General features: G+C 66.2%; 47 protein-coding genes and 1 tRNA gene (2 of these 48 cut by a window edge). 21 read left to right on the forward strand and 27 right to left on the reverse strand.

All coding sequences use genetic code 11. The features are described 5' to 3' along the window. The 4 genes from IOC61_RS01450 to IOC61_RS01465 form a co-directional block, all read right to left on the reverse strand. Positions 1-392 carry the 5' portion of a cytochrome c oxidase assembly protein gene (locus tag IOC61_RS01450; RefSeq protein ID WP_195687114.1) on the reverse strand. Its footprint begins 208 nt before the window's first position, so the window shows 392 of its 600 coding nt (coding positions 1-392); the start codon lies at positions 390-392; the stop codon falls past the left edge of the window. A gap of 45 nt (positions 393-437) precedes the next feature. Then, the gene (ctaD, locus tag IOC61_RS01455) at positions 438-2,075 is read right to left on the reverse strand and encodes a cytochrome c oxidase subunit I (RefSeq protein WP_195687115.1); all 1,638 of its coding nucleotides are present in this window, start codon (positions 2,073-2,075) and stop codon (positions 438-440) included. Between the two features lie 59 nt (positions 2,076-2,134). Then, on the reverse strand, positions 2,135-3,253 hold the full coding sequence (gene coxB, locus IOC61_RS01460; RefSeq protein WP_195687116.1) for a cytochrome c oxidase subunit II: 1,119 nt from the start codon (positions 3,251-3,253) through the stop codon (positions 2,135-2,137). Between the two features lie 152 nt (positions 3,254-3,405). After that, positions 3,406-3,579, reverse strand: a complete 174-nt coding sequence (locus IOC61_RS01465; protein WP_195687117.1) for a DUF2970 domain-containing protein — start codon at positions 3,577-3,579, stop codon at positions 3,406-3,408. A gap of 151 nt (positions 3,580-3,730) precedes the next feature. Between IOC61_RS01465 and IOC61_RS01470 the strand changes: the two genes are divergently transcribed. Then, entirely contained in the window at positions 3,731-4,060 is a 330-nt protein-coding gene (locus tag IOC61_RS01470) for a hypothetical protein (RefSeq protein WP_195687118.1), read from the forward strand. Positions 4,061-4,165: 105 nt separating this feature from the next. Here the strand turns inward: IOC61_RS01470 and IOC61_RS01475 are convergent, their stop codons facing one another. Continuing rightward, on the reverse strand, positions 4,166-4,900 hold the full coding sequence (locus tag IOC61_RS01475) for an LrgB family protein (RefSeq protein ID WP_195687119.1): 735 nt from the start codon (positions 4,898-4,900) through the stop codon (positions 4,166-4,168). Continuing rightward, complete coding sequence (locus tag IOC61_RS01480; RefSeq protein ID WP_195687120.1) at positions 4,897-5,256, reverse strand: CidA/LrgA family protein; 360 nt, start codon at positions 5,254-5,256, stop codon at positions 4,897-4,899. The genes IOC61_RS01475 and IOC61_RS01480 overlap by 4 nt, the downstream gene beginning before the upstream one ends. Positions 5,257-5,466: 210 nt before the next feature. On the opposite strand from IOC61_RS01480, the gene IOC61_RS01485 reads away from it, so the two are divergent. Further along, a tRNA-Pro gene (locus IOC61_RS01485) sits at positions 5,467-5,543 on the forward strand. Positions 5,544-5,714: 171 nt separating this feature from the next. Here IOC61_RS01485 and IOC61_RS01490 read toward each other — a convergent pair. Then, positions 5,715-5,951 (reverse strand): hypothetical protein, encoded by a 237-nt coding sequence (locus IOC61_RS01490; protein WP_195687121.1) that lies wholly within the window; start codon positions 5,949-5,951, stop codon positions 5,715-5,717. 460 nt (positions 5,952-6,411) lie between these two features. On the opposite strand from IOC61_RS01490, the gene IOC61_RS01495 reads away from it, so the two are divergent. The 3 genes from IOC61_RS01495 (at position 6,412) to IOC61_RS01505 (ending at position 8,954) form a co-directional block, all read left to right on the forward strand. Further along, positions 6,412-6,924, forward strand: coding sequence for a CIA30 family protein (locus IOC61_RS01495; protein WP_195687122.1), 513 nt, complete (start codon positions 6,412-6,414; stop codon positions 6,922-6,924). 168 nt (positions 6,925-7,092) lie between these two features. Continuing rightward, entirely contained in the window at positions 7,093-7,350 is a 258-nt protein-coding gene (locus IOC61_RS01500; RefSeq protein WP_195687123.1) for a hypothetical protein, read from the forward strand. A 203-nt stretch (positions 7,351-7,553) separates the two neighbouring features. Further along, entirely contained in the window at positions 7,554-8,954 is a 1,401-nt protein-coding gene (locus tag IOC61_RS01505) for an amidase (protein ID WP_195687124.1), read from the forward strand. A 71-nt stretch (positions 8,955-9,025) separates the two neighbouring features. Here the strand turns inward: IOC61_RS01505 and IOC61_RS01510 are convergent, their stop codons facing one another. From IOC61_RS01510 to IOC61_RS01535, 6 genes are all read right to left on the reverse strand, one after another. Further along, on the reverse strand, positions 9,026-10,297 hold the full coding sequence (locus IOC61_RS01510) for a DUF4236 domain-containing protein (protein ID WP_195687125.1): 1,272 nt from the start codon (positions 10,295-10,297) through the stop codon (positions 9,026-9,028). Between the two features lie 70 nt (positions 10,298-10,367). Then, positions 10,368-11,801 carry a DNA recombination protein RmuC gene (gene rmuC / locus IOC61_RS01515; RefSeq protein WP_324254669.1) on the reverse strand — a complete coding sequence of 478 codons (1,434 nt, stop codon included), beginning with the start codon at positions 11,799-11,801 and terminating at the stop codon, positions 10,368-10,370. Positions 11,802-11,846: 45 nt separating this feature from the next. Continuing rightward, a complete protein-coding gene (locus IOC61_RS01520) occupies positions 11,847-12,761 on the reverse strand; it encodes a DUF7281 domain-containing protein (protein ID WP_195687126.1) in 915 nt (304 codons plus the stop codon). A gap of 60 nt (positions 12,762-12,821) precedes the next feature. Continuing rightward, entirely contained in the window at positions 12,822-14,060 is a 1,239-nt protein-coding gene (locus IOC61_RS01525) for a hypothetical protein (RefSeq protein ID WP_195687127.1), read from the reverse strand. Beyond that, positions 14,057-14,683: a condensin complex protein MksE gene (locus IOC61_RS01530; protein WP_195687264.1), complete on the reverse strand. Its 627-nt coding sequence runs from the start codon at positions 14,681-14,683 to the stop codon at positions 14,057-14,059. Before IOC61_RS01530 ends, IOC61_RS01525 begins: the two co-directional genes overlap by 4 nt. Positions 14,684-14,754: 71 nt before the next feature. Further along, positions 14,755-18,432 carry an ATP-binding protein gene (locus tag IOC61_RS01535; protein ID WP_195687128.1) on the reverse strand — a complete coding sequence of 1,226 codons (3,678 nt, stop codon included), beginning with the start codon at positions 18,430-18,432 and terminating at the stop codon, positions 14,755-14,757. A gap of 538 nt (positions 18,433-18,970) precedes the next feature. Here IOC61_RS01535 and IOC61_RS01540 point away from each other — a divergent pair. From IOC61_RS01540 to IOC61_RS01560, 5 genes are all read left to right on the forward strand, one after another. Next, a complete protein-coding gene (locus tag IOC61_RS01540) occupies positions 18,971-19,924 on the forward strand; it encodes a zinc metalloprotease HtpX (protein WP_195687129.1) in 954 nt (317 codons plus the stop codon). Between the two features lie 64 nt (positions 19,925-19,988). After that, positions 19,989-20,843, forward strand: a complete 855-nt coding sequence (nfo, locus tag IOC61_RS01545) for a deoxyribonuclease IV (protein ID WP_195687130.1) — start codon at positions 19,989-19,991, stop codon at positions 20,841-20,843. Between the two features lie 90 nt (positions 20,844-20,933). Further along, positions 20,934-21,929: a TRAP transporter substrate-binding protein gene (locus tag IOC61_RS01550; protein ID WP_195687131.1), complete on the forward strand. Its 996-nt coding sequence runs from the start codon at positions 20,934-20,936 to the stop codon at positions 21,927-21,929. Continuing rightward, positions 21,930-22,460, forward strand: coding sequence for a TRAP transporter small permease (locus IOC61_RS01555; protein WP_195687132.1), 531 nt, complete (start codon positions 21,930-21,932; stop codon positions 22,458-22,460). It abuts the gene before it with no gap. Next, complete coding sequence (locus IOC61_RS01560) at positions 22,457-23,719, forward strand: TRAP transporter large permease (RefSeq protein WP_195687133.1); 1,263 nt, start codon at positions 22,457-22,459, stop codon at positions 23,717-23,719. Before IOC61_RS01555 ends, IOC61_RS01560 begins: the two co-directional genes overlap by 4 nt. A gap of 113 nt (positions 23,720-23,832) precedes the next feature. Here the strand turns inward: IOC61_RS01560 and IOC61_RS01565 are convergent, their stop codons facing one another. Then, complete coding sequence (locus IOC61_RS01565) at positions 23,833-25,212, reverse strand: FAD-binding oxidoreductase (protein WP_195687134.1); 1,380 nt, start codon at positions 25,210-25,212, stop codon at positions 23,833-23,835. 241 nt (positions 25,213-25,453) lie between these two features. Here IOC61_RS01565 and IOC61_RS01570 point away from each other — a divergent pair, with 241 nt between their 5' ends. After that, positions 25,454-25,654 carry a hypothetical protein gene (locus IOC61_RS01570; RefSeq protein WP_195687135.1) on the forward strand — a complete coding sequence of 67 codons (201 nt, stop codon included), beginning with the start codon at positions 25,454-25,456 and terminating at the stop codon, positions 25,652-25,654. 155 nt (positions 25,655-25,809) lie between these two features. Here IOC61_RS01570 and IOC61_RS01575 read toward each other — a convergent pair whose 3' ends face one another. The 6 genes from IOC61_RS01575 to IOC61_RS01600 all read right to left on the reverse strand — a co-directional run bounded on the left by IOC61_RS01575 (position 25,810) and on the right by IOC61_RS01600 (position 33,309). Further along, positions 25,810-26,415 carry a DUF938 domain-containing protein gene (locus tag IOC61_RS01575; RefSeq protein ID WP_195687136.1) on the reverse strand — a complete coding sequence of 202 codons (606 nt, stop codon included), beginning with the start codon at positions 26,413-26,415 and terminating at the stop codon, positions 25,810-25,812. Positions 26,416-26,444: 29 nt separating this feature from the next. Further along, positions 26,445-27,593 (reverse strand): 23S rRNA pseudouridine(2604) synthase RluF, encoded by a 1,149-nt coding sequence (gene rluF / locus IOC61_RS01580; protein WP_195687137.1) that lies wholly within the window; start codon positions 27,591-27,593, stop codon positions 26,445-26,447. A 91-nt stretch (positions 27,594-27,684) separates the two neighbouring features. Next, positions 27,685-28,143 carry a YchJ family protein gene (locus IOC61_RS01585; protein ID WP_195687138.1) on the reverse strand — a complete coding sequence of 153 codons (459 nt, stop codon included), beginning with the start codon at positions 28,141-28,143 and terminating at the stop codon, positions 27,685-27,687. A 200-nt stretch (positions 28,144-28,343) separates the two neighbouring features. Continuing rightward, positions 28,344-30,011 (reverse strand): BCCT family transporter, encoded by a 1,668-nt coding sequence (locus IOC61_RS01590; protein WP_195687139.1) that lies wholly within the window; start codon positions 30,009-30,011, stop codon positions 28,344-28,346. Positions 30,012-30,195: 184 nt separating this feature from the next. Next, positions 30,196-32,631, reverse strand: a complete 2,436-nt coding sequence (gene hrpB, locus IOC61_RS01595) for an ATP-dependent helicase HrpB (protein WP_195687140.1) — start codon at positions 32,629-32,631, stop codon at positions 30,196-30,198. A 6-nt stretch (positions 32,632-32,637) separates the two neighbouring features. Beyond that, on the reverse strand, positions 32,638-33,309 hold the full coding sequence (locus IOC61_RS01600; protein WP_195687141.1) for a TetR/AcrR family transcriptional regulator: 672 nt from the start codon (positions 33,307-33,309) through the stop codon (positions 32,638-32,640). Between the two features lie 502 nt (positions 33,310-33,811). Between IOC61_RS01600 and xdhA the strand changes: the two genes are divergently transcribed. The 5 genes from xdhA (at position 33,812) to IOC61_RS01625 (ending at position 41,671) form a co-directional block, all read left to right on the forward strand. Beyond that, a complete protein-coding gene (gene xdhA, locus IOC61_RS01605) occupies positions 33,812-35,347 on the forward strand; it encodes a xanthine dehydrogenase small subunit (protein WP_195687142.1) in 1,536 nt (511 codons plus the stop codon). Continuing rightward, positions 35,331-37,754, forward strand: coding sequence for a xanthine dehydrogenase molybdopterin binding subunit (xdhB, locus tag IOC61_RS01610; protein WP_195687143.1), 2,424 nt, complete (start codon positions 35,331-35,333; stop codon positions 37,752-37,754). Before xdhA ends, xdhB begins: the two co-directional genes overlap by 17 nt. Beyond that, positions 37,751-38,623 carry a xanthine dehydrogenase accessory protein XdhC gene (xdhC, locus tag IOC61_RS01615; RefSeq protein WP_195687144.1) on the forward strand — a complete coding sequence of 291 codons (873 nt, stop codon included), beginning with the start codon at positions 37,751-37,753 and terminating at the stop codon, positions 38,621-38,623. Before xdhB ends, xdhC begins: the two co-directional genes overlap by 4 nt. A gap of 179 nt (positions 38,624-38,802) precedes the next feature. Then, positions 38,803-40,143, forward strand: coding sequence for a guanine deaminase (gene guaD / locus IOC61_RS01620; protein ID WP_195687145.1), 1,341 nt, complete (start codon positions 38,803-38,805; stop codon positions 40,141-40,143). A gap of 160 nt (positions 40,144-40,303) precedes the next feature. Continuing rightward, positions 40,304-41,671, forward strand: coding sequence for an NCS2 family permease (locus tag IOC61_RS01625; RefSeq protein ID WP_195687146.1), 1,368 nt, complete (start codon positions 40,304-40,306; stop codon positions 41,669-41,671). A gap of 100 nt (positions 41,672-41,771) precedes the next feature. On the opposite strand, the gene IOC61_RS01630 is transcribed toward IOC61_RS01625, so the two are convergent. From IOC61_RS01630 to IOC61_RS01660, 7 genes are all read right to left on the reverse strand, one after another. Next, a complete protein-coding gene (locus IOC61_RS01630) occupies positions 41,772-42,764 on the reverse strand; it encodes an adenosine deaminase (protein ID WP_195687147.1) in 993 nt (330 codons plus the stop codon). A gap of 82 nt (positions 42,765-42,846) precedes the next feature. Further along, on the reverse strand, positions 42,847-44,826 hold the full coding sequence (locus IOC61_RS01635; protein ID WP_195687148.1) for a DUF4139 domain-containing protein: 1,980 nt from the start codon (positions 44,824-44,826) through the stop codon (positions 42,847-42,849). Then, entirely contained in the window at positions 44,823-46,562 is a 1,740-nt protein-coding gene (gene cydC / locus IOC61_RS01640) for a thiol reductant ABC exporter subunit CydC (RefSeq protein WP_195687149.1), read from the reverse strand. The genes IOC61_RS01635 and cydC overlap by 4 nt, the downstream gene beginning before the upstream one ends. Beyond that, positions 46,559-48,238: a thiol reductant ABC exporter subunit CydD gene (gene cydD, locus IOC61_RS01645; protein ID WP_195687150.1), complete on the reverse strand. Its 1,680-nt coding sequence runs from the start codon at positions 48,236-48,238 to the stop codon at positions 46,559-46,561. Before cydD ends, cydC begins: the two co-directional genes overlap by 4 nt. A gap of 3 nt (positions 48,239-48,241) precedes the next feature. Beyond that, positions 48,242-49,243 carry a cytochrome d ubiquinol oxidase subunit II gene (gene cydB, locus IOC61_RS01650; RefSeq protein ID WP_195687151.1) on the reverse strand — a complete coding sequence of 334 codons (1,002 nt, stop codon included), beginning with the start codon at positions 49,241-49,243 and terminating at the stop codon, positions 48,242-48,244. A 1-nt stretch (position 49,244) separates the two neighbouring features. After that, on the reverse strand, positions 49,245-50,657 hold the full coding sequence (locus IOC61_RS01655) for a cytochrome ubiquinol oxidase subunit I (RefSeq protein WP_195687152.1): 1,413 nt from the start codon (positions 50,655-50,657) through the stop codon (positions 49,245-49,247). A gap of 231 nt (positions 50,658-50,888) precedes the next feature. Next, positions 50,889-51,872: a calcium/sodium antiporter gene (locus tag IOC61_RS01660; RefSeq protein ID WP_195687153.1), complete on the reverse strand. Its 984-nt coding sequence runs from the start codon at positions 51,870-51,872 to the stop codon at positions 50,889-50,891. A 198-nt stretch (positions 51,873-52,070) separates the two neighbouring features. On the opposite strand from IOC61_RS01660, the gene IOC61_RS01665 reads away from it, so the two are divergent. The 5 genes from IOC61_RS01665 to IOC61_RS01685 all read left to right on the forward strand — a co-directional run. Beyond that, entirely contained in the window at positions 52,071-53,417 is a 1,347-nt protein-coding gene (locus IOC61_RS01665; protein ID WP_229332867.1) for a paraquat-inducible protein A, read from the forward strand. Next, positions 53,414-55,087, forward strand: a complete 1,674-nt coding sequence (gene pqiB / locus IOC61_RS01670) for an intermembrane transport protein PqiB (protein WP_195687154.1) — start codon at positions 53,414-53,416, stop codon at positions 55,085-55,087. The genes IOC61_RS01665 and pqiB overlap by 4 nt, the downstream gene beginning before the upstream one ends. A gap of 34 nt (positions 55,088-55,121) precedes the next feature. Continuing rightward, positions 55,122-55,772, forward strand: coding sequence for a PqiC family protein (locus IOC61_RS01675; protein WP_229332853.1), 651 nt, complete (start codon positions 55,122-55,124; stop codon positions 55,770-55,772). Between the two features lie 151 nt (positions 55,773-55,923). Then, complete coding sequence (locus IOC61_RS01680; RefSeq protein WP_195687155.1) at positions 55,924-57,252, forward strand: DEAD/DEAH box helicase; 1,329 nt, start codon at positions 55,924-55,926, stop codon at positions 57,250-57,252. A 69-nt stretch (positions 57,253-57,321) separates the two neighbouring features. Next, positions 57,322-57,671, forward strand: partial view of a hypothetical protein gene (locus tag IOC61_RS01685; RefSeq protein ID WP_195687156.1) — the 5' portion only. It continues 205 nt past the right edge of the window; 350 of the gene's 555 nt are visible here — the first part of the coding sequence; the start codon lies at positions 57,322-57,324; its stop codon lies beyond the right edge, outside the window.

The following is a 57,671-nucleotide window of genomic DNA, read 5'->3' on the forward strand; positions in this document are numbered from 1 at the left end:
AGGTTGGCGCGGGCCGGCGTCACGCTGGGCACGGCCCGCCCCCAGACGGCGCTGTCTGCCGTGTTGTGGAAGGCGAAGCCGACCTCGGCACTCTGCCCGGGATGCACGCGAATCTGACGCGTCTCCACCTCGAGGTTCCATGGCAGGCCGGCACTGGTGCGCGTCACGAACTGCACGGTCACCGCGCGGGACTGATCGACCTCCTCCGCGACCAGTGCCTGGCCCTGGGTGTCCACCTTGCCATTGAGCCCCGTCACTTCGCAGAAGACGTCATAGAGAGGCACCAGGGCGAAGGCGAAGGCGAACATGCCGGCCAGGGCGAAGAGGGTTCGGGCAACGGTTCGCCTGACCCCTCGGGCCCTCTGGCTGCCGTGCTGCTGACGCTCCTCCATAGTTCTCTCCCCGCTAGTCGCTAGAGACGCCGCTGCTACTTCTCGTCACGCCGAATTCTCGTCACGACGAAAGGTGGGCGGATGCTCGAAGGTATGCAGCGGCGCCGGACTCGGCACGCTCCACTCGAGGTCCTCGGCGCCCTCCCAGGCCTTGGCCGGGGCCTTCTCGCCTCCGCGCACGCACTTGATGATCAGCCAGACGAAGAGCAGCTGGGAGGCACCGAACAGGAAGGCTCCCAGGCTGGATGCCAGATTGAAATCCGCGAACTGCAAGGCGTAGTCGGGAATCCGCCGCGGCATGCCGGCAAGCCCCGAGAAGTGCATGGGGAAGAAGGCCAGGTTGACGCCGATCACCGAGAGCCAGAAGTGCCAGTGGGCCAACTTCAGATTGGGGTAGTGGCCGGTCCACTTGGGTAGCCAGTAGTAGGCCGCGGCCAGGATCGCGAACAGCGCCCCCGGCACCAGCACATAGTGGAAGTGCGCCACCACGAAGTAGGTGTCGTGATACTGGAAGTCTGCCGGCGAGATGGCCAGCATCAACCCCGAGAACCCGCCGATGGTGAACTGCACCACGAAGGCCAGGGCAAACAGCATGGGCGGCTCGAAACTGATCGAGCCGCGGAACATGGTGGCCACCCAGTTGAACACCTTCACCCCGGTGGGCACCGCGATCAGCATGGTGGTGTACATGAAGAACAGCTCGGCGGTCAGAGGCAGGCCCACGGTGAACATATGGTGCGCCCAGACCATGAACGACAGGATGGCGATGGCCCCGGTGGCATACACCATGGAGGCGTAGCCGAACAGCCGCTTGCGGGAGAAGGTGGGGATGATCGCCGAGACGATCCCGAAGGCGGGCAGGATCATGATGTAGACCTCGGGGTGCCCGAAGAACCAGAACAGATGCTGGAAGAGTACCGGATCCCCGCCACCGGCGGCATTGAAGAAGCTGGTACCGAAGTTGATATCCATCAGCATCATGGTCACCGCCCCGGCCAACACCGGCATCACCGCGATCAGCAGGAAGGCGGTAATCAACCAGGTCCAGCAGAACAGCGGCATATCCATCATCCGCATGCCCGGCGCGCGCAGGTTGAGCACCGTGGCGATGATATTGATGGCGCCGAGGATCGAACTGATGCCGGCGATATGCAGCGAGAGGATAAAGAAGGTGGTGGAAGGCGGCGCGTAGGTGGTGGAGAGCGGCGCATAGAAGGTCCAGCCGAAGTTGGGACCACCCCCGGGCATCAGCAGGGTGCTCAGCAGAAGCGTGAAGGCCACCGGCAGCAGCCAGAAGCTGAAGTTGTTCAGGCGCGGCAGGGCCATATCCGGCGCGCCGATCTGCAACGGTATCATCCAGTTGGCCAGTCCCACGAAGGAGGGCATGATCGCCCCGAACACCATGATCAGGCCATGCATGGTGGTCATCTGGTTGAAGAACTCCGGCTCCACCAACTGCAGCCCGGGCTGGAACAGCTCGGCGCGCACCACCAGCGCAAAGACACCACCGATAAAGAACATCGTCAGGGAGAAGATCAGGTAGAGGCTGCCGATCTCCTTGTGGTTGGTGGTCAGCAGCCAGCGCATCAGGCCACGGGGCGGGGCCGGGTGCGCCGCCTGGCCGCCGGCACTGGCGGTAGAGCTCTGCTCGACGGGGTGATGCAGGGGCAGCTTGGGCGCCATGGTCAATCTCCCTGATTGTCGCTGTTCTTGTCTGATCGCTTGGGAAGGCCGCAGCCGGCCTACTCCTCCAGCCGCTCGGCAATCTCTGACGGCTGAACCACATCGCCGGTCTCGTTCCCCCAGGCGTTGCGCTCGTAGGTGATCACGGCGGCAATCTCCACCGGGCTCAGGGTGTTGCGGAAGGCCGGCATGGCGGCGCCCGAGACCCCGTTGACCACGGTCTCGATATGTCGCTCGCGCTCCTCCATCAGTGCCTGGTTGCCCGCCAGGGCCGGGAAGGCCGGCTCATTACCGCTCCCATCGGGCTGGTGGCAGGAGGCACACACCGAGTTGTAGCTCTGCTCGCCACGCGCCACCAGCTCGTCCAGGGTCCATTCGCGGTCGACGCCGGAGGCCTCCTGGGCGGCCGCCTCCTTGCGCTCGGCCAGCCAGGTATCGAACTCCTCCTCCTCCAGCGCCTGCACCACGATCGGCATAAAGCCGTGGTCCATACCGCATAGCTCGGCACACTGGCCGCGATAGACACCGGGCTCGTTGATCCGCACCCAGTTCTCGTTGACGAAGCCGGGAATGGTGTCCTGCTTGACGGCCAGGTCCGGCACCCACCAGGAGTGGATGACATCGTCGGAGGTCATCAGAAAGCGCACCTTGCGGCCAACGGGTAACACCAGTGGTTCATCGACCTCGAGCAGGTAGTGCTCGCCTCGCTCCCCCTCGCCACGAATCGTCTCGCGGGGGGTACCGAGATTGGAGGTGAAGGCGACATCCTCGCCGAGATACTCGTAGCGCCAGCGCCACTGCTGGCCGGTAATCATCACATCCAGATCGGCATCGGAGGGGTCATACATCTTCTTGAGGGTGGCGGTAGCGGGCACCGCCATGCCGATCAGGATCAAAAGCGGAATCGCTGTCCAGATCACCTCGACCAGGGGGTGCTCATGGAAGTGCGCCGCCTTGGCCCCCTTGGAGTGCCGAAAGCGGAACAGGGAGTAGAACATCGCCCCGAACACGATCACGCCGATGACCACGCAGATCCAGAAGATGGTCATATGCAGGGAGTGGACCTCTCGACTCACGTCGGTCACCCCTACCGGCATGTTCCAGCCATTGGCCATGGCCAGCGTCGTCATCAGGGGGACGACCAGGCAACCTGCTATCCACACGATGAACGTGCGCATCGGCGCCTCCTCCTTGCTGGTTATCGTGACTTGTTATTGTCGTCTCACGCGCTAGCCGCGTGTGGTCGTTCGATTCAGCTATATCTATAAGGCAGTGTAGTCACCCACACTGCGGCCAATGGTCACGCCCTCGCCCACCGCCAACGCCTTTTTCAACGGGCCGCCGACACGGCGACAAACGCCACGACCGCCACCAATACCAGGCCCATCAGGATTCCCACGGTAATAAAGGCCACGGGATGCCCCTTCTCGAAGTCCTCCCGACGCTGGGCATCCTTCTGAACACCGAAGAAGGCCGCCAGTACCGACTTGATCACGCCCCACATCGCACTCGCTCCCTGACACGCATCCTGAATTCAAGCAACAAGCGCAGCCCCCCGGCCCCGCCCTCCCGCTTACGGTCTCCTATACTCTAGTCAACATCACGAGGCATATGCCGCATCCGCCATCCGCTGGCGTAGTGACCAGGAGGTCGTCATGTCCCAGAACCCGTTCTCCAACCCGATGCTAGAGTGGTGGCAGCAGCAGTGGACCAAGGGTGCCAACCCCATGGCGCGCACCCAACTGGCCTGGATGGAAGGTCTCGCCGAGGCCCTGCAGTTTGAAGCCGAATTCCTGAAAGCCATCGCCGAGAGCGGTGAAAGAATCGCCGAATGCTTCGACGGACCAAAGCCCACGACCCCGGAAGAGGTGCAGGCCTGCTATGAAAGGCTGGTGAAGGAGGTGAGCAACGCGCAGATGAAACGCCTGGAGCATGCCACCAAGCTCAGTCACGATTTCCACAAGCGCCTGTGGGAGGAAATCTAGGCTCGACCGAAAAGTGGCGAGCGCAGCCAGTTTTCGGACAGAGCCCGGCCATCCTTCAGCGATCGACATCGCCAGATAAACCAGGCGCTCTGATCGGGCGCCTTTTTAAATCCCCAGCCCGAAGAGCCGCGTGATCAGCGGCAGCAGAAACGCCGTAAGAAGACCCGTCAGCCCCATGGCCAGCCCCGAGAAGGCCCCGGCCACGGCGCCGATCCGCGCAAACGCCTGGGCCGTGCCGAAGCCATGGGCCGACAGCCCCAGGGCAAACCCCTGCACCGCCGGATCCTTAATCCGCAACAGACGGAATACCCAGGGTGAAAGCGCACATCCGATGGAGCCCGTCAGCAGCACCAGTCCCGCCGCCAGCGAAGGTATGCCTCCGATCTGCTCGGCTATCCCCATGGCGATCGGGGATGTCACCGAACGCGGCGCCAGGGAGAGCACCGTTTCAAGCCGCGCTCCCAATGCCAGGGCAATGCCCAGGGTGCTGGCCACCGCCGTGACGATGCCCAGCAGACAGGCCAGCAGCAGCGGCACCAGCAGCCGCCTGACACGCTCACGGTGGTCATACAGGGGAATCGCCAGTGCCACGGTGGCCGGCCCCAGCAGGAAGTGGATGAACTGCGCCCCCTCGAAGTAGGTGGCGTAATCCATATCCACCAACAGCAGCAGGCCGATAAGCATGGCGATGGAGAGCGTTACCGGATGCAGCAATGGCGTGCCGCCGAGGGCAGTGTTGATGCGCACCGCCAGGCTGAACACCAGCAGAGTCATCAGCAGCGAGAGCAGCGGGTTCCCGGAGAGATAGACCCACAGCTGATCCAGCGTCGCGAGGCTCATCGCGACTCCCCTCCCCGGCGACGGTTTAGCCGGTCCAGTCCCCAGGCGGTCGCGGCCAGGGTCAGTCCCGTGGACACCACCAGGGTGATCAGGATGGGCCAGAGGTCCCGACCGATCAGGGCGAAGTGCACCATCAGTCCCACCCCCGCCGGAACGAACAGCAGGGTCAGATAGCGCAGCAGACCCTCGCCGGCCATGCGCAGGCTCCTGGGCACCTTGCCATTTACCAGCAGCCCGATCAGCAGGATCACCATGCCAATCACCGGGCCTGGAATCGGCAGCGTCAGCCCACGCGCCACCAGCTCCCCCAGGAACTGGCAGGCCAGCAACACACTCATCCCCATGATCAACGGCACGGCAACTCCCCCTCTGCGACCCCGACAACGCCCGATACGCGGCGTAAACCGCCGACATCATAGAGCATCATCGCGGCACGCCCCAGCGCTCCCAACCCAAGCATCTGAAAAGAAAGTGCAAAAGGGGCTTTTCATTTGCCGGCTAACGCGCTAGTATACGCCTCGTTCTCGGGGCACAGGCCGAACGGCCAGGAAACCGAAAACGAGAGTCGGAGCGTGGCGCAGCTTGGTAGCGCGTTGCAATGGGGTTGCAAAGGTCGCAGGTTCGAATCCTGTCGCTCCGACCAGAAATATCAAGAAAAACCGCCACTTACGGGTCATGCCGAGTGGCGGTTTTTCGTTGAAGCTCCCGTGGGTTCCAGGCGAGATCAATAACCCAAGGGAGGTGGACGTCCAACGCCCTATTTCTTTCCCCCTCTCCTTTCATCCTCTTCTTTCGCTTGCTCTAGGCCAGGCCGTCAATCCAGGAAGGCCGCGATGCCTTCGTCATCGATCGCTTCATGCACCGCATCCAGGGCGGCCTGGTCGGTGGGAAACCGGTCATCCCACACATGGGAGGTGCCATCCTCGTTGACGACTTCCAGCAGCCAGTCGACCTCTTCCTCCAGGCGGTAGATATCGACCTGCAGGGTGTGACCGTCACGGGTAATGGCCTGGCTCAGGGGGCTCTGAATGAGTTCGGGCTCGGTGTTCACGAGGCTCTGTCTCCGGAATAGCTGTCAGTAAGGGGGGATTACTCTACCCCCAACGCCTGCACCACGGCATCCCCGGCTCGGCGTAGCAGCTGGTCTATAACTTGGTGAGCGACTCGGCGAGGATCTAGGGATATCCGACTGCAATGGGTAAAAGGCCATTGCCATCCGACGTCAGGCAAAGCTAAGGGGCCAGACCATTGGCGCGCATGGTGAAATGTTCGGCCAGCCACTTGACCCGGTGCATGGCCACCACCGTCTTGCCGGTACTTGCTCCGCCCAGCAATCGCACCGAACCGTTCTTCTTGTCCTACGCCAAGTGGCGCAGGGCCAAACTCGGTGCGAGCCCGGCCCCATTGGCGCTTCTCTTTTCCAACGGTGCAAGGGTCACGCCGCAAGAAGACAGTGCGTGTCTCGAGAGGCAAACTGGACATCAGGCGATACGCGACCCCGAGGCTCCTCAATGACGGCACACCTGATCGACTTTAAAAACGCGGCCGAGGCCAAGCGCTGGCGGGCCATCAACGATGACGTAATGGGCGGCGCCTCCCGCGGCAACCTGCATATGCAAGACGGCGTCGGGGTGTTCAGCGGCGAGACTTCCCTCGAGAACAACGGCGGTTTCGCCTCGGTGCGCCGCGAGCCCGAGGCCATGGACCTGAGCGGCGCTCCGGGCCTGGTGCTCCATGTGCGTGGCGACGGCCGCCGCTACCAGCTGCGCCTGCGCTCAAACCAACTGTTCGAGGGCGCCGCCTATCGGGCGCTGTTCCAGCCCCCCATCGGCGAATGGCAACGCCATGCCCTGCCCTGGCACGAGTTCGAGGCGGTATTCCGCGGTCGGCGACTGGAGGGTGCGCCGCCGCTCGATCCCGCGGCGCTCCGGCAGGTGGGATTGCTTATCGCCGACCGGCGGTCGGGACCCTTTCGGCTGGAGCTGGCGTGGATCGGGAAGATAAACGGCCAGGAAAGCAAATAAATCCTCGTTTACTCCACTTTTTTAACACTCCTAAAACTTACAAAATTAGCTACTTTTTATTGTAAATGGTACGGTAGGGGGTCAGCTAAAAAGTGTTACTTCAAGGCATGATACTGGATTCTTTTGCCTGTCATGAGGTTCTGGTATGTTTAGGAGGTCAACGCATTAATGATGGATATCTTCAAGGTGGTTTACGATGGGGACACCATCGGTTTCTTCCCTGCCGCCACTTGGTGTCAGGCTTCCAAGACGGGAGCGAACTTTCACCGTAAGCAGACCGGTGAAAACGTGCCTTGGGAGCATGTAACGACCACCTGGATCAATCCGAAGCATTACGAACAGGAGGGTGTTCCTGAAGAACTTTATGCCGCACCCTCCTCGACCGAGGTAAATAGTGCCGTCGAAAACGATCTTGCCACAGCCTAGTCTCTGCGCCTGCCCTTAAAACATATAAGCCATGCCATCCCGGTATGGCTTTTTTCTGTTATTTTTTCCATTATCTTGTCTGGCTTTGGATCTTATACAAGTTCACTAATAATATGGGAAGCTAACCCATCCCTCGCATCACACAGAGCTCTCTGAAGCCAAACCACGTCTCGATTCGTGACTGACAATAAGGAAATACAGCCATGACCGACTCCCCCCTCAAACTCCCGCTCCGCGAGCAGTATGCCGCTCTGCGCAGCGGCAAACTCACGGCCACCACGCTGGCAGAAACATCGCTGGAAGCTCACCGCATCCGCGGCCAGCACGATCACGCCTACATGACCTGGAACGGCGAGGCTGCCCTCGCTCACGCCCAGGCTACAGATCAAGTGATTCGTCAGGGGGGAGACACCGGCGCGCTGATGGGCATCCCCGTATCGCTCAAGGATTTATTTGCGGTGCCGGGGCTGCCGACCTATGCCGGCTCGTCCCAGCGGCTACCATCACAGTGGGAGCAGGCCGGCCCGCTGGTCAGGGCCCTGCTCGCCCAGCTGCCCAGCGTGATGGGCAAGACCCATACGGTGGAGTTTGCCTTCGGTGGCCTCGGGACCAATGCCCACTGGGGAGCGCCGCGCAACCCCTGGGATCTCGAGAATCACCGAATATCCGGGGGCTCGAGCTCCGGAGCGGGGGTATCGCTGGTCGGGGGAACCGCAAGCCTGGCCTTCGGGACGGATACCGCGGGCTCGGTGCGAATCCCCGCCTCCATGACGGGGGTGGCAGGCCTCAAGACCACCGCGAGACGCTGGCCCGGGAAGCAGATCGTGCCGCTCTCTCCTACCCTGGACACCCCTGGGCTGCTGGCTCATCGCGTCGACGACCTGGCGTTTGCCTTCGATGCCCTGGATGGTGCACTGACGGGCCGCGATGACCGCGTACCGGCCCCTCCCGCCCTCGCCGATCTCACCCTTGGTGTACCCAGTGCGTTTTTCTGGGACGACTGCGGCCCTGGCATTGCAGAGAGCGTCGAACGCGCCATCCGCCAGCTCGAGGCCGCCGGGGCGCGCCTGGTGACCCTGGATCTGCCCAACACCGATGAGGCGTATAGGCTGTTCCTGGAGGGGGGAGTTGCCGCGGCGGAGCTGTCGGCCTTTCTCAAGACCGACCTTCCCGAAGCGATCACCGCGCTGGACCCCAATGTTGCCGCCAGGGTCGAGGCGGTAGACGACATGCCCGCCTGGGAGTACGTGCGTCGACGCGCCCTTATCGACAAGCTGTATGGCATGGCCGAGAGGGAGATCGCCGGTGTGGACGCCATGCTCACCCCCACCGTGGCGATCACGCCGCCCACGGTGGGAAGTCTGCTTTCGGTGGAGGCCTATGCAAGGGCCAATATGCAGGCGCTGCGCAATACCATGATCGCCAACTTCATGGGGCTGTGCGGGCTGACCCTGCCGGTGGGTAACGATAGCGCCGGCATGCCGGTGGGCTTGCAGGTAATGGCAGGCCCCCGCCAGGAGGCGCGACTACTGGCCATCGGCCAGAGCATCGAGCAGCGGCTCGGTACTGGGATCAGCATCCTCGGTGAGCCGCCAACACCGTGACCCACCCTGCGACTTCGGTAACGGATGCGACCTCAGGGCCAGCATCTTGACCGGGCTCAGGGCTCCTTCGCTTACACCAGCTTCAGCGGCTCGATATCGCGAAAGATCCCGGTCTTGGTCATGTCCCGGCGCAGGGTGAAGGCCTCGAGCGCCGCCACTGGGTCGATCTGCTCGAGGTTGTCGAACCCGATACGCTCCCACTGCTCCCGGGTCACCTTGACGCTATAGAGATACTGGTCAGATTCACTGCCGGTCGCCGGGTCGATGGTCTGGCGGTAGCCCGACACACGCGCCTCCTTGACCCCGGGCAGGCGGGCGAACACCGCCCCCAGCACGCGAAAGGCGATGCCATGCACATGATCACGATAGAGCTCGCGCTGACGCGTGGCGCTCAGCCGGCGGGGCGAAAGCTTGAGCTGCTTGGGGGGCATGGCCCAGTAGCGGTCCGGCATCTCCTCTTCCCCAGGCAGGTCGATATCCACCGCAATGGTCGATATATCGCTGCCCAGCTCGAAGTCGACCAGGGTCTCGCGGGGCCAGTCGATCTCCTCGAGACGCTCGCGCAGCGTCGCCTCCATGGCCTGGGGGTCATCCCACACCCCATCGCTCTCGCGCTGATAACGGGAAAACTCCGCGGCATCATGCTCGGCCTTGCGCCACTCCCAGGCGCGATAACGCTCATCGAACTCGCTCTTGAGACGGGCACTACGCGCCTCTCGGCGGCGCCTCGCCGGCGGAACCAGGGCATGCCACCATACCGGCGACAGCGGTTGAAAGGGCGGTGGCGGGGCCTCGTCGAACTCGCTGACCTCATAGCCGTTGGACTCCGGCGACGGGGTCTCCTCGTGCAGCCGCCCCAGCCCCTCGATCTCGGCATTCAGACGGTCACAGTGGGCCTGGAACTGCTCGCGCAGGCTCGCCTCGGCATGACGACGAATGATGCGTGCCTCGGCATCGTTCATGGGCGTGCCATCGTCGTGGAAATAGTGGAGCTGGCCGCTCTCGTCGATCTCCAGTCGCAGCGGCACACTATCGCCCTCGGCCAATCGCGCCTCGAGCGCCGCGGCATCGCCATGACTACAATCGCCACGACCGCTATCGCCACGATCGTTAGGGGGCGCAGCCTTCTGGCGGCCGCCGCTTGACTCACCGATATCGCGGCCATCCAGGCGCTGGCGATAAGCCAGGCCGGTGCCTGGCCCCCCCACATGGCCCTGCACACCAGCGGGGCCCACGCTCAGGCTGGCCCCCCGAGGCCCCACCGAAAGGCCGAGCCCCCCCTTGCCGAGGTTGAGACGAACACCCGGCGCCAGACGGATACGGCGCTGAAAACGAAAGGCCATGTCGGTTATCTACCATCCCTGTCGAAGTGACACTCATCGCCAGTCTAGCCGGCCCGGGCCGGCAGGGCATTTAACGCTCTTCTCCCGCTCTCGGCTCGACCTGACTGGCGGGCCCCGAAGAGCCGACCTCCAGCCGAGCCCGCTCCAGCACCTCGGCGGGCAGCTCCTTCTTCACCGCCACGCCCAGCTCGCGGAACTCGCTGGCCTGCTTGACCAGGTTGCCACGCCCGTTGACCAGCTGACCCAGCGCCTTGTCGTAGCTCTCGCGAGCGCCGTCGAGCTTCCTGCCCACGTCCTGCATGCTCTCCAGGAAGGAGGAGAGCTTGGTATGAAAGCGCTCGGCCTTCCTCGCAAGCTCGGCGCTGTGGCGGCTCTGATTCTCGAAGCGCCATAGCTGGCCGACGATATTCAGGCTGGTCAGCAGCGTGGTGGGGGTAGCCACCAGCACATTGCGCTCGATGGCCCGCTGGTAGAGCGTCGCATCATGACGCAGGGCCTCGATATAGGCCGACTCCACCGGGATAAACATGATCACCACCTCCGGGGAGTTGAGTCCCGGCAGATCATAGTAGTGCTTGTCCGCCAGCTCCTCGATGCGGTCACCCACGGCGCCGGCGTGGTCGGCCAGCGCCCGCTGGCGGGTCAGTTCATCCTCGGCGTTGACATACTCCAGATAGGCGGCGAGTGACGTCTTGGCATCGATCACCAGATGACGCCCCTCGGGCAGATAGACCAGCGCATCCGGGCGGCGCTTGCCCTGCTCGGTGGTGAAGCTCTTCTCACGCTGGTAGTCCTCACCCGCGCGCAGCCCCGCACTGTCCAGCACGTTTTCCAGCATCAGTTCGCCCCAGTTGCCCTGCACCTTCTTCTGCCCCCTGAGGGCTTCGGTCAGCTGGGCGGCCTGGTCGGTGATATCACGATTGAGCTGCTGCAGGTGCTTGAGCTCGGTGGTGAGGCTGGCACGCTGGGCGGTCTCCTGGGTGTGCAGGGTCTCGACCTTGTCGCGAAAGCCCTTGATCTCCTCCTGAAACGGCTTGAGCAGCCCCTGCAGGCTGCGCTCGGAGAGCGAGGTGAAGGCCCTGCCCTTCTGCTCCAGCAGCTCGTTGGCGAGGTTCTCGAACTCCACCTTGAGCTGCTGCTTGCTCTCCTCCATCCAGGCCAGCTGACGGGCGAAGTGGGCCTCCTTCTCCTCCAGCCGGGTGGTCAGTTCGCCATGGGTCTGCTTGAGCGCATAGTAGGCGTCGCGGAAGCGCTCGAGCTCACGCCCCCGGGCCTCGACGGCCTCGCGCTGGGTCTCCACCTCGCCCTCCGCCACCTGCAGCGCCACGGTCTGCTCGCGGGCCTCCAGCTGCTGGGCGTGAAGCGCGTCGCGGACCTCATCCCGCTGATGGCGCACGGCGCCTAGCCGGCGCTGCTGGAGAGAGAAGGTGATCAGTACACCGACCACAAGCGCTACCAGGCCGGTCAGGGCATGGCGCATATCGAGCTGCTGAAGAAGTTCCACGGTCACGTCATCCAGATAGGGAAGTTCGAGGGCATCGACGCCTCATCACGGCGAGGATGGCAAGCCATCGTACAGCGCCACCCGCTGCCAGCGCTCGGCATCGCCAAACCACTGCTGGCGCAGGCCGCGCTGGTCGTCCAGCAGAATCGCCAGAGAGTCGGCCAGCGGATGCCCGACGGGCAATCCGGCGACGTGGGCTCGCAGTCGTCGCTGATCGCTCTGCTGCTCCGGCGGCAGGTGCTGGGAGTTGGCCCGCTCGGCAAGGACCACCAGCGGCGGCAGCAGCAGATGCGTGGCGCCACTGGAGAGCGCGATGCCGACCCCCTTGGCGTCGAAATCCCCCAGATAGAGGTGCGGCTTGCCGCACGCTCTCCATGCCTCGGCCAGACGTGAGAAGCCGCCACCATAGTGGCGGTCGCCACGGTAGAGCACCAGCATCGATGACCAGCCCTCCAGGGCAGGAATCGCCGGCGAGAAGTCGTAGAAGCCATCCAGGTTCTCGATCTGCACCAGCACCTCGAAGGCGTCGAGGTCGATATCTCGCCAGTCGGTATCCACCACCTCGCGCTCGCGCTTGATCAGCCCGTCTCGCTTACCCATCGCCGGAAGGCTGGCCAGTACCCGCTGCTCCCGGGGCTTCTCGCGCATCGCCTTGTCCTCGCGATTGCCAAGCGCCGCCTGCTGCGTGGTGCTCAGACCACCGAGGTCGGCCCCCAGGGCAGGCTCGCCCAGGCCGACCAGGGTCTCGTCGATCATGCCAAGCAGTTCGGCGTCGAGTCGCAGCAGGTCATGGGTGAGACGCGCCCCGAGTTCGATATCGTGATCCCGGCACCACTCGATGATGGCGTTGGTAACAGCGCCACGTTTTTTCTCGACACTGGCTTTCTCGACACTGGCCCGATCGGCCAGCTCAGCCAGGGCGTCGCGCAGCAGCTTACGGGCTCGATTGGATAGCAGCATGGTAAGTAAACAGCCTGTTGGATAGCGGCCTTTATACTGGCATGGCGAGCGGCTTGGCGCTTACGCCAGTTGCACGACGACGTCGTGGATCAGTCTCAGGTGATTGTAGGGGCTGGCCTGGCTCTCCTGCTGGCTCAGGCGAAAGGCGCGCTGCTCGTTGCGAGGCAGGCCCTGGAACTCGGCGATCACCTGGAACAGCCAGATCTCCTCGCCCCACTCAAGCTCGCCTTCCTGCCGATACCCCAGGGCGCTGACGCCCTCGCCCCCGCGGTCCACCACCGAGAGGTAGAAGCGCTCCACCTCCTCCTTGAGGGCCTGGTGACGAGCGGCGACCAGGGCGTCCTCCTGGGGCGCGGCGGCACCGGCGGCGGTAACCGGCTCCGGACGCTGGGCCGGTCGCGGCAGCCGGTGCAGCAGCTCGGTCAGCGCCCGGCTATCGGGGTGATGGTCCAGGGCCGCGGCGCCGGCGGCGACCAGCGGCGTGGCACGATTGACCAGCGCCGGCACCTCGCCACGCCGAGCATAGTTGCCGGGCACGAACCCCGGGTGCTCGCGCAGAAAGCCGGCCATGCCGGCCACCAGGCGGCTGCGCGACTGCTGCTGGCGGAAGCGTGCCATCAGCTCAACCATGCGCCGCTGCACCTCGCGTAGGCTGGTGTAGTGCTGGGTGAGCTGCTGCTGCAGGCCACTGACCAGCAGCTTGCGCAGGGCGCCATCGCTGCCCACCAGCGCGATCAGCTCGTCGAAGTCGATCAGCGCCAGACCATCGAGCAGCCGCACGATCTGCTTCTGGGCCCGCTCGTTCTCGCGGATCTTGTCGCCCAGCCGGCTGACGAAGCCGAAGTCGCCGTTGAGGCGGCGCCACAGGCTGTCGATGGCATCGGCGAAGCGGCCGTTGAGGTCATCCACCTCCTGGCGAAGGCGCAGCAGCTGCTGCTCCTGGCGCCAGTATTCACCGCCATCGCGGGCCTCGCGGTAGCTCTGCACCAGGCTGCGCATAAGCTCCAGGGTCTCGGCCACATCGGCGTTGACGTGGCGGCGACTCTCGTCGGCCAGCATCTCGGCAATCAGCTCCCGCACCTTGGGGGCGAGCTTGACGCCCCCCTGCTCGTCCGGGCGCCACAGGATGCGGGCCGCCAGCAGCCGGTTGAGCGCGGTGGTGCTGAGCCCCTCCAGCGGCACCTCGTCCCGGGCGTAGCCCGCCATCAGGGCCTCGGCATGCTTGCCGAGCAGCGCCAGTCGCTCGACCCCGGTGGTGATCAGGCGGCTCTCCAGATCATGGGAGGGGGCATCACTCACAGCAGGCTCTCCTGGCCACTGGGCGCCTGGTCATCCACCGGCAGGTTCTCCTCGTCGCGAATGAAGCGCACCAGATCGATGAGGTAGTCGATCTTGGCGGTGACCAGGTAGTACTGGCGATCGGGATGGGGTTGCAGCAGATAGCCGTGCTCCCTGAGCCGCTTGAACACCTGCTTGAGCTGGGCATCGAGCTGGTCGCTCTGGGAGCCGAAGAAGGGATCGCCCGCCAGGCGCTCGAGGCGCTCGCGCAGCCCCTGATGATCCTCACAGCGGGAGCTGAAGTCGGCTGGCTTGAGCACGTCACCCGGGGCGGCCGGGCCATCGCGCCCCAATGCCTCCTGCACCAGCTGCAGCCACTCCAGCAGCGGGAGCAGGCTGTTGACGGTATCCGCCAGCTGTCGGGAGAGCTGCTCCCGGGCCCCTTCATCGAGGGTTCGCCAGGCCAGGAAGACGACGCTGCCCTCTTGGTTGGTGGCCAGTCGCCGATTGAGCGGACGTAGATAGGCATCGATCCGCTCGCGGGTCCGCTCGTCCTGCAGGTGACGAAAGGCGCTTTCGTCGCTGACCGCACAGAGGAACTCGCCGGCCAGCAGCCGCTCGATCAGGGGCCCCAGCGCCACCAGGGAGCGCTCGGGGCCGGCGTGTGCCGACATCATCGCCTCGTCGCTTTCCGCTTGGGGCTTCACGTCCTGGCTCATGATGCCACCTCCTCGGCGCGCGCCTGCAGGCGCTGGGCCAGGCGGCTCAGGCGGGGCTCGATACGCTTGAGCCGCCGCTTGGCGGGCTCGGCCTCGTCACGGTCGATCAGATAACGGTTATGGAACAGCAGCAGCACGTCCGACTCCGGGTTGGGGAAGGCGCCGACGATATGAATATGGTTGTTGTCACAGGCATCGAACAGCTTCTCGACGTTGTGGTAAGCGAGGGTACCGATCTCGTCGATCGGCCAGTGGATGGCGATCTCCGCCGGCCCGCGCAGCAGCCGGGTAAAGGCGAGCAGGAACTTGCACAGGATCAGATAGGCCATGCCGTGGCTGGAGGACTCCAGCAGCTGACGATCATTGCGGATCACCAGGTCGGTACCGCCCTCGTTGAGATGTAGTTCCAGGCGCAGCAGGCTCTCGAAGCTGTACTGCTGATCACTGCGCAACAGCTCGACCACATCGGCCAGGCTGTCGAGATAGTCGTCACCGGGAAGCGGCTGGCCCGAGTCGCGCCACTCGCGGTAGTGCCGGGAGAATCGCTTGAGCGGTTCCCAGAAGCCCAACTCGTCGATGGTGGACTGGATCTTCACCTCGGCGCGGCCGATGCCCTCGAGCTTGAGATCGTCGGCCACCTCATCCGACAGGCGCCGGCTCTGGGCACTGATACGCCGGTTGAGGTCGCTGAACACGGTAAAGAACTTGTCGAGGTCATCGGAGAGGTTGCGCCCCTCCTGCAGCAGCTGCTGCTGTTGGCCCTCGAGAAGCTGCAGCATGCCGGCGATCACCGGCAGCAGGCGACGCGGGCTCTCGCCATCGAGCCGGGCACGCTCAGCCTCCAGGGTATCCTGGAAGTCGGCGCTGGCCCCCTTGATCAGCTCGGACTCCAGTTTCTCGCAGCCGCGGCGCAGTGCCTCGAGCTCGCGGGCATGATCGGTAAGCCCCTGGCGCAGGCGCTCGATGCGCTCCTCGGTATCCCCGGGCACCTCGCCGAGGGGCTCGGGGGCCGCCACCAGGGCGAGGGTCTCGAGCTTGTCGAGCAGCGGAGCGAGGGTCTCCACCAGCCTGCTGGCCGCATCACGGCGGGCCGTGAGCTCATTCACCGTCGCGCGGTGCTCGTCGCGGGCGGCGTGGAAGTCGGCGCGGTGCTGTTGACGTCGACGCTCGAGGGCATCGCGCTCGCGGGAGAGCTCGGCCTCCTTCTCCACCAGCCGCGGCTTGCGCTCGCCCCACTCCACGCGCATGAAGCGGGCATAGGCATCGAGCTCCTCGCGGCGTTCCTCGGTATCACGGATGCGCCTGGCCAGAGCCTCCATGCGTGCACGGGTCTCGCGCACGCTGACCGGATCGACCCCCTGCTCCGCCAGTTCGCGGTCGTAAGCGGCGTTGAGCTCGTCACGCTGGCGGCGGTGCTCCTCCTTGTGCTCGGTGAGCCGACGGCGGTGCTGCTGGATCTGCTGGTCGAAGCCGGCCAACCGCGCCTGGAAATCGGCGGTAAGCTCGAGGCGCTGGGCACGGTGGCCACCGGCCAGTGATTCCAGGGCCTGGCGCTGCTCCTCACGTACGGCCTGATGGGCGGCCTCCTGCTCGGCCAGCGATTCACGGCTGGCGGCCTGGCGCGCCTGCTGGGCGGCGGCATGGCGCTGCTGGCACTGGCTGCGCGCCTGCAGGGCGTAATCCACCTCTTCGGCGGCGCGGCGGCGCGTGGTGCGGGCGCGCTCCAGGCGGGCGTCGACCTCCTGCACCCTTTGATGGCTGGCCCGCAGGGACTTCTCGGCCGCCTTCTCATCCTCCCGGGCTTCGCCCAGCGCCGCCTCGGCGGCAGCGATGGCGGCCTGCAGCTCGGCCTCGTCCTGGGCATAGTCGGGCGGTTCGATGGCGGCCAGATCCAGCGTCAGGCCGAAGAGGTCATCGCTCGCCCTGTCGTTGAACTGCGGGGCGAGGTCACGCCGCTCCAGCAGCTCGGGCGCCACCACCTTGCCCAGGGTCTGCTCCCAGCCCGGGCGGTGATGGCGCAGGAAGTGACGCAGGCTGCCCTGGGCGGGGTCGCGCTGCAGCTGCAGCGCCGTGAGGTGCGCCTCGGCGCGAGACCGTCGAGCCCGGGCCCTCTCCAGCCCGTGCTCGGCGGCGTCGCGCTCCTGCTTGCGCCCATCGAGCTCGCCACGCAGCTGCTCCATGGCCGCCGCGGCAGACGCCTGTTCACTCTGGGCCTGGTCGACCCGAGCCTGGGCCTGCTCCGCCTCGCGGGCCTCCTCGGGGCTCTGGGCGGTGTGCGAAAGGCCCGCCTTGAGCTCGGCAAGGCGCTCGGTGATCTGCTCCAGACGGGCGCGGTAGTCGTCGTCCAGCGCCTGGCGGCGAGCCTGATAGTCGGCATCCAGGCGCCCCTCGGCCTCGCTCTGCTGGTCGCGACAGGCCTCCTTCTCCTCCCCCAGGGCATCGATCAGGCCCTGAAGTTCATCGCGTCGCGCCTCGAGGAGGTCACCCAGCTCCACCAGGCGTGCCTCCAGCTTGGCCTTGCTCTCCTTGACCGCCTGCTGCATCACCTCCAGATGATCGCGTAGCTGTTGCTGCTGCTCACGCCACTGGGGCAGCGCCTTGAGATCCTGCTCCAGACTCGGCATATCGGCCGCCTCGAAGGCCTCATACTGGCGCTGCAGGTCATCGAGCACGCCGCGGGTCTGCTCCAGCTCACTCTGCAGCTCGCTGGCGCGGTCGTTGTAGGCATCGCGCTGCTCGCGGTAGGCCGTCTCGCGGGCCTGGAAGTCACGCTGGCGCTGCTGAATCTCGGCCTCACGCTCGGCCTTCTCGCGCTCGGCGCGGTGACGATCGGCCTCCAGCTGGGGCTTGAGCTGCCAGAGCGAGGCCTCGAGATCGGCGATCTCGCGATCCAGGCGCTCCAGCTCACCCAGCGAGCGCTGCAGGGGCTCCAGGCGCATGGACTGACGCATGCGGGCGATCCACTCACGGGCCTTGGTGTTGCGAATGCGGGTCACCGGCAGCTCGACGCCATCCTCCTCGAAGATCGCCGCCAGCATGGTCTTGAGGGTGTCCATCTTGCCCTCCTTGGCGTGCACCGCCGAGACCAGCTTCTCGATATGGCGGATGCGCTGACCGGGCCGCACCAGGCTGAAGCGAGCGGCGGTCTGGCGCAGGCGCAGCCCCTCCCTGCTGTTGCCCCGGGGCTGGCTGCCGGTCTGGGTGAAGTCATTCTGGATCACCGCACGATACTCGGAGGTGGCACCCAGCTTGGGCGAGACCGATACCCCCCGGCGGCGCAGGCCATTGCTCCACTGGGCATAGTCCAGCGCCACCACGCCGGCGTCGCTCTGCACCAGATAGTCCTCGGGCCGGTAAGCATCGCCCACGAAGCGATACTCCACCCCGCCCTCCCCACGGCGGGTCAGCACCGCCTGGCAGAGATCCCCCTCCTCGCGACGGTACTCATACACGAGGTAGCTGTTGCGATGGGGCAGATAGAAGGCGTCGAACTTGAGGCGTGTGCGCGGCACCACCCGATTGGGCAGCTCACCGTAGAATACCGGCACCAGCCGCTGGAGGGTGGTCTTGCCCGAGGCATTGGTACCGCAGATATTGGTGTGGCCATCCACACTGAGCTCGACCACTCCCTCGAGGTGGCCGTGGATCATCACGATGCGTAGCAGCTGGCCCATGTCGCGTCCCTGGTCGTTGGCATGCCGATCACCGACCCGTCGCCGGTGAGCGCACATAGTGCCGGAGGCGCTAGCTCATCTCAATTGGCCGCTGTCGTCGGCAACCCTTGCCGGGCCGGGTAGGCAGGTAACAGGCAGAAAGCTCGAAGCAAGGTGAGGAAAGGGGTGAGAGGTGAGGAATGAGGTGGGGATAGTGGTGGAGAAAAGAGTCGCGACGGTTGGCCATCCCTGGCCGCGGGGCGCTCAGTCGATATAGGTACTGATGGCCTCTTCAGACGCCTTGATCGCTTCCGCCTGACGCAGCAGATGCTCCAGGACTTCCGGGGTATGAATGGGCAGTGACATCGTGACTCTCCTAGTTGTTTACCCGGCTAATAAAACGCATCACCGCAGGGTTTTCAATCCTTGGGAAGTATTTCCATAAAATTTTACGTGCTGACATACACTGTTACAGACACGGGTGCCGCCTTGGTCAGCGGCCAGGCCTATCACGGGTCTGCCGGGGCCTTTCATGTGGCTCCCCAACAGGAGATTCGCCATGCGCTCTCGCCTCACCGCCCAGCGGCTGCATAACACCTGCCAGCACCTGCTGATTCTGGGCGGCATGTCGATACTGCTCGCCATGCCGGCCTGGCTGCTGGCGGGCCCCGTGGGCGTGCTGTGGGTCTTCGGCCTGGTAATGCTGACCCTCTACCTCGGGGGACGAATTCCGGCCAGGCTGGTGCTGGCGCGCAGTGGCGCCGGGGCGCTGCACCGGCATCAGGCGCCGCAGCTCTACCGGGTCATGGAGCTGCTCTACCGGCGCGCGGGGATCACCCAGCCACCCTGGCTCTTCTATGTTCCCTCCCCGGACCTCAACGCCTTCGCCGTGGGCGATGCCCGGGACGGAGGCATCGCGATAACCGAGGGCCTGCTGCACAGCCTGCCCCTGCGCCAGCTGGCCGGCGTGCTGGCCCATGAGGTCAGCCATCTGCGCCACGGTGATACCCGAGTGATGTCCATGGCCGCCACCATGACGCGACTCACCGTCTGGGGCGCCATGCTGGTGCAGCTGGCGCTGATTGCCCTGCTGCCGATGGTCATGGCCGGCGAGATCCGCATGCCCTGGCTCGAGCTGCTCGCGGTCGGCCTGGCGCCCCTGGCCAGCTCCCTGCTGCAGCTGGCCCTGTCGCGCAACCGCGAGTTCACCGCGGACCTGGAGGCGGCGGCACTGACCCGCGACCCCCAGGCGCTGGCCGAGGCTCTCTCTCTACTGGAACGGCGCAACGGCATCTGGCTGACGACCCTGTTCGGTCGCCGGCAGCTGCCGGGCTGGCTGCGTTACCTGCAGACCCACCCGCCCACCGGCGAGCGGATCCAGCGCCTGATGGCGCTGGCCGAACGCCAGGGCCCCAGGCCGCCCTCGGGGCGACCCTATCGCCCTCGTGAACCGCTGGTGGAGGCGCCTCCCGAACGCCGCGGCCATCGCTACTGGCTGGGACGGCGGCGTTGAGAGTTGCCGTCCCGCCCTGGACGCCTACAATGCCGCGACATCAAACCGTTACGGGGAGAGAGCAGTGAAATATATCGGAGCCCATGTCAGCGCCGCCGGTGGTGTCGACAAGGCGGTGGAACGCGCGGTAGAGATCGGGGCCAACGCCTTCGCGCTTTTCACCAAGAACCAGCGTCAGTGGCGGGCCAAGCCCCTCACCGACGAGGTGATCGAGGCCTTTCGCAGCGCCTGCCGGCGCCATGGCTTCGGACCCGGCCAGATCCTTCCCCATGACAGCTATCTGATCAATCTGGGTCACCCGGAGGCCGAGGGACTGGCGAAGTCACGGGCGGCGTTTCTCGATGAGCTGCAACGCTGCGAGCGGCTCGGCATCGACCGCCTCAACTTCCATCCGGGCAGCCATCTGCGCAAGATCAGCGAAAGCGACTGCCTGGCGCGCATCGCCGAGTCACTCAACGAGACACTCGCCCAGACCCGCGGCGTCACCGCGGTACTCGAGAATACCGCCGGCCAGGGCAGCAATCTGGGCTGGCGCTTCGAGCATCTCGCCGAGATCATCGAGCAGGTGGAGGAGAAGTCACGGGTCGGGGTGTGCATCGATACCTGCCACGCCTTCGCCGCCGGCTACGAGCTGCGCACCCGGGAGGCCAGTGTGGCGATGCTCGACGAGTTCGATGCCGTGGTGGGCATCGAGTACCTCAAGGGCATGCACCTCAACGATGCCAAGAGCGAGTTCGGCAGCCGGGTCGACCGCCACCACAGCCTCGGCCAGGGCAATATCGGCAGCGACTGCTTTACCGCCCTGATGCAGGACCCACGCACCGACCATATGCCGCTGGTGCTGGAGACCATCGAGCCCGCCATCTGGGCCGAGGAGATCGCCTGGCTGCGTGCCCAGGCCGCCGCGTTGGCGGAGTGATCACCGGCGCGATTGACCGCGGCGTCCGGGGCGATGCATGCTTTCCGGCGCTGGACTCTGCAACTTGCTGACACACAAAGGAAACCGATAATGAACGGCTTTATCCGCAGCACGCTGGCACTCTCCGTCTCCCTGGCCATGATCGCCACTGCCCAGGCAGACGAGTTCGATGACATGGACCCGGTGACCCTGCGCCTGGCCCATGTGGTCAATGAACAGGATGGCTTCCACCTCGCCGCCATGAAGTTCGAGGAGCTGGTGGAGGAGCGCACCGCCGGCAAGCTGGATATCGAGCTCTACCCCAACGCCGCCCTGGGCGACGAGCGCACCCTGCTCGAGGGCATGCAGATCGGCACCGTCGACATGGGCGTGATCACCAACGGACCGGTGGCCAACTTCCTGGAGGAGATGGCGGTCTTCGAGCTGCCCTTCCTGTTCCCCAGCCCCGAGGCGGCCTATGAGGTGCTCGACGGCGAGATCGGCCAGGAGCTGCTGGACCGACTCTCCGAGGTCAACCTCAAGGGCCTGGCCTATGCCGAGCGCGGCTTTCGCAACCTGACCAACAGCGAGCGCGCCGTGGAGAGCCCCGAGGATATCGACGGCCTGCGCATCCGCGTGATGGAGAACCCCGTCTACGTCGACACCTTCCGCGAGCTGGGCGCCAACGCCGTGCCCATGGCCTGGACCGAGGCCCTGACCGCCATGCAGCAGGGCACCATCGACGGCCAGGAGAACCCGGTCAACGTGATCCACTCCTTCAAGCTCCATGAGACCCAGGACCATATGACGCTGTCGCGCCATACCTACGCCCCTGCGCTCTTCGTGATGGGCATGCCGGCCTGGAACAAGCTGCCGGAGGCCGCCCAGTCGGTGATCGAGCAGGCCGCCCAGGAAGCCGCCGAGCATGAGCGCCGGGTCAATGCCGAGATGGAGGCCGAGCAGCTGACGGCATTGCGCGAAGCGGGCATGCAGATCGTCGAGGAGCCGGATATCGCCGCCTTCCAGCAGGCCGTGACCCCGGTCTATGAGCAGTATGGCGAGCAGTTCGGTGACTATCTGCCGCGCATCCAGGAGGCGCTGAAGTAAGTGCCTTCCCTCGCCCATTCCCTGCTGCGACCCCTGCAGTGGAGTGAGCGCGCCCTCGACGCCGTCATCGCACCCGTGGTCTTCACGGCGATGGCGGCGTTGATCGGCGTGATCACCCTGCAGATCCTGTCGCGGGTGCTCTTCACCGCCGTGGGCTGGACCGAGGAGGTGGCCCGCTTCCTGCTGGTCTGGATCACCTTCCTGGCCGGTACCCTGGCGTTCCGCCGTGGACGCCATATCGCGGTGACCTTCGTGGTCGATGCCCTGCCCGCGCTACCCCGGCGCCTGGCACGCATCGCCGCCCTGCTGGTGGCACTCGGTTTTCTGCTCGCCCTGGTCGTGATCGGCTGGGAGTACATGCAGGTCCAGAGCTTTCAGAAGTCCGCCTCATTGCGCGTCTCCATGACCTGGATCTACGCCGTGATTCCTCTCTCGGCGGCGATCATGGCCTGGTACGCCCTGGTGGATATCGCCACCCTGACCCTGAACGGTGATGCTGCCTCCCCGAGCAACGACGAGGAGGCGCCATGACCGCCCTGCTCTTCCTGCTGTTTCTGCTCTTCATGCTGCTGGGGGTGCCCATCGCCCTGGCCATCGGTGCCAGCACCCTGGTGGCGCTCAATGCCCAGGGCGTGCCGCTGATGGTGGTCACCCAGCAGATGTTCCAGGGCATCAACTCCTTCGCCCTGGTCGCGGTACCGATGTTTATCCTGGCCGGCGACCTGATGGCCCAGGGCAAGGTGAGCGAGAAGCTGGTCGACTTCGCCGATTCGCTGTTCGGCTTTCTGAAGGGTGGCCTGTCGATCGTCTCGGTGGGCGCCGGGATGTTCTTCGCCGCCATCTCGGGCTCCGGGGCCGCCACCACCGCCGCGGTGGGCTCGAGCCTGGTGCCGGAGCTGCGCAAGAAGGGCTATGAGCCCGCCTCGGCCGCCAGCCTGATCGCCGCCAGCGGCACCATCGGGGTGGTGATCCCGCCCTCGGTGCCGATGATCATCTATGCCGTGATCGCCCAGCAGTCGGTGTCGACGCTGTTCTTGAGCGGTATCCTGCCGGGCATCGCCATGGGCCTCGGGCTCTCCGCCATCGCCATCGTGCAGGCTTATCGTCGCAACTACCCGCGTGGCACCGCCCTGTCGGCGGTCACCATCTGGCGCACCTTCAAGAGCGCCAGCTGGGGACTGATGACGCCGGTGATCATCCTCGGCGGGATCTTCTCCGGGGTCTTTACCCCCAGCGAGGCGGCGGTGATCGCGGTCAACTACGCCCTGCTGGTGTCGCTGTTCGTCTATCGCGATCTGGGAATCAAGGATGTCTACCGCATCCTGATCCGCTCGGCCATCACCACCTCGGTGATCATGCTGGTGATCGCCACCTCGGCGGTGCTCAGCTGGACCCTGTCGAGCTGGCAGGTGCCCGGCGCCATCGCCCAGGCGGTGCTCTCGCTCTCCACCGACCCGCTGGTGATCATGCTGCTGGTGGTCGCGGTGATCCTGCTCACCGGCGTTTTTATCGAGACCGCCAGCGCGCTGATCATCCTGACGCCGGTGCTGCTGCCGCTGGTCACCCAGCTGGGCATCGACCCCATTCACTTCGGGCTGATCATCGTGGTGGGCCTGGCCATCGGCATGATCACCCCGCCGGTGGCGATCAATCTCTATGTGGCCTCGTCGGTGACCCGGCTGCCGCTGGAGCGTATCACCCGGGCGATCATCCCCTACCTGCTGGGGCTGATCGCGGTGCTGCTGCTGGTGGTCTACGTGCCCATCCTGGCCGGCTGGTCGGGAGGCTAGGCAGATTCGTGAAGGTCTGAAACCGCGATGCCGCCTGGTCAGGCGGCATCGCTCAAGAGTCGGGCAAGTCCCCTCTCGTTCTCTCCCGGCCCGACCGCCTGTCCCGGCAGTGATTAGGGCAGCAGCTTGCCGGGATTGAGCAGTCCCTTGGGATCGAGCGCCTTCTTGAGCATCTTCATCACCTCGATCTCATCCGCGTTGCGGCTCAGATAGAGGTAGTCACGCTTCTCCATCCCGATGCCATGTTCGGCCGAGATGGAGCCGCCGATCTCGGCCAGGGGCTGATATACCAGCTTCTCGACCGCATAACGGCTCTCCCTGCCCGCATCGCCCACGGTCACCATGATATGCAGGTTACCGTCTCCCAGATGGCCGAAGGTGACCAGGCGGCCCGCTTCGGGGAAGGCCTGTGCCAGCTGCCGCTCCAGGTCGGCCACATAGGACTCCATGGCGGGAATCGGCAGGCTGACATCGAAGGAGAACATCGGATCCAGGGCCCGGACCAGCACCTCGATATTCTCCCGGATCGCCCATAGCTCCTGGCGCTGAGCCTCGGAACTGGCCAGCACGGCATCGCTGACCAGCCCCTCGTCGAACGCCTGTTCGAGAAGCGCCTGGAAGCGCTCGGCATCGAGCTCCCGGTCCACTCCCTGGGTCTCGATGATGGCATAGAAGGGGGAGTCGGCTGCCAGGGGCGGCCGGTGGGCACCGCTCTCCTCGGTCATCAGCCGGTAGTGGCCGTTCCAGAGCGCCTCAAAGGCGCTCAGGCCGAGGCGCCTCGAGGTCAGGTCGAGCAGTGAAGTCAGGGCGTCGAACGAGGGAACCGCGACCAGGGCGCACTGCTCGCTGGGCAGCCTCGGCTGCAGCCTGAGCACGGCACGGGTAACGATGCCCAGGGTGCCCTCACTGCCGACAAACAGCTGCTTGAGGTCATAGCCGGCATTGTTCTTCAGCATCCTGTTCATGGAGCTGACCACTCGACCATCCGCCAGCACCGCCTCGAGGCCGAGCAGCTGCTGGCGCATCATGCCGTAGCGGATCACCCGAACACCGCCAGCGTTGGTCGCGATATTGCCACCGATGGTGCAGGAGCCGCGGGCGCCGAGGTCCAGCGGGAACTGCATGTCGATCTCGGCGGCGGCCTCCTGCACGCTCTGCAGGGGTATGCCGGCCTGCACCGTCATGGTGCCGCCCACCGGATCCACCTCTTCGATGGTCGTCATGCGCTCCAGCGAGATCACCAGCTCGTTGGCACTGGCCACGGCTCCATGCACCACGCCGGTCACGCCCCCATGGGTCACCACCGGCTGGCGAGCCTTGTGGCAGAGCGCCATGATCCGACTCAACTGCTCGGTCGTGGCCGGGCGTACGATGGCGGCTGCCTCACAGGGCAGCGACGTGAACCAGTCGGAAGAGCGTTCCAGCACGGCCTCGCCCGTCAGCACATTTTCCGGCCCCAGAATTTCCGTCAGACTTTCGAGCAGTTGCTGCATGCGTTGCGATCCTGTGTTGACTTGAGGTCATGCTAAGTTCGGCGAGATTACTCGCCGCCACTGCCCGACTCAAGCCCTGCAACTCGCCGCCACCACGTGGAAATTGACGCCATGCCGGTGGCGAGACCGCAAGTGCTCCGGGGCAGGCCAGGCACTTCCCAGGTATCGCCAGACAGGGTAGCGTTGGGGTTCCTGCCCGGCGCTCGCCCTGGGCGCTGCTCGATGACAACTGGATGCCCCCATGCTGACGACACGCCTACTTCTGCCTGCCACCCTGCTGGGGACTCTGCTGCTTGCCGGCTGCACCACCTATACCTTCGACGACGGGCATAGAGAGACGGTATGGGGGGTACCCGCCGAGGACGAGACCCTCAGCCGCGAGGAGCGCGAGAACGCGCCTCCCCGCTACCGTGAGCCCGGCGAAATCCCCGAGGCTCGCTAGGCTTTGGCTGAAAAGTCGGCGAGCGAAGGTTAGACAAGGCAAAAACCGGCGAAAAGACGGACCGGGCTCGCGCACGAGTTTACGGAGTGTAAATGAGTACTTTGAGTCGATTTTTAACGCCGTATAGCCGAGCGCAGCCAGTTTTCGGACAGAGCCTAGTCGCGAACGAGTACCACGCTAAGATTATTGGCGGGCATCTCCACCGTGCGCTCAAGCCTGAGGCCATGGCGCTCGGCCTCGGCGACCACCTCCTCGAGATCACGCACCCCCCAGCGTGGGTCGCGGCGTCGTAGGTCGGCATCGAAGGCGGCGTTGCTGGGTGCGGTGTGCTCGCCAGCGCGGCGGTAGGGACCATAGAGGTAGAGCACGCCGCCGGAGACGAGTCGCTCACCGGCGCGCGCCATCAGCGCCTCGCTCACCCCCCAGGGCGAGATATGGACCAGGTTGATCGCAACGATCGCCTCGAAGGGCCCCGCCGGCCAGCTTTGCTTATCGGTGGCGTCGAGACGCATCGGCTCGAGCAGGTTGGCCTGACCCGTCTGCTCGCGCCAGGCGGCGATGGAGGCCAGCGCCTCGGCGGTCGGGTCACTCGGCTGCCATACCCACTGCGGCATGGCGGTGGCGCAGTGCACGGCATGTTCACCGCTGCCGCTGGCGAGCTCCAGCACCCGTGCGCGCTCTGGCAACGCGGCCTGAAGCACCTCGAGAATCGGCTGACGATTGCGTGCCGCGGCGGGGCTGTATCGACGTGGGTCGGTCATAAGGGTCTCTCTTTATCTGGAGCGAAGCGCTACTTGTTCCTGCCACGGGGCTTGCCGCCCGGGGCCATTGCCTTGGCACGGGAGCCGGAGGGGCGACCGCCCTTCGGCTTGGCTCCCGGCTTCCTGGGACCGGCCGACTTCCCGGCAATCCCCTTGCCGGCTGCCGCGCCCTTGCCCGTCATCTTGCGCTTGCCGCTACCGGGCTTTCCTGAACCGGGCTTGCCGGCGGCGGACTTATCGGCACCAGGTTTTCCAGTGCCGGGCTTACCAGTACCGGGCTTTCCAGTGCGAGAGCTGGCCCCGTCAGCGCCACGCGGCGTGCGTTTCTGGCGTGCTCCCGCCTTGCCTGCCGGCTTTCCCGCCGACTTGCCTGCCGAGTTGCCGGCACGGGCCCTGCTACCGCCCGCCCCCTTGCGCCGGGCCTTGCGACGCGCGGGCTCGCCGGCTTCCGAAGCGGAGTCTTCGGTCATGGCGAGGATCGTCGACACCTCGTCCGGAGTCAGATCACGCCAGTCACCGATGGCCAGCCCCTTGAGCGACACATTCATGATGCGGATACGCTCCAGCCTTACCACCTCGTAGCCGAACACCTCGCACATCCGGCGAATCTGACGGTTGAGGCCCTGCACCAGGGTGATGTTGAAGACGAAACGCGACTCCCTGACCACCCGGCACTTCTTGGTGACCTCACCGAGGATCGGCACACCACCGGCCATGCCGGCGAGAAACTCGTCGGTCACCGGCTTGTTGACGGTGACCAGGTACTCCTTTTCGTGATTGTTGCTGGCGCGCAGGATGCGGTTGACCAGGTCGCCGTTGTTGGTCAGAAAGATCAGCCCCTGGGAGTCCTTGTCGAGACGGCCGATGGGAAAGATTCGGGTGCCGTGTTTGACGAAATCGACGATATTGGCCTTCTCGTCCGGGTCGGTGGTGCTGACGATGCCCACCGGCTTGTTGAGAGCGATGAAGACCAGATCCTCCTCCTCCAACGCCAGGGGCTCGACGACCTGGCCATTCACCTTGACCACGCTACCGGGGGCGACACGGTCGCCGGGGGTGGCTCGCCTGCCGTCGATACGCACATTGCCCTGCTCGATGTACCTGTCGGCCTCTCGTCGCGAGCACATGCCGCTTTCGCTGATGTACTTGTTGATTCGTTTCGAGAGGGTCTGGGCCATGGGAGATATCCGATCGCAGGAGTGAAGAGTGTTGAGGCGGCGGCCGGCCAGTCTAAGGGCTCAACCGGGTGACGGCCAGCCGTGGGAGGGGCTAGCCCAGGGCGCAGCAGCGCTTGAACTTGCGCCCGCTGCCGCAGAGGCAGGCGTCGTTGCGCCCGGGTTTCAGGCGCGACACGGTCGGCTGACCATCCAGGTAGCGCCAGTGGCCCGCCTCCCGGCGGAACCGTGATGCCTCTTCGAGCACCCCGAAATGGTGACCCTCACGGAAGGTGGCACGAAACGTCACCCAGCCTTCATCCCCCTGCTCGCCGCTGCTCACTACCTGCAGCCGAAGCCAATGGGTCGTGTCATCCGCCGTCAACGACACGGGTCGGGTCTCGGGATGCCAGCTCGTAAGCAGATAGTCGGTAAGGTTCAACACAAAGGCGCTGTAGCGCGAACGCATCAGCGCCTCGGGCGTGGGGGCGGCCTTCCCGGCATGGTAGCGGCCACAGCAGGCGTCCAGCGGCTGGCCACTGCCACAGGGACAGGAAATTGAAACGCTCGGCATGGTGGCTCCTGTGAGCTTGGCAGTCCACCATCTTACCAAGGGTCGGCAGACGGCTCGACCGGCAGCGCCGCCTACCAGACCAACAGTCGCTTCCTGGTCGGCAGCACCCTCAGCCTCGGTGGTCTCTTCGGCAGCCGGCCGGTGCGGAGCTCCATCACGCTGAGCCTTTCAGGAAGGAGCCATCGGCGTGCCATTGCGCGCTATTGATGGTGATGGCGTGGCTCACTCAGCAGCCCCTTGATCACCGCGTAGCTACACGCCAGCAATACCAGGGCAAACGGTACTCCGGTCGAGATCACCATCGCCTGCAGGGCCGTGAGCCCACCACCGAGCAACAGGGCAATGGCGATGGCCCCCTCGATGATGACCCAGAACACTCGCTGCACACGAGGCGCATCCACCTTGCCGCCGGAGGTGATCGAGTCGATGACCAGCGAACCTGAGTCGGACGTCGTGGTAAAGAACACGATCACCAGCACGATCCCCAGAAAGGACGTGATGGAGGAGAGCGGCAGCTGACTCAACATGACAAACAGTTGCAGCTCCACCGCCGCCTCACTCAAGGCATCGAACTGTTGGGCAATCAACAGGTCGATGGCGGTATTGCCGAATGCGGTCATCCAGAAGGCGGAAATCACCGAAGGTACCAGCAACACGGCGATCAGAAACTCGCGCACGCTGCGCCCACGGCTGATACGCGCCACGAACATGCCCACCAGGGGTGCAATACTGATCCACCATGCCCAGTAGAAGGCCGTCCAGCCCTGACTGTAGTTGGCATCTGTGCGGTTGAACGGGTTGGATAGTGCGGGCAGATGCCGCGCGTAAGCGGTGAGATTCTCGAAGAAGCCGAGGAGGATACCGAGTGTCGGGCCCGCCATGATCACGAACAACAGCAGCAGGAATGCTACCAGCATATTGAGCTGGGAAAGGCGCTGTACTCCCTTATCCACACCGGCAAGTACCGAGATCAAGGCCACGACGGTAATGCCCGAGATCAGCAGTACCATGGTCAAGTTATTGGCGGGAATATCGAACAGATACCCGAGCCCTGCGGTTGCCTGGGAGGCCCCGATACCCAGCGACGTGGCCAGCCCGAACAGCGTGGCGAACACCGCCAGAATATCCACGATATGGCCTGGCCAGCCCCAAACGCGCTCGCCCAGTAGAGGGTAGAGCACGGAACGCATGGTTAATGGCAACCCCTTGTTGAACGAAAAGAGTGCCAGCGCCAGCGCGCTCACCGCATAGATCGCCCAGGGATGGAGCCCCCAATGATAGATGGTGGCCGCCATGGCCAGCGATGATGCCGACGCTGCATCTCCCTCGGCACCTCCCAGCGGCGCCCAGTCGGTACGCAGACCACTCTCCCCCACACTGACTCCCCCAAGGGAAGAGGAGAGGTGGGTCACCGGCTCGGCGACACCGTAGAAGATCAGCCCGATACCCATGCCCGCGGCAAACAGCATCGAGACCCAACCGAGAAAGCCATAATCGGGCCGCGCTTGTGGACCGCCCAGTCGCACCCGCCCCAGAGGCGAGATAATCAAGCCTATACAGAGCAGTACGAAAACATCGGCACTGACAATAAAGAACCACGCCAGGTTGTCTGTCAGCCAGCTGCGCATCAGGGTGAACAACGGCTCGACCTGGTCCTGCAGGGCAAGTGTCAATATCACGAAGAACAGCACCACCAGTGCCGAGACCGCAAATACCTTGCCATGCAGGTCAACATCCACCCCAAGAGTGTTGGCCTGAATATTGTCCTGACCGATCTGGTAATCCGTGTCGATCAACTGGGTCGGTCCATCGGGGGCGGGAACGCCTTCGCCTGACGGCGTCGTATTGTCCTCTAGCTGTTGTGCCATGCGCGGCCCTCCTTGTCATTGATACATGCGACGCATACTAGCACGCAGGCCATTGATATTTAGGGGCCTGCCTCGATGATGTGGGCGCACGCCCCTTGCCTGGATGTTGCGCTGGCCTTCCCCCGAAATTGGACGAGGGCAATAACTGCCATCGAAACACGAGCATTTCCAAAAAGAGGGTTTCCTAACCGCGACGCCGCTTGGTACCGGCGGTGGCCTCGGCGGCCATGGGATCCTCGGGCCAGGGGTGCTTGGGATACCGACCTCGCATCTCGCGACGCACCTGCGCATAGCCCCCCGCCCAGAAGCTCGCCAGGTCGGCGGTGACCTGCAGCGGCCGACGCGCCGGCGAGAGCAGATGCAACAGTACCGCCTCGCGCCCTTCGGCGACCCGCGGCGAGGCGTGCCAGCCGAAGCACTCCTGCAACTTCACCGCCAGCACCGGTGGCTTGCCCGCCAGGCAGGGCGCGTAGTCGACCCGGTGGGTGGCACCGCTGGGCACCGTCAGGCGCTCCGGGGCGAGTTCATCGAGACGTCCACGCAGGGACCAGTCGAGACTATCCAGCAGCAGACGCGCCAGCGGCAGGCGCTCCACGGCATCCAACCGACGAATGCCGTCGAGGTGGGGCCCCAGCCAGTCGTCGAGCCCCCCGAGCAGCGCCTCATCGGACACCTCCGGCCACACTTCCCCCAGGGTGCGGTGCAGCAGCGCCAGCCGGCCCCGCAGTTGGGTCAGCGCCTGGTTATCCGGGAGCCCGCGGCGGCGCAGGGCATCGAGCAGAGCCTGGCGCACCGCTTCCGGCGGCAACGCCTTGAGGGCACGTCGCTCGAGCACCACGGCCCCCAGGCCGCGCACCTCCTCCCCCGTCAGCCTACCCTGCTCGTCGGACCACTCGAGACGCGTGCGCCACTCGCCACACTCGGGATAGAGCGCCTCCAGGCGCTCGCAAGACAGCGCCACGGCACGAAAGATACGCGCGCCGCTGGCCTCACCGGAGAGCTCGGCGGCCACCAGCAGCTCGGTATGGGCCAGGGAGTGGCCCTCGGGCAGGGTGGCGTGCCCACCGCCGGCGAGGCGGAAACGCCCCGGCGACTCGAGGCGCTGGGCGATACGCTCCGGGTAGGCGATGGCCAGCAGCTCCCCGAGTGGGCTCGGGTCGGAGACCTTGAGTGCCACCCCGGCGATGCGGGCCAGGCGCTCGGCGTCTCGTTGCCACTGTCGGTGCGAACGGGGCTCGCTCAGCCGGGCCTGCAACATGCGCTCCAGGTCACGCTCCTGGTCGACCACGCGCTCCTCGAGCAGTGCCACCAGGGCACAGGCCAGTGCGGACCCCCGACGCTCGCCGGCACGCTCCAACATCGCCGCCAGGCGAGGATGCGTGGGCCAGCGTGATGCGCCTCGCCCAAGCTCGGTGAGGTGGTCGGCATCATCCACCAGCCCGAGGCGGCGCAGCAGGTCGCGACCGGCGGCCAGGGGGCCGGCCGGTGGCGGCGTCACCCAGGCCAGCTGGTGCGCATCGGTGATCCCCCAGCGCGCCAGCTCGAAGGCCAGCGGGGCCAGGTCGGCCTGACGAATCTCCGGCTCACCATGGGGGATCAGCGGCTGCTCCTCGGCCCACAGTCGAACGCAGAGCCCCGGCCCCTGCCTGCCGGCACGCCCGCGTCGCTGGTCGGCGCTGGCACGGTTGACGCGCCGGGTCTCCAGCCGGGTCAGGCCGCTGCGCGGCTGGAACACCGGTACCCGTTCGCGACCGGCATCCATCACCAGGCGCACGCCATCCACGGTGACGCTGGATTCGGCGATGGCGGTGGCCAGCACCACCCGCCGGCGCCCCTCGGGGTCGGGGCGCAGGGCGCGGCGCTGGGCCTCGAGAGGCAGGCGTCCGTGGAGCTCCAGGGCAAGCAGCTCGGGGGCACGGCTGGCCAGCTCCGCCGCCAGGCGACGAATCTCCGCCACCCCAGGCAGGATCACCAGGGCATCCCCCTGCTGCTCGGCCATGGCGTCGAGCAGTGCCCTGGCCTGTTGGGCAGGCATTTCCTGGCGGGCATTGAGCGTTCGATGGCGGGTCTCGACCGGAAAGGTTCGCCCCGGACACTCGATCACCGGCGTCTCCTGCCCCAGCACGCCGAGCAGGGCATCGACATCCAGGGTGGCCGACATCACCAGCAGGCGCAGGTCATCACGCACCGTCTGGGCGTCCAGGGCCAGGGCGAGGCCCAGATCCGCCTCCAGGCTGCGCTCATGAAACTCATCGAAGAGGATGCCGGCCACGCCCTCGAGCAGGGGGTCCTCCTGCAACATCCGGGTGAGCACCCCCTGGGTCACCACCTCCAGGCGCGTGGCGGGGCCCACCCGGCTCTCGCCACGCATCCGGTACCCCACCGTCTCCCCGAGCCGCTCACCCAGTTGATCGGCCATAAAGCCAGCGGCCAGTCGTGCCGCCACTCGTCGCGGCTCGAGCAGAAGCAAGCGGCCCTCCCGGGCCCAGGAGGCATCGAGCAAGGAGAGCGGCACCCGGGTGGTCTTGCCGGCACCGGGTTCGGCCACCAGCAGCGCACGGGAGTGATCGGCCAGCGCCGCATGGATAGCGTCGAGGCGCGCGTCGATGGGCAGGGTCATGAGGTGTCAGCGCTCCGTCTCGGCACGCACTTCAACGCCACAGCCCTTGAGGATCACCCGGGTCAGGAAGTTGGTGATGCTCTCGACATCGCTGTCGCTGAGCGACTCCCGGTCGGTGATGCCGACCACCTGGGCCTCGAAATCGGCGTAGTGCTGGGTCGCCGACCAGATCAGGAAGATCAGCCATACCGGGTCGACCGGGTCCATCAGCCCACGCTCGGCCCATTGGCGGAAGATCGCCGCGCGGGCCTCCACCCAGTCCCGCAGGTCGCCACGCAGGTACTCCTGGAGGAAGGGGGCGCCGGCCAGGATCTCGGCGGCAAACAGCCGCGACCCCTCGGGGTGTCGCCGGGAGAGCTGCATCTTGCTGCGGATAAAGGCCTCCAGCACCTCGGCCGGGTCGTCATCCACGGAGATCTCGTCGAGCAGCGCATTCCAGCGCGCCATCATCCGCTCCAGCAGACGCACATAGAGGCCACGCTTGCTGCCCATGTAGTAGAGGAGGTTGGACTTGGGCAGCCCCGCCTGGGCCGCGATCTCGGCCAGGCTGGCGCCGCGGTAGCCATGATCCGCAAACACCCGCTCGGCGGCGGCCAATATCTCGCGCTCGTTGCGCTCCCGGGTGGCCCCGCTGCCGTTGTCGGTGCGAACGGAAACGACAGCATCACGCTGGGTCATGGGGCTCTCCTGGGCGGTCTGAATGGCAGAAGTTTGCCGCACGCCCCCAAGGCGTGCAAACCATGGTGACCACGGTCGGCAGGGCTATCGCGGATGGGGCCTCGCTCAAGGCTGTTCCGGCGACAGGCCCCGGAGCGCCGGACCGTCGAGGGGGCGCTACAAGTACTTCCTTGTAGGCTACCACGGCCCTGCAGCGCTCTCGCGCCCCGCTCCGCTTGCAGGTCCGGTGCTGGCCATCCATGGCCAGCCCGTTCGGAGCAGTGCTCCTCACCCCTGGTCCTCGGACCCCCTCTCCGACCTGTCCCCGGCGCCTTTCACTATCACCCTGTCGGTAACTGCCATAGCCCTGGGAGACGGTCGGGCCAGTGCTTGCATTTCTCCCTTTCCTGAACCAAGCTAAAAGCAATCCTGACCGATCGGTCAGACCGGATTCGAGGCTCCCCCTGACAGCAAAGCCTCGGATTCCGCCACCGCCCGAATTCCAACCACAAAGAGAACGGCGATGATTGAATTTCTGCTCAACGGCCAACCGCGCCGGTGCGAGGCGACGCCCGACACCAGCGTGCTCGAGCTGCTGCGCGACACCCTGGGCCAGACCGGTACCAAGGAGGGCTGCGCCACCGGAGACTGCGGCGCCTGCACCGTGGCCATCGGCGAGCGCGACGACCAGGGTACCCTTCGCTACCAGGCCGCCAACGCCTGCATCACGCCCGCTCATCAGCTCAACGGTCGCGCCCTGGTCACCGTCGAAGGGTTGTCCCGGGACGATGCCCTGCACCCGGCCCAGGCGGCCATGGTCGCGTGCCACGCCAGCCAGTGTGGCTTCTGTACCCCGGGGATCGTGATGTCACTGTTTACCCTTCACGAAGAACAACAGCGCGCACCTGCCCCGCTGACGGCGGCGCGCCTGGAGGCAACGCTTGGCGGCAACCTCTGCCGCTGCACCGGCTATCGCCCGATTCGCGATGCCGCCATGGCCATGGGTGACTACCCCGCCCCCGTCGTCAGGGCCTGGGAGCCGTCGGCCCCGGAAGGCAACAGCGTCAAGGAGGGTGAGAAACCGGAGAGCGCCAGGCCGGCGTCCCAGTCGAAGGAGTCCGGCTTTATTCAGCCCGCCTCGCTTGAGTCGTTGATGGCCGAGCGCCGAACTCACCCCGAGGCGCCACTGGTCGCCGGGGGCACCGACCTCTGGCTCGAGGTGACCCAGCGCCTGGCCCGCTTCCCGCGCGTCGTGGACCTGACCCGGGTGGCCGAGCTCCAGCACATCGAGCCGGCCACGCTGGATGACGGACGGCACGGCTGGTGGATCGGCGGGGCGGTGACCTATGCACGACTCGGGCCGTTGCTGGCCGAGCACTACCCCTCCTTCGAGCATCTGCTCCATCGTCTGGGCTCGGCCCAGGTACGCAACCGCGGCACCCTGGGTGGCAATATCGCCAACGCCTCGCCCATCGGCGACACCCCACCGGTGCTGCTCGCCCTGGGCAGTCGCCTCTGGCTGGCGGGCCCGGGAGACGCTGAAGGAGGAGACGATGAAGGAATAGCCGAGCGCGTGCTCCCCCTCGATGAGTTCTTCCTCGATTACAAGCACACCGAACTACGCCCGGGCGAGGTGATTCGCGCCATCTTCCTGCCCCACCCCCAGCCCGAGCGAGAGTTCAGGATCTGGAAGCTCTCGAAGCGCCGGGAGGATGATATCTCCGCGGTACTCGGGGCCTTCACCTGGCGCCTTGACGACGGCGTGATGCGTGACGTGCGCCTGGCCTTCGGCGGCATGGCGGCGATCCCCAGACGCGCCGAGGCGGCCGAGGCGGCCCTGGAGGGGCACGCCCCCACACCTGCGGCCTTCGCTGCGGCCCGTGCCGCTCTCGAGACGGACTTCCAGCCCATGAGTGATGTGCGCGGCAGTGCCGACTACCGTCGCCTGAGCGCCGCCAACCTGCTCGAACGCCTGCGGCTGGTGGTCAGCGAATCGCACCCGTCCGACGATAACCCCCAAGGCTCCCGGGAGGTCATGCTCCATGCGTACGCTCACTAAGCCCCGCCAGCGCCAGGGGAGCGCCACCGCCAGCAATACCCACGCCCACGCGCATGCCCACGAAAGCGCCGTCAAGCACGTGACCGGGAAAGCCGCCTATATCGACGATATTCAGGCACCGTCCAATTGCCTGCATCTCGCGCTGGCGCTCTCCCCGGTCGCCCACGGCCGCCTGGCGCCGATCGACATGGAACGCGTCCGCGCCCTGCCAGGCGTGGTCGATGCGGTCGGCTTTCACGACGTGCCGGGGCATACCGATATTGGTCCGGTATTTCCCGGCGACCCGATCTTTGTGGAAGAGGAGATCAGCTACGCGGGCCAGGTCCTGTTTGCGGTCGCCGGAGAGAGTCACCGGGCCGCCCGGGAGGCGGTCAAGGCCGCCATGGATGCAGGCGTCGTGAAGATCGACGAGCAGCCGGCCAGCCTCGACCCGGTGGCCGCCGCCGAGCGCGGCGAGTTCGTGCGCCCGACCCACGTTCAGGAGAGCGGCGACTGGCAGGCCACCCTCGCCATGGCCTCCTCGGTCGTGGAGGGCGAGCAGTTCGTCGGCGGTCAGGAGCACTTCTACCTCGAGGGCCAGGCCTGCCTGGTGACGCCCACCGAGGACGAGGGCGTCGTGGTTCACACCTCCAACCAGCACCCCAGCGAGACCCAGAAGCTGGTCGCCGAGGTGCTGGGCGTGCCGCTGCATGCGGTCACGGTAGAGGTGCGCCGCATGGGGGGCGGTTTCGGGGGCAAGGAGACCCAGGCTTCGCCGTGGGCGTGCATCGCCGCCCTGATCAGCCGTCGCACCGGGCGTGCCGCCAAGCTGCGCCTGCCCCGCGCCGAGGACATGCGCGTCACCGGCAAGCGCCACCCCTTCCACAATCGCTACCGTCTGGCCATCGACGAGTCGGGCGTGATCCAGGGCGGCGAGCTTACCCTGATCGGCGATTGCGGATACTCGCCGGACCTCTCCGAGGCGATCGTCGACCGCGCCATGTTCCACGCCGACAACGCCTACTCGCTGGGCCAGGCCCGGGTCACCGGCCACCGAGCACGCACCCACTTCGCCTCCAACACCGCCTTCCGCGGCTTCGGGGGGCCCCAGGGCATGATGGTGATCGAAGCGGCCATGGACGACATTGCGCGGCGTGTCGGCGAGGACCCGCTGACCATTCGCAAGCGCAATCTCTATCGAGGGGGTGAGACGCCCCTGCGCCGAACCACACACTATGGCCAGACGGTGGAACAGCTCGGCCTGCTCCACGAACTGATCGAGCGCCTGGAAGCCTCCAGCGACTACTGGCAGCGCCGGCGTGAGATCACCGAGTTCAATGCCCAAGGCTCCGTGATCAAGCGAGGGCTGGCGCTGACGCCGGTGAAGTTCGGCATCTCCTTCACCGCCAAACACCTCAACCAGGCCGGTGCCCTGCTCCACGTCTATACCGACGGTAGCGTGCAGATCAATCACGGCGGTACCGAAATGGGCCAGGGCCTGCACACCAAGATCTGTCAGGTGGTGGCACGCGAGCTGGGGCTGGATCTCGAGGCGGTGCGCATCACCGCTACGCGCACCGACAAGGTTCCCAACACCTCGCCGACGGCCGCCTCCAGCGGCGCCGACCTCAACGGCATGGCCGCCCGGGACGCCTGTCTCAGGCTCAAGGAGCGGCTCTTCGATTTCGCCGCCGCGAACCTGCATGTCGACCAGGGCCTCGAGCGTGACAGCATGCGCCTGGAAGCGGGCCACCTGGTGGCCGGCAGCGGCGAGAGCGAACGGCGCATCCCCTGGGGTGAGCTGGTGCAGGCGGCCTACTTCGGGCGGATATCGCTCTCCGAGAAGGGCTTCTATGCCACCCCGCTGATCCACTATGACCGTGAAACCGGCAAGGGGCGCCCCTTCTACTACTACGCTTTCGGCGCCGCCGTCAGCGAAGTCCACGTCGACACCCTGACCGGGGAGTACCAGGTGGCGCGCGTCGATATCCTTCACGACGTCGGCGACTCGCTCAACCCGGCCATCGACCTGGGCCAGGTCGAAGGCGGCTTTATCCAGGGCATGGGCTGGCTGACCAGCGAGGAGCTCAGGTGGGACGACGACGGGCGCCTGCTCAACGAGGGGCCAGCCACCTACAAGATCCCCACCTATGGGGACCTGCCGCCGGTGTTCAATGTCGAGCTGATGGAGGGCCACCCTAACTCCATGGCCAGCCTCTACCGCTCCAAGGCGGTGGGTGAACCCCCCTTCATGCTGGCCATCTCGGTGTGGTCGGCGCTGCGCGATGCCCTGGCAAGCCTTGCTGGCTACCGTGCCTCGCCACGCCTGGATACGCCGGCGACGCCAGAGCGGGTATTGATGGCCGCCGAGGCGCTGCGTCGCCATGACCATCAGGAGGCAAGGCCCAGCGAGGAGGTAGTGCCATGAGTGCGCGCCCGGAAAGCTGGCACGCCGCCCTTCATCGCCTGCAGCGGGAGGGCGTGCCCCATGCCCTGGCCACCCAGGTCACCAGTGCCGGCTCGACGCCACGCGAGCCCGGGGCACGCATGGTGATCACCGCAGACGCCGTCTATGACACCCTGGGAGGCGGCACCTTCGAGTGGCAGACCATCGCCGCCGCCCGGCAGCGCCTGACCGGACACGAGGGACGACCGGAACCCGGCATCAGCCTGGAAGCCTTCAGCCTGGGCGGGCGCAGCGGCCAGTGCTGTGGAGGTTTCGTCAATGTGCTGATCGAGGTCTTCCCCGGCAGCACCACCACCCTTGCGCTATTCGGCGCCGGCCATGTGGGCGGCGAGATCGCCCGCCTGATCGAGCCGCTCGGCTGGCAGCTGCTATGGCATGACAGCCGCGAGGGCGTCTTTCCCGACTGGGCATCCCACCAGGCGCGGCTGGCATGCCGTCCGGCACCGGACCCCGAGGCCGCCGTGGCCGCTCTGCCCCCGGGCGCCCACTGTCTGGTGATGACCCACGATCATGCCGAAGACCGCGCCCTGATAGACGCCCTGCTGCGTCGCGGTGACTGCGCCTCCATCGGCCTGATCGGCTCCCGGAGCAAGTGGGCCAGCTTCCGCTCGCGTCTGCGCGACGCCGGCCACGATGAGGCCGCCCTGGCTCGGGTGCGCTGTCCCATGGGCATGACGACAGGCCCGCAGGGAAATAAAAAGAGAGGCAGCGACAAGCGCCCCTACGCCATCGCCCTGGCCACTGTGGCCGAGCTGTTGCCACTGGTGGCGGACAACGAACGCCCCGAACAGCGGGGCCTTGACTCGGCCGAGTTGCGCGCTCTTTTCTAGCCAGCGACCCAAAAGATCCACTGAGCCTCGACAACGATCGCCATCGGGCGCCGGGAACAGGCCGAAGAGGAGGTCATTTGCCATGGATGGCAAATGTAGCGTCCAGGGACGGATTCACAGCGCCTCTTCGAAGGTCTGTTGCCGGATCAGCTCGATGGCGGCAACCAAGAGCCCCCAAGATGACAAAATCTGACTCGCGCGTGCTGCGCGCCGAACTGCTGAGCTTCGATGCCGACCCCGGCGACAGCGACACGCCCGCCCCGGGCAGTGTGCGCCATATCGCCGACGGTGCCTTGTGGATCGAGAATGGCCGGGTCCGGGCGGTGGAGGAGTACGCCAGCCTGGCACCGACCCTGCCCCCCGACACCGAGGTGATCGATCATCGCGGCAAGCTGATTACCCCGGGATTTATCGATAGCCACGTGCACTATGTGCAGCTCGAGATCATCGCCTCCTACGGTCGCCAGCTGCTCGACTGGCTCAATGACTACACCTTCCCCGAGGAGCAGCGCTTCGCCGACCCCGACCACGCCGCGGCGCTTTCCGGTGCCTTTCTCGACGAGCTGCTGCGGGTCGGCACCACCACCGCCCAGGTGTTCTGCTCCAGCCATCCCGCCTCGGTGGATGCCTTCTTCGACGCCAGTCACCGCCGCGGCCTGTGCATGCTGGCGGGCAAGGTGCTGATGGACCGCCATGCCCCGGCTGGGTTGACCGACGACCTCGAGGGGGGCATCCGTGACAGTGAGCGACTGATCGGCGACTGGCACGGCAAGGGGCGGCTCGGCTACAGCCTGACGCCGCGCTTCGCCCCGACCTCCACTCGCGCGCAACTCGACGCCGCAGGTGGGGTACTGCGCAGCGACGACAGCCTGTGGGTGCAGACCCACCTGGCCGAGAACACCGGCGAACTCGACTGGGTCGCCGAGCTCTTCCCGGGCAGTCGGGACTACCTCGAGGTCTATGAACAGTCGGGGCTGGTCGGACCACGCAGCACCTTCGCCCATGGCATCCACCTCGACAACGAGATGCGCGGCCGTCTCGCCGAGCGCGGGGCCAACCTGGCCTTCTGTCCCAGCTCCAATCTCTTCCTGGGCAGCGGGCTGTTCGACCGTCAGGCCGCCCGGGAGATGGCGTTGAACGTCACCTTCGCCAGTGACGTGGGCGCCGGCACCGACCTCTCCGGTCTTGCCACGCTCAAGGCCGCCTATCAGGTGGGACAGCTGCGCGGACAGCCTCTCACCGCCTGGCAGGGACTCTATGGACTGACGCTGGGCAATGCCCGGGCACTCTCTCTCGACGCCCATATCGGCCGTCTGGCGCCGGGCATGGCCGCCGACTTCGTGGTGCTCGACCCTGCCGCCACACCGCTGATGGCGCGGCGTACGGCGCGAAGCACCTCGCTTTCCGAAACGCTCTTCGCGGTGATGATGATGGGCGACGACCGCTGTGTCGCCGAAACCTGGGCCGATGGTCGTTTACAACATCGACGTGATGACCTGGAAGAAAGGCACAGGTCCTGAACACGAGTGAAGGGCTCCTCGTGTCGGCGTACCAGCGAGGCGCCGACACGTCCCGGCCATGGTGGGCACCAGGGAGCGTTCCATCATCATGGCCCATCAAGAATCGCCGATCGACAACAACTGATTCAGTACTGCTACTCAACAACAACAAGGGGTATCCATGAGCGCCAACACTTCGCAACTGGCCGATAAATCGACGAGCGTGCCAACGCCAGCCGACGAACACCCTCTCGATCGCTACTTCGGTGTCAGCCGACGCGGCTCCAGCCTAAGGACCGAGATCCTTGCCGGCGTCGCCACCTTCCTGGCTTCGATGTATATCATCGTGGTCAACCCGGCGATCCTGGCCGAGGCCGGCATCCCCTTCTCGGCGGCACTCTCCGCCACCGTGCTGATCAGTTTCATGAGCAGCCTGGCCATGGGCCTGTATGCGCGCAACCCCATCCTGGTCGCGCCGGGCATGGGCATGAACGCCCTGTTCACCTATACGCTGGTGCTGGGGGCCGGCCTCTCCTGGGAGGTCGCCCTGGGCTGCGTGTTCTGGTCGGGTGTGCTGTTTGCCGTGCTCGCGGTCTTCAATGTGCGCAAGGCGATCATCGAGGCGATTCCCGCCTCACTGCGCTATGCCATCACCTGCGGCATCGGCCTCTTTATCACCTTTATCGGGCTGAAGAACGCCGGCTTTATCGTGGGCAGCGAGGCCACCCTGGTGACCCTGGGCAGCTTCGACCCCGGTCTGGTGACCTTCTTCATCGGCTTGATGGCCACCGCCGTGATGGTGATCCTGCGCATGAACGGTGCCCTGATCCTGGGCATCGCGCTGACCACGCTGCTGGCGGCCCCCATGGGTCGGCTGTGGGGCGAGGAGCTGATGGTGGAGTGGAGCGGTCTCGCCGCCTGGCCCGACTTCGGTGCCGTCTTGAAGGTCGATATCCTCGGCGCCCTCAAGGTGGCCTACCTGCCTTTCATCTTCGTGATGCTGTTCACCAACTTCTTCGATGCCCTCTCCTGCTTCATGGCGCTGTCGGAGTCCGCCGACCTCAAGGACGAGGATGGCAACCCGCGCAACCTCAAGCGCTCCATGACCGTGGATGCCTTCGCCTCGATGATCGCGGCACCACTGGGCACCAGTGCCGCCCAGACCTTTATCGAGTCCGGGGCGGGCGTGGCCCAGGGGGGACGCACCGGGCTGGTTGCGGTGACCATCGCCCTGCTGTTCCTGCCCTTCCTGTTCCTGTCGCCACTGCTGTCGCTGGTGCCAGCCATCGCCACCGCCCCGGCCCTGGTGCTGGTGGGGCTGTTCATGCTGTCGCCGATCGGCCGCATCGACTGGGGTCGTTACGAAGAGGCCTTTCCCGCCTTCCTGGCGATCATCCTGATGCCGCTCACCTACTCCATCACGCTGGGCATCGCCTTTGGCTTCCTGAGTTACGTGCTGATCAAGCTGGCCACCGGCAAGGGTGGCGAGATTCGACTCGCCATGTGGGTCTCCGCCGCCCTCTGCGTGGTGCTGCTCGCCACCACATGAGCCCGATGGGATGATGCAGGCCTGACCATGCGCCGGGCCTGGATAGCAAGACGGCAGCCTCCGGGCTGCCGTCTTCGGTCATGGCGTTACTACTGGCCGGTCAGGCCTCTGCCAGCCGCCGACGCCACTCCTGGCGGCGCGCCTCACCGACGAAGGCGGCCTCGATGGCGTTGCCGGCCAGGCGCCGGAAGGTCTCCTTGTCCCAGCCGAAGGCGCGCTTGCAGGCCAGGAAGTTGGCCAGCATGCCGCCGCCGAAGTAGGCGGGATCGTCGGAGTTGAGGGTCACATTGAGCCCTTCGGCCAGCATCCGTGGCAGCGGATGCTCCTCGAGCCGTTCGACCACTTTGAGGCGCAGATTGGAGAGCGGACATACCGTCAGCACCACCTGCTCGTCACGCAGGCGGGCCACCAGGGCCGGATCCTCCAGGCAGCGCACCCCGTGATCGATACGACACACGTCGAGCCGGTCGAGAGCGTTGCGAATGTACTCCGGGGGGCCCTCCTCGCCGGCATGCGCCACTCGCGGAATGCCCAGGCGGCGAGCGCGCTCGAAGACCTCGCTGAACGCCTCCGGTGGATTGCCCAGCTCGGCGCTATCCAGCCCCACGGCATCGAGCATCTCCCAATAGGGCGACGCCTGCTCCAGCACCCACATCGCCTCGGCGGCATTGCGGTCGCGCAGAAACGCCATGATCAGTGCCGTGGAGAGGCCCAGCTCCCTCTCGGCCTCGCGGCATGCCAGGGAGAGCCCCTCCATGACGACCGCGAGTCCGACGCCCCGCACGAGATGTGCCTGGGGGTCGAAGTGCATCTCCACATGCACCACGCCCTCGGCATGGGCGCGACGGAAATAGCCCATGGCCAGATCATGAAAGTCCCGGGCGGTCTGCAATACGCTCATCCCCTGATAGTAGAGGTCGAGGAAGGATTGCAGGTCACTGAAGTCGTAGGCGGCATGCACCTCCTCCACCGAGGCATAGGGCAGCGTGATGCCATTGCGCTCGGCCAGGGCAAACATCAGTTTGGGCTCCAGGGTGCCTTCGATATGCAGGTGCAGCTCGACCTTGGGCAGTCGGGTCAGGAAGTCACGCATCGCTTATCTCACTCTCCCGGAACGGTATGGCCCCATCCTGAAAGAAACCGGGCCTACACGAAAGCCGCGCCTGTCAACGCTTCTACGGCAACTCACGCAGCGTCTCGGCCAGGGCCTCGCGGCGCACCTCTCGCTCGGACTCGAACGCCTCTCGCTGCTCCTCCAGCGCGGCGATCTCCTCCTCCTCGGCCTCGAGATCCCCGAGATAGCGCTGGCCGAGGTCGTTGTCGGTGCCTACCGCCGCCAGGTTGTCACGGATTCGTGCCTGGCGCTCGGCGGCTCGCGTCAGCCGCTCCTCGAGATCCTCCAGCTCGCGCTCCACCTCGGCCAGCGCCCGGCGACGCTCCAGCACTTGCTCGAGATGCGTCGCGGTCTCGCCGTCGGCAGCCTCTCGCCACTCGACAAGCTGGGTCACGCCGGCATTCGCCAGCGCCAGGCTCTGACGCCGCACCCGGGTCTCCCGCGCCACGACCTCACCACTCTCGCCAGGTGCCAGGCTCACTTCCAGGCGATGATGGCCGGGGGTGCTCTCAATCAGGGCCTCGGAGGCGAACTCCCAGCCACTGCGGCGGGGATGCTCGATCACCACCTCCCGGACCTCACGGGCATCATTCTCTACCGCGTAACGCGTCATCCGCCGCGACTGGTGGGTGATCCGCAGGGCACCATCGACGATGACCATGCGCTCGAGCCGCTCCTCGGGGTGGGCGCTCTCGACGATACGCACCTTGCGGTCGGCGGCGAAGCTGGCCAGACGCGACTCCCCGGCGGGAATCCCCGGCAGGTTGACATCACCCACGTGTCCCACTCCGGCGTCATAGACGGTCACCAGACCCGGAGGCAGCCAGGCATCGGTGTCATTCTCCAGGCGCACCGCCGCCACCGGATGACGCTCGCCGCGCTCGGGCTGGTAGAGCGAGACACGGCGGGCCGGCACGGCGGCATCGATATAGGGCAGCGAGAGGGTCCGCCCCGCTGCGAGATCCACCGAGGTGGGGAGACGCCAGATGGCCGTCGTGGCGCTCTCGACCACCTCGGGGCGCGATGCCGGGGCAGACGGCGCCACCGCGCTGCGGCTCACTGCAGCGTCGCCATAGGCCATCATGGATTCGGCCTTGGCACCACGCAGCGCCTCCATGGCACCCTCGTCGGGCCGCACCGGTGCGATGCTGTCGGCAGTGACCGGCACCTCAGTGCGCGTTGGCCAGTAGCGCTCGAGCAGGCGCTGGGTCAGGGTAACCGGGGCACCGCTGGAGAGCGTCAGCGCCACATCGCTCCAGTCGCTGCCGCTGGCATTCTCGATCACCGACCACGCCTGCAGGCGAGCCTTGCCATCGGCCTCGAGCAGCAGTCGGTAGGTACTCTTCCAGACCGGAGCCGCCACCACATAGGTGAGCGACACATCACGTTCGCCCTCGCCCTCGAGGTCGATGGCGATGCGGCGCATCTCGTCGGTGCGGGCGCGACCACTGACCTCGGCGGCCTCGGCCAGGCGCTCACGCAGGTCTGGGTCCAGCACCTCGAGGCGAGCATCGTCGCCCAGGCGCAATGTGGCCACGCCACCCTCTTCCTCGAGCAGCGACAGGGTCTGCACGGCGCGCCCGTTTTCGTCGCCGCCATGCTCCGCGACACCCAGCAGCAGTCCTTCGAGGCGCTGCCCACCGGAGCTCACCCTTACCTTCACCCCTTGCAGGCTATCGGCCAGCCGGGCCACCGAGCCCAGATCCTCCGGACCAAAGGGGAGGCGACGGTAGGTCTCCTCAAGCGTCGCCAGGCCATCGAGGCTGAGTCCCTGAAGGCGTCCCGCCGGGTCACGCACCACCAGGCTCTTGAGCACATCGTTGACCTGCTCCAGGGGCACCTCCAGATAGAGGGTGCCATCTCCCTCGAGACTGGCCCTGCGCTGCACCTCCGCCAGGCCGCCGGAGGAGAGCGTCACCGCCTCGACGGGCAGCCCGGCGGCCATGGCCGAGCCTAGTGGCCATGCCCCGGCCAGCAGGATGACGAGGCGAAGAGAGAGATGGCGACGGCCCCGCTCGGGTAGTGCGTCCCTGACAGTCATATCGACTCCTTGTATAAATTCACCTGACCTTCGACCAGTATCAGGCGGTGATCGATCCCGGGTGGGTCGAAATCTCCGCCATCCAACTGGTGTACGAGGTAGATCGTGGTGCGCCCCTCGAGCCAGGCATCCAGGCGGGGGCTCAGCCGCGCCACGGTGGCGGCATCGAGGCTGGCGAAGGGTTCGTCGAGCAGTACCAGATCGGGGTCCAGCAGGTAAAGCCGAGCCAGGGCCAGGCGTCGCGCCTGGCCACCGGAGAGGCGTCGCCCCCCCTCGCCGACTCGAGTGGCGAGGCCCGCGGGCAACGTCAGCGCCCAGTCGGCCAGCTCGACCCAGGCCAGTGCCGCCCATAACGCCCCCTCCTCCGCCTCCGGTCGGGCCAGGCGCAGGTTGGCGGCCAGGCTGTCATCGAGCAGGTCGATATGCTGGGTCAGCGCAGCCACTCGCCGGCGAAGCGATGCCTCTGGCCAGGCGTCCAGGGCCACGCCCCCCAGCTGGATCTCGCCGGCGCTGGGCGTGAGCTGACGCAGCAGCAGCCCCGCGACACTCGACTTGCCCGCCCCCGAGACACCACACAGCGCCAGCCGCTCACCGGCAGCGAGCTTCAGCGTGAGCCCCTCCAGAGCCGCCAGCGGCACCCCGGGATAGTGCAGCGAGACCCTGTCGATGCTTACCGAAAGAGGACCGGGGGGGGCGTCCCGGCCACTCTTCACCGCCGGCGGCCGAGACGCGGCCCCGCGCAGCCCGTTGAGTCGCCGGGCCGCGCCCCGGGTAGCGCCCAACCAGGTAAAGGCAGCGGGAAGCCCGGTCAGTGCCTCGTTCATGGCCAGCACCGCCAGGGACATCATCACCGCCACCGGTCCGCTGAGCATGTCGGCCTGCCAGGCCGTGGCGGCGAGCCACAGCGTGGTGAGTGCCGCCCCTCCCACCAGCACCGCGACCAGGGCATTGCCCAGCGCCACCAGGGTCCCGAGCCATCGCTGATCCCGATAGAGTTCCGCCTCCAGGGCCTCGATCCGCTGACGATGATGAGCAAGGGCGCCATAGGCTTCCAGCTCCGCCATGCCCTGCATCTGCTCTACAAGACGCCCTCGCAGTGACTCGCGAGTGGTGACCTGGCGCCGACTGGCGACCATTCCGAGGCGCGCCTGGCCGACCACCAGCCAGCCCCAGCCGATCAGCAACGCGCCTCCGACCACGAGCCCCGCCATGGGCGCCCAGAGAGCCAGGAAGCCCCCCAGCCCCAGGATCGCGAGCAGCGCCACCGCGGCCGGCGCCAGCAGCCGCAGGAAGAGGCTGTCCAGGGTATCGATATCGGCGGTCAACCGATTGAGCCAGTCGCTGGCGCGCCGCTCACTCAGGGCGTGCGCATCGAGAGCGGCGATCATCCCGAACAGCCGTCCGCGCAGATCGGCGAGCAGTCGCAGCACCGTGTCGTGGTTGTAGAGTCGCTCCAGATAGCGAGCCACGGTTCGCGTCACCGCAAAGGCGCGGATGCCGCCTCCCGGCAGATAGACGTCCAGCCGTGCAGCCCCCCCTGCGGCCAGCAGCATGCCGGTGAGACCGGTGGCGGTGATAAACCAGCCGGAGAGCGCCAGCAGACCGATGGCCGACAGCAGCGTCACTGCCATCAACCCGGTGCCAGCGGCCAGCCGGCCACGGCGGCGTGCCAGCAGTTGTAGCCAGGGAGCCAGTTCGCCCCACAGGTCACGACGCCCCTCGACGGATTTTCTCATCGGATGCGCTCCCCCTGCTGATCGAGCATGAGCCGCCGGTCGGCCAGTGCCATCAGCGCCGGGTGGTGGGTAGCGATCACCAGGCAGCGTCCCTCGCCGGCCAGCTCCCCCAACGCCGCGATGATATCCGCCTCGGTCGCGGCGTCCAGGCTCGCCGTGGGTTCATCCAGCAGCACCAGCGGGGCATCGCACAGGAAGACCCTGGCGAGCGCCAGCCGTTGAGCCTGACCACCGGAGAGCCCCGCGCCCCGCTCGCCCAGCGGTGTATCGAGCCCCTGGGGCAGGCGTGCCAGCAGCTCGCCCAGGCCGGCACGCTCCAGGGCCCGGCGCATGGCCCACACATCCGACTGCGGTGCCGCCAGGCGCAGGTTATCGGCCAGGCTGCCCTTGACCAGCAGCGGCCGCTGATCCATCCAGGCGTAGCGCAGCCCCGGCGCCATCCGCTGCCGCCCCCGCTCGGGGCCAACGAAGCCCGCCAGCAGCTGCAGCAGCGTCGACTTTCCTCCCCCCGAGGGGGCGCCCACCACCACCACCTCGCCGGGCACCAGGACCAGGTCGAGGGGGCCGAGCACACGGCCGCGTTGGGGATAGCTCACCGTGGCCGCCTCGAGGCGAATCAGCTCCCCCGATACGGCGGCGGGTGGCGCTTCTTCACCGCCACTTCCGCGCAGCTCCTCGACACTCTCGGCGAGCAGCGCCATCAACCCGTCGGCGGCGCCCAGGGCAGCGGCCCGATCATGATAGTGCTGGGAGAGCACACGCAGCGGCTGGAAGAACTCCGGAGCGAGCAGCAGCACCAGCAGGCCGCTGAACAGGGTCAGCTCAGGCGAGGGACCCAGCGTGATATAGCCGAGCAGACCGAACCCGACATAGATCGCCACCACGGCGATGGCCACCGAGGCGAAGAACTCCAGTACCGCCGAGGAGAGAAAGGCCACGCGCAGGGTGCGCAGGCTGCGCCGGCGATAGTCGTCGGCGGCGCCATGCACCTCGGCCGTCGCCTCCTGGGTGCGACCGAAGAGCTGCAGGGTGGTGATCGCCCGGACCCGGTCGATGAAGTGGCCCGACAGCCGCGAGACCGCCTCGAACTGTTCGCGATTGAGGCGCTCGGCCCCCATGCCCACCAGGGCCATGAACAAGGGGATCAGTGGCGCCGACAGCAGCAGGAAGAGCGCCGCCAGCCAGTCGAGCCAGGCCACCGCCACGAGCACGACCAGCGGCTGGAGTATTGCCAGGGCGAGCTGGGGGCGATAACGCGCCATATAGCCATCCAGGGCCTCGACCTGCTCGACCAGCTGGCTGGCCAATGACGCCGAGTGCCTGGTGGAGAGCCCCGCCGGCCCCAACCTGGCCAGATGATCGAGCAGTTCACCGCGTATCCGCCGTCGCAGGGCCAGGCTGGCAACGAGTCCCAGGCGCTCCTGGAGGAACAGCGCCAGGCTGCGTACCAGCAGCAGCGCCAGCATGCCCAGCGCCAGGGGAGTCAACCTCGCCAACGGCGCCTGCGCCACCAGCAGCTCGCTGATAAATCGAGCGAGCATCGCCAGCTGGCCCAGTGTGGCCAGGGCGGCCACCACTCCGGCGACGACCGCCAGAGTCAGGCGCCAGCGCTCATCGGCGGCATAAGCGGCCAGCCACCGGGAGGCCTCCCCGGCGGCACCATGACGACTGCCCACCGACTAGTGGTAGCCGTCGCCGGGACGGACCTTGCCGCGGAATACCCAATAGGACCAGGCGGTATAGGCCAGCACGATGGGAATCACGAAGAGCACACCGATCAGCAGGAAGAGCTGTGACTCCGGGGCCGAGGCGGCGTCCCAGATCGTGTAGTCGGGAGGCACTATCACCGGCCACTTGCTGGCCACCAGGCCCAGGTAGGTGAAGAGGAAGAGTCCCAGCGTCGCGATGAAGGGTTGCCCCTCCTGGCGCCGATGTACCGCCATCAACAGCCAGGCGGCACAGGCCAGTGCCAGGGCCGGCAGCACCCAGATCAGATGAATATGGTCGAACCAGCGCTGGAACACCGCCGGATCCACCAGCGGGGTCCAGACGCTGATCATGGCGAAGGCGGAGAGCACCGCCAGCAGCAGGACCGGAGTGATGCGGTAGGCCCAGCGCTGGATCTCGCCCTCCGACTTGAGGATCAGCCAGGTGGCCCCCAGCAGTGCATAGCCGACCATCAGGCTGATGCCCGTCAAGACCGCGAAGGGCGTCAACCAGTCCATGGCCCCTCCGACGAAGACGAAGTCCTCGACCGGGAAGCCCTCGATATAGGCCCCCACCACGGCGCCCTGGGCGAAGGCGGCGACCGCCGAGCCCCAGCAGAAGGCACGGTTCCACCACACCCGATTGCGTCGCGACTTGAAGCGAAACTCGAAGGCGATGCCGCGGAAGATCAGGCCGGCGAGCATCAGGAAGACACCGATATAGAGGGCCGGCAGATAGACCGAGTAGACCAGCGGAAAGGCCCCCAGTAGCCCGGCCCCACCCAGTACCAGCCAGGTCTCGTTGCCGTCCCACACCGGGGCGACGGAGTTCATCATCACATCCCGAGCCTCCTCGCTCGGCGCGAAGGGGTAGAGGATGCCGAGGCCCAGGTCGAAGCCATCCATCAGCACGTACATGATCACGCCGAAGCCGATGATCACCGCCCAGATCATGGAGAGGTCGAAGGATTCCATATCACTGCCTCCAGGTTGGGGCCGCATCGTCATCGAAGCGGGCATTGGCTGCCGAGAAGGGCCGCTTGGCGTGGGGCGAAGGATCGGCATCGTCACCCGATTCGGGCAGCATGCCCTGGCGCACCACGCGAGTGAGATAGTAGAGGCCGCAGGCGAACACCACGGCATAGACCGTCATGTACCCGATCAGGGTAAACAGTGCCATGCCACCGGTCAGCGACGGGGTGACCCCCTCGGCGTGGGTCATGAGTCCGTAGACCAGCCAGGGCGCGCGGCCCGTTTCGGTCACGAACCATCCGGCCAGCACCGCGATAAAGGGCGTTACGCTCATCAGCCGCAGCACCTGCAGGTAGCCTCGCTGCCGATAGAGGCGGCCGCCACGACGCAGCCACAGCCCCACCAGGGAGACACCGATCATCAGCACGCCCAGACCGACCATGACCCGGAACGACCAGAACACCAGCCATACCGTCGGCTGCTCATCCTCCGGCACCTCGCTGAGACCCGGAACCTCGCCATCGACATGGTGAGTCAGGATCAGGCTGGCCAGGTTCGGAATGCCGATCTCGAAGCGATTGTCCTGGGCCGCCTGGTCGGGCCAGGCGGCCAGCAGCAGCGGCACATTGGTATCGGTCTCCCAGTTGCCTTCCATGGCGGCGACCTTGGTGGGCTGGTGCTCCAGGGTATTGAGGCCGTGGAAATCACCGATCACCGCCTGGGTGGGCGTCAGCACGAGCAGCAGCCACAGGCACATGGAGAGCGCCCGGCGGTTGGCCTCGACATCGCGGCCGATCAGCAGGTACCAGGCGCTGACGCCCGCCACCACGAAGCCACCGGTAACGAACGAGGCCATCACCTTGTGGGAGAAGCGCCAGGGGAACGACGGGTTGAAGATCGCCGCCGACCAGTCGGTGATATGGAACCGGCCATCGATCAGCTCCGCGCCGGCCGGGGTCTGCATCCAGCTATTGGCGGAGAGAATCCAGAACGACGAGATGAAGGTGCCCAGCGCCACCATGATCGCGGCGAACAGGTGCACCCCCTGGGGCACCTTGCCACGCCCGAACAGCAGCACCCCGAGGAAGGCCGCCTCCAGGAAGAAGGCCGTGACCACCTCATAGCTGAGCATCGGTCCGATAAAGTTGGCGGTGGCATAGGAGAAGTTGCTCCAGTTGGTGCCGAACTGGAACGACATGACGATGCCCGATACCACGCCCATGCCGAACACCACCGCAAAGACTCGGGTCCAGAACTGCGCGAGGCGGTCCCAGGCGGGGTGTTCCGTCTTGTAGAAGAGGCCGTTGAGCACGGCAATGTAGGATGCCAGGCCGATGGTGAACACCGGGAAGATGGCGTGAAAGGAGACCACAAAGGCGAACTGCAGTCGCGACAGCAGAAGAGGATCCAGTTCCATGGCGCTTGCCTCGTTACGCTGTTAACTCGAGAAGGTCGCAAGGGGGTGCATGGATGCACGCCTCCTGGACACCTGGGAACAGTCAAAGCCTAGCAGGTCCGAGTGAAACGAGGGCCGCGATCAGTCGGCCACCGCTACCCACTCGGTTTCCTATCAGCATACGCTCATTCACCAGTGACCCACAGTGTAAGAAGCCTTTCAGGGGGGAGTCGCATTGTCGCAGTCGGCGGGTCAACCACCCCCGCCGCTCACCACCAGGTTCACCATCCAGCCGGTGTACCCCAGGAACATCGCCAGCAGCGCCGCCCCCTCGAGGCGGTTGATGCGCCCCTCTCGTCCACGCCAGCCCATGGCGAAGAGCGCCATCATGAGCGTCATGACGGTCATCAGGCTCCAGTCGCGCAGCAGCACCTCGGCGCCCACCTCGATGGGATGAATCACCGCTGCCAGGCCCACCACCCCGAGAGTGTTGAAGAGGTTGGACCCCACCACATTGCCCAGCACCAGATCATGCTCGTTGCGACGCAGCGCGCTGACCGATGAGGCGAGCTCGGGCAGCGACGTACCCACCGCCACCACGGTAAGCCCGATGATCAGGTCGCTGACCCCGAGACCCTGGGCGATGGCCACGGCGCCCCATACCAGGACTCGCGAGCTGACCACCAGCAGTACCAGGCCGACACCGGTCCAGACCAGACCCGCCTTCAGGCTCATGGGGTGAACCGTCAGGCTCTCCTCGGTATCGGCGGCCAGCGGATCCGAGCCCTCGTGGCGGGCACGCCAGATACTCCCTCCCATGAAGGCGGCCAGCAGGACCAGCAGCAAGCCCCCTTCGAGACGCCCGATGACGCCTCCCCACATCAGCAACGCCGACAGCAGTGTCGCGACGCCGAGCACCGGCAGTTCGCGACGCACCACCGAGGAGTGCACCGTCAGCGGCGCGATCAGCGCCACCAGCCCAAGGATCAGACCGATATTGGCGATATTGGAGCCGTAGGCGTTGCCCAGCGCCAACCCGGGGTTACCCTGCCCCGCCGCCAGCGCCGAGACCACCAGCTCCGGCGCCGAGGTACCGAAGCCGATCACCAGCATGCCGATCAGCAGCGGCGACAGCCCCAGGCGGCCCGAGGTTGCCGCCGCGCCATCGACGAAACGCTCGGCGCTCCACACCAGCAGGATCAACCCTGCCACTACCGCCACCGCGGGTAGGATCATCGTCTCGTTCCCGTTACATTCATATGTGCATGTTGAAAAATGGCAGTGCCCGTGGTGACGTGTCACACTTTCCGTTAGCCCACGGCCCGGCGCAGTGTACGCCTGCGCCGCCCTTCGAGTGAAGCCGCGCCCCAGGAGAGATCAGCCCCCTTGGCCACGCCCTCTATTCCCCTTCGCCAACGCCTGACCACCCCGCCACTGCTGCAGGGTGAGGCACCACGCGTCGAGCGCACGCCGCCGGAGAGCCGCGCGCGCCGCCGCCTGCGCGCCTGTCAGGAGTGCGACTGGCTGGTCGCCCTGCCACCACTGCGCCCCGGCGAGAAGGCCGACTGCCCACGCTGCCATCACATCCTGGTGACCCGCCATTTTCGTCCCGTCCAGCGAAGCCTGGCCCTGGCGCTGGCCGCCCTGATGGCGCTGGGCCTGGCCCTGGCCTTTCCCTTCCTCAGCTTCAGTGTGCGGGGCATCGGTAATCGCATCGAGCTGACCCAGACCGCGACGACACTGATCGGCTTCCACCAGCCGATAGTGGGCGGTGCCGTGCTCCTGACCATCGTGGTACTGCCCGCGATCTATCTGGCCGGGGTGATCTGGCTGCAGCTGGGGCTGCTACGCGACACCCCGCTACCGGCCAGCCGAACGATCGCGCGCTCCCTGGCACACCTCACCCCCTGGATGATGGCCGATGTCTTTATCATTGGCGCCCTGGTGAGCCTGATCAAGATCGCCGGCATGGCCGACATCGACCTCGGCGTGTCGTTCTGGTCATTCTGCGCCTTCGCCCTCCTGTTGCTGCTGACCACCCAGTCACTGGATGCCGACTGGATGTGGTTCTCGCTGGCCGGCGAACCGCGTGCACCGAAGGGGGCCCGCACCGGCGAGACCGCGGCCCCTCAAGGCCTCACCGGCTGTCACACCTGCGGGCTGGTCGGCCGCCTCGATGCCCGTGGTCATGGCCAGTGTGAGCGCTGCGGCGAGACACTGCATGCGCGGCGTTCATACAGCCTGCAACGCACCTGGGCGCTGTTGGCAGGCGCGGCCATCATGTATATCCCGGCCAATGTCTATCCGATCATGACCACCACCAGCCTGGGACATAGCTCCCCCTCGACGATTGTCGGTGGCGTCGTCGAGCTGATCGGCATGGGCTCCTGGCCGATCGCCGCCGTCATCTTCATCGCCAGCGTGATCGTGCCGGTCGGCAAGCTGGTGGCCCTGGCCTGGCTGTGCCTGATGGTCAGACGCAGCAGCGAGCTCAATGCGGCGGCCCGCACACGGCTCTATCGAGTCACCGAATTCATCGGTCGCTGGTCGATGATTGATGTCTTCGTGGTCGCCATCCTGGTGGCGCTGATTCGCGCCGGTACGCTGATGTCCATCGAGCCGGGGCCCGCCGCTCTCGCCTTCGGCGCCGTGGTCGTGATCACCATGCTGGCCGCCATGACCTTCGACCCCCGACTGATCTGGGACACGCCGATGTCCTCTGAGACAACGGCGTCTCGGCCACCCCTCCATGGACGACACCCTGAAGGAAGCTCTGGATGAGTGAAGAGACTCCGCGCCATGACGACGCCACCCCGCAGCACCATGCCCGGGCAACGCCCCAGGCACGCGTCTCGCCGATCTGGATCGTGCCCATCGTGGCCCTGTTGATCGGTGCCTGGCTGGTCTACGACAACTATCGTAGCCGTGGCCCGCAGATCACCCTGACCATCAGCAACGCCGAGGGCATCGAGGCAGGCAGCACCCTGATCAAGACGCGCAATGTGGAGGTAGGCCGGGTCGAGCAGGTGCACCTCTCCGAGGACCTCTCGACCGCCGTCATCACCGCTCGCATGGGACCGGACAACGAGGCGATGCTGGTCGAGGATAGCCAGTTCTGGGTGGTCAAGCCGCGGGTGGGGCGCGAAGGCATCAGCGGCCTGAACACCGTGCTGTCCGGTGCCTATATTCAGCTGCAACCGGGCGAAAGCGAGATCGAGGCGCGCGAGTTCGAGGTGAGTGACCAGCCGCCCGTGGCACCCGCCGGGGCCGCCGGCCTGCGCATCAACCTGATCAGCCAGCTGGGCAACTCGCTGCGGGTGGGTGACCCGGTCACCTACCAGGGCTATACCGTGGGCCGCGTGGAAGAGGCCAATTTCGACGCCACCACCCGGCGCATGCAGCATCGCGTCTTTATCGAGGCCCCCTACGCCAGCCTGGTGACCGACAGCACCCGCTTCTGGTCGGCCAGCGGCATCGACCTGCGCCTGGATTCCGAAGGCTTTCGAGTCAATGTCGAATCCTTCGAGGCCCTGCTCGGTGGTGGTGTCACCTTCGGCATTCCCGAGGACCTGCCGCTGGGCGGCACGGTGGCCGCCGACACGACCTTCACCCTCTACCCCGACGAGGACACCGCACGCCAGGGAACCTTCAACCGCTATCTGGAATACGTGCTGCTGGTCGACGACTCCGTTCGCGGTCTCACCAAGGGGGCGCCGGTGGAGTTTCGCGGCGTGCGCCTAGGTACCGTGGCCGCCGTGCCCTGGAACTTTACCGCCGAGCAGCCCGGCGGTCGCAACGGCTTCGCCATTCCGGTACTGATCCGCATCGAGCCCCAGCGCCTGGGCATCGAAAACCAGGCGGTCGACATCGACGAGTGGCGGGAACGCTATGAGCGCTTCTTCGAGCTGGGGCTGCGTGCCAGCCTCAAGAGCGGCAACCTGCTGACCGGAGCGCTGTTCGTGGATCTCAACTTCCACAGCGAGCTGGAGGAGGAGTATTCGCCGCTCACCTTCGCCGAGCAGCGCGTCTTCCCCACCACGTCCGGCGGCTTCGCGCTGATCGAGTCCCAGATCACCAGCCTGCTGGCCAAGCTCAACGATCTGGAGGTGGAGCCCCTGCTGGAGGGCCTCGACCGTAACCTCGCTGCGTCCGAGGCAATGCTCGCGGAGGTACGCACTCTCTCAGCGTCCCTGAGAGAGCTGGTGGAAGCCCCCGGAACCCGCGAGGTCCCGGCCAATCTCAATGCCACCCTGGAGGGGCTGCGCACCACCCTGGAGGGACTCTCGCCCGAGTCATCGGCCTACCAGGAGCTGGTGGGCGCCACCCAGCGCCTGGAGCGGCTGCTGCGTGACCTCCAGCCGGTGGCAAGAACGCTGTCCGACAACCCGCGAGCCCTGCTGTTCGACAGCCTGGATACCGAGGACCCCGTGCCGCGCGCACCACGAGAGTGACTACCCTCAGGAGAGCCTGTATGGAGAGCTTGTAATGATGGCAAGAAGATGGATTGGTGCCGCCCTGGCCCCCCTGCTGCTGGCTGGCACGCTGGGGGGGTGCGCCAGCAGCAAGCCCGCGCCCGAGCGCTACACACTGCCAGCAGCCACTCTGCCCCAAGCCACTATGCCAGAGGCCACTCTGCCAGAGACCGCCCAGCCGGGTGCGGCGGGAGCCGAAACGCGCTATCAGCTGCAGGTTGCCACGCCACGACTCGCCGACTATCTGGATGTTGAGGGCATCGTCATGCAGATCGACGATATCACCCTGGTGGAGGCCCGCGGTCATCAGTGGGCCGAAGCCCTCGGCAAGCAGCTGCAACGCGGCCTGCGCGACCGCCTGGCGCAGCGGCTTCCCGATACCCGGGTACTGCTCGACGGCACGGCCCCCCGCGAGGCACACGCCCTGCGTCTGGCGCTGGAGATCGACCGTTTCCAGGGACGTCACGATGGCCGGGCCATCATCGGCGGCCGCTGGCGCCTGCATGCCGCCGACGGGAGCCTGCTGGCGATGCAGTCCCTGGAGCTCGAGAACGTCCTCGCGGCCGATGGTTATCCCGCGCTGGTCCGCGCCCTGGGCCGAGGCTGGGACAGCGCGGCCGACGAGCTCGCCGCGGCCGTTCGCGGCACACGCCGACAAGAGTAGCTGCGCCCAAGCCCGGAATCTGGCATAATGCGCATCGCGGCACATCAGCGAGTCCCTCCTGCCGCGCCATGACCCCGAATCTTTCACACCCCGGCCCGGGACTGGCTGCGCACGATCGCGCGGCACGGCCGAGGTGTTCTGCGGAGACCGCATGACCTTTTCCGAACTCGGCCTGCGTGCCGAACTGCTGAGCGCCGTCGAGGCACAAGGCTACACCACCCCGACTCCCATCCAGCAGCAGGCGATCCCCGCCGTGCTCAAGGGCGGGGACCTGCTGGCCAGCGCCCAGACCGGCACCGGCAAGACCGCCGGCTTTACCCTGCCGATGCTGCAGCGCCTGGCCGACGGCCCACGTCCCGGCAAGCGTCAGGTGCGCGCCCTGGTGCTGACACCGACCCGTGAGCTGGCCGCTCAGGTGGGCGAGAGCGTGGCCGACTATGGTCGCCTGCTGACCCTGAAGAGCCACGTGATCTTCGGCGGCGTCGGCCAGCAGCCCCAGGTCGATGCCATTCGCCCGGGCCTCGATGTGCTCGTTGCCACCCCGGGACGTCTGCTCGATCTGCAGCAGCAGAAACACGTCGACCTGTCGAAGGTGGAGATCCTGGTGCTCGACGAAGCCGACCGCATGCTCGACATGGGCTTCATTCACGATATCAAGAAGATCCTGCGGGTCCTGCCCGAGAAGCGTCAGAACCTGCTGTTCTCGGCGACCTTCTCCAACGAGATCCAGGCGCTGGCCAACAAGCTGCTCGATGATCCCAAGATGATCGAGGTCGCTCGCCGCAATACCACCGCCGAGCTCGTCGACCAGACGATCTACCGTGTCGACCGCGAGAAGAAGCGCGAGCTGCTGGCCCACCTGATCACCGAGCACGACTGGCATCAGGTACTGGTCTTTACCCGCACCAAGCACGGTGCCAACCGTCTGGCCGAACAGCTCTCCAAGCAGGAGATCCCGGCCATGGCGATCCATGGCAACAAGAGCCAGTCCGCGCGCACCAAGGCCCTGGCTGCCTTCAAGACCGGCGACCTGCAGGTGCTGGTGGCTACCGACATCGCCGCCCGCGGCCTCGATATCGAAGAGCTGCCCCACGTGGTCAACTTCGAGCTGCCCAATGTCGCCGAGGACTATGTCCACCGTATCGGCCGCACCGGCCGTGCCGGCAGCGAGGGCCAGGCGGTGTCGCTGGTCTGCGTCGACGAGCACGGGTTGCTCAAGGGCATCGAGCGGTTGATCAAGCGCGACCTCGAGAAGCGCATCGAGCCCGGCTTCGAGCCCGACCCCAATGCCAAGCCGGAGCCCATCGAAAACGGCCGCAATCGTCGTGGCGGTGGTGGACGCGGCGGTAATGGTAATGGCCAGAGGCGCGGTGGCGGTGGCCAGAACCGCGGGCAAACGCAGGGCCGTGGCGCCGAGCAACCAGCGGGAACGCGTCGCCGGCGCCGCGGAGGCAGTGGCGGCGGTCGTCAGCAGGCCTGACTCGGTAGTAGCAGATAGCATCACAATATGTGAATATATCTCTTACTCTCCTGACAGTGTCACTCAACCATGCTCAAACAACTGTTTGGCAAACAACCTATTGATATCTGGGTTATCAAGCAGGTCGACCATGACCTGCTGCATCTCTGTGGTCGTGGGACCCTGGCCGCCAAGCCGAATCGCAAGGCGGTGATGGCCGCGCTGGCCGAGTCTCGCTACACGGGCCCTGTGACCATGGCCCGTGGTGGTCGAGCCGTGCTCAACGCTCGACTCTTCCAGGCGCTGGTGCCGCTGGATGAGCTACAGCTGCTGTCCGATGGCCGGGCCCGGTGGCAGGGCCGCGACTGGCAGGTTGCCCAGGTTCCCCAGCGCTGCTGGCTCTTCGAGGGTCGCCTGGTGGCCCAGCCCGACCCGCTGAA

It is taken from the genome of Halomonas sp. KAO (genome assembly GCF_015595025.1).
In the GTDB taxonomy this organism is placed as follows: domain Bacteria; phylum Pseudomonadota; class Gammaproteobacteria; order Pseudomonadales; family Halomonadaceae; genus Halomonas.

Excerpts from the sequence above, each read along its gene's own strand:
- IOC61_RS01520 (WP_195687126.1), bottom strand. The coding sequence starts at position 12,761 with ATGCTGCTATCCAATCGAGCCCGTAAGCTGCTGCGCGACGCCCTGGCT.
- IOC61_RS01535 (WP_195687128.1), bottom strand. The coding sequence starts at position 18,432 with ATGGGCCAGCTGCTACGCATCGTGATGATCCACGGCCACCTCGAGGGA.
- IOC61_RS01475 (WP_195687119.1), bottom strand. The coding sequence starts at position 4,900 with ATGAGCCTCGCGACGCTGGATCAGCTGTGGGTCTATCTCTCCGGGAAC.
- IOC61_RS01680 (WP_195687155.1), top strand. The coding sequence starts at position 55,924 with ATGACCTTTTCCGAACTCGGCCTGCGTGCCGAACTGCTGAGCGCCGTC.
- IOC61_RS01660 (WP_195687153.1), bottom strand. The coding sequence starts at position 51,872 with ATGATCCTACCCGCGGTGGCGGTAGTGGCAGGGTTGATCCTGCTGGTG.
- IOC61_RS01465 (WP_195687117.1), bottom strand. The coding sequence starts at position 3,579 with ATGTGGGGCGTGATCAAGTCGGTACTGGCGGCCTTCTTCGGTGTTCAG.
- IOC61_RS01560 (WP_195687133.1), top strand. The coding sequence starts at position 22,457 with ATGACCGCCCTGCTCTTCCTGCTGTTTCTGCTCTTCATGCTGCTGGGG.
- IOC61_RS01585 (WP_195687138.1), bottom strand. The coding sequence starts at position 28,143 with ATGCCGAGCGTTTCAATTTCCTGTCCCTGTGGCAGTGGCCAGCCGCTG.
- IOC61_RS01630 (WP_195687147.1), bottom strand. The coding sequence starts at position 42,764 with ATGCGTGACTTCCTGACCCGACTGCCCAAGGTCGAGCTGCACCTGCAT.
- xdhA (WP_195687142.1), top strand. The coding sequence starts at position 33,812 with ATGATTGAATTTCTGCTCAACGGCCAACCGCGCCGGTGCGAGGCGACG.
- pqiB (WP_195687154.1), top strand. The coding sequence starts at position 53,414 with ATGAGTGAAGAGACTCCGCGCCATGACGACGCCACCCCGCAGCACCAT.
- xdhC (WP_195687144.1), top strand. The coding sequence starts at position 37,751 with ATGAGTGCGCGCCCGGAAAGCTGGCACGCCGCCCTTCATCGCCTGCAG.
- rluF (WP_195687137.1), bottom strand. The coding sequence starts at position 27,593 with ATGGCCCAGACCCTCTCGAAACGAATCAACAAGTACATCAGCGAAAGC.
- IOC61_RS01500 (WP_195687123.1), top strand. The coding sequence starts at position 7,093 with ATGATGGATATCTTCAAGGTGGTTTACGATGGGGACACCATCGGTTTC.
- cydC (WP_195687149.1), bottom strand. The coding sequence starts at position 46,562 with ATGAGAAAATCCGTCGAGGGGCGTCGTGACCTGTGGGGCGAACTGGCT.
- IOC61_RS01570 (WP_195687135.1), top strand. The coding sequence starts at position 25,454 with ATGCTGACGACACGCCTACTTCTGCCTGCCACCCTGCTGGGGACTCTG.
- IOC61_RS01635 (WP_195687148.1), bottom strand. The coding sequence starts at position 44,826 with ATGACTGTCAGGGACGCACTACCCGAGCGGGGCCGTCGCCATCTCTCT.
- coxB (WP_195687116.1), bottom strand. The coding sequence starts at position 3,253 with ATGCGCACGTTCATCGTGTGGATAGCAGGTTGCCTGGTCGTCCCCCTG.
- IOC61_RS01470 (WP_195687118.1), top strand. The coding sequence starts at position 3,731 with ATGTCCCAGAACCCGTTCTCCAACCCGATGCTAGAGTGGTGGCAGCAG.
- IOC61_RS01510 (WP_195687125.1), bottom strand. The coding sequence starts at position 10,297 with ATGGCCTTTCGTTTTCAGCGCCGTATCCGTCTGGCGCCGGGTGTTCGT.
- IOC61_RS01495 (WP_195687122.1), top strand. The coding sequence starts at position 6,412 with ATGACGGCACACCTGATCGACTTTAAAAACGCGGCCGAGGCCAAGCGC.
- ctaD (WP_195687115.1), bottom strand. The coding sequence starts at position 2,075 with ATGGCGCCCAAGCTGCCCCTGCATCACCCCGTCGAGCAGAGCTCTACC.
- hrpB (WP_195687140.1), bottom strand. The coding sequence starts at position 32,631 with ATGACCCTGCCCATCGACGCGCGCCTCGACGCTATCCATGCGGCGCTG.
- IOC61_RS01600 (WP_195687141.1), bottom strand. The coding sequence starts at position 33,309 with ATGACCCAGCGTGATGCTGTCGTTTCCGTTCGCACCGACAACGGCAGC.
- IOC61_RS01590 (WP_195687139.1), bottom strand. The coding sequence starts at position 30,011 with ATGGCACAACAGCTAGAGGACAATACGACGCCGTCAGGCGAAGGCGTT.
- cydB (WP_195687151.1), bottom strand. The coding sequence starts at position 49,243 with ATGGAATCCTTCGACCTCTCCATGATCTGGGCGGTGATCATCGGCTTC.
- IOC61_RS01550 (WP_195687131.1), top strand. The coding sequence starts at position 20,934 with ATGAACGGCTTTATCCGCAGCACGCTGGCACTCTCCGTCTCCCTGGCC.
- IOC61_RS01505 (WP_195687124.1), top strand. The coding sequence starts at position 7,554 with ATGACCGACTCCCCCCTCAAACTCCCGCTCCGCGAGCAGTATGCCGCT.
- IOC61_RS01540 (WP_195687129.1), top strand. The coding sequence starts at position 18,971 with ATGCGCTCTCGCCTCACCGCCCAGCGGCTGCATAACACCTGCCAGCAC.
- guaD (WP_195687145.1), top strand. The coding sequence starts at position 38,803 with ATGACAAAATCTGACTCGCGCGTGCTGCGCGCCGAACTGCTGAGCTTC.
- IOC61_RS01575 (WP_195687136.1), bottom strand. The coding sequence starts at position 26,415 with ATGACCGACCCACGTCGATACAGCCCCGCCGCGGCACGCAATCGTCAG.
- IOC61_RS01655 (WP_195687152.1), bottom strand. The coding sequence starts at position 50,657 with ATGGAACTGGATCCTCTTCTGCTGTCGCGACTGCAGTTCGCCTTTGTG.
- IOC61_RS01625 (WP_195687146.1), top strand. The coding sequence starts at position 40,304 with ATGAGCGCCAACACTTCGCAACTGGCCGATAAATCGACGAGCGTGCCA.
- xdhB (WP_195687143.1), top strand. The coding sequence starts at position 35,331 with ATGCGTACGCTCACTAAGCCCCGCCAGCGCCAGGGGAGCGCCACCGCC.
- IOC61_RS01675 (WP_229332853.1), top strand. The coding sequence starts at position 55,122 with ATGATGGCAAGAAGATGGATTGGTGCCGCCCTGGCCCCCCTGCTGCTG.
- IOC61_RS01565 (WP_195687134.1), bottom strand. The coding sequence starts at position 25,212 with ATGCAGCAACTGCTCGAAAGTCTGACGGAAATTCTGGGGCCGGAAAAT.